Source organism: Streptomyces sp. NPDC001781 (genome assembly GCF_053596035.1).
The window spans coordinates 1-54,826 of the sequence record NZ_JBSFFI010000020.1; the positions used below are offsets into that span (position 1 = coordinate 1).

A 54,826-nucleotide genomic window follows, 5' to 3' on the forward strand; every position below is an offset into this window, starting at 1 on the left:
CGGATGCCCGTGGCGGGCATCCGCAGCCGCTCCGCCCTTTACAGGTACTGACCGGTGTTCGCCACCGTGTCGATGGACCGTCCGGTGTCCGCGCCCTGCTTTCCGGTGATGAGGGTGCGGATGTAGACGATCCGTTCGCCCTTCTTTCCGGAGATGCGGGCCCAGTCGTCGGGGTTGGTGGTGTTGGGCAGGTCCTCGTTCTCCTTGAACTCGTCCACGCATGCCTGGAGGAGGTGGGAGACGCGGAGGCCCTTCTGGCTCTTGTCGAGGAAGTCCTTGATCGCCATTTTCTTGGCGCGGCCGACGATGTTCTCGATCATGGCGCCGGAGTTGAAGTCCTTGAAGTAGAGGACTTCCTTGTCTCCGTTGGCGTAGGTGACTTCCAGGAAGCGGTTCTCCTCGGATTCGGCGTACATCTGCTCGACCGCCGTCTGGATCATGCTCTGGACGGTGATCTCCTTGTCGCCGCCGTGCTCGCCGAGGTCGTCGGGGTGCAGCGGGAGGCGCTCGGTGAGGTACTTGCCGAAGATGTCCTTGGCGGCTTCGGCGTCCGGGCGCTCGATCTTGATCTTCACGTCGAGCCGGCCGGGCCGGAGGATGGCGGGGTCGATCATGTCCTCGCGGTTGGAGGCGCCGATGACGACCACGTTCTGGAGGCCCTCGACACCGTCGATCTCCGCGAGGAGCTGGGGGACGATGGTGTTCTCGACGTCGGAGCTGACGCCGGAGCCACGGGTACGGAAGAGGGATTCCATCTCGTCGAAGAAGACGATGACGGGGGTGCCCTCGCTGGCCTTCTCCCGGGCACGCTGGAAGACGAGGCGGATCTGCCGCTCGGTCTCGCCGACGTACTTGTTGAGCAGCTCGGGGCCCTTGATGTTGAGGAAGAAGCTCTTGCCCGCGGCCTGTCCGGTCACTTCCGCGACCTTCTTGGCGAGCGAGTTGGCGACGGCCTTGGCGATCAGGGTCTTACCGCATCCGGGGGGGCCGTAGAGCAGGACGCCCTTGGGCGGGCGCAGCTCGTGCTCCTTGAAGAGGTCGGGGTAGAGGTAGGGGAGTTCGACGGCGTCGCGGATGGCCTCGATCTGGCCGCCGAGTCCGCCGATCTGTTCGTAGCCGATGTCGGGGACTTCTTCGAGGACAAGTTCCTCGACCTCGCTCTTGGGCACGACCTCGTAGACGTAGCCGGAGCGGGGTTCGAGGAGGAGTGCGTCGCCGGGGCGGATGGTGATGCCCCGGAGCGGTTCGGCGAGCCGGACCACGCGTTCCTCGTCGGTGTGTCCCAGTACCAGGGCTCGTTCGCCGTCCTCGAGGATCTCCTTGAGGGTGACGATGTCGCCGACGCTCTCGTACTCCATGGCCTCGACCACGTTGAGAGCTTCGTTGAGCATGACTTCCTGGCCGCGCCTGAGGTCGTCGAGTTCGACGCTCGGGCTGACGTTGACCCGGAGTTTGCGGCCGCCGGTGAAGATGTCGGCGGTGCCGTCCTCGTTGGCCTGGAGGAACGCTCCGAAGCCGGCCGGCGGCTGGGCGAGCCGGTCGACTTCCTCCTTGAGGGCCACGATCTGGTCGCGGGCCTCGCGGAGTGTGCCGGCCAGGCGCTCGTTCTGTGCGGAGACGCCGGCCAGATTGGTCTGAAGCTCGACGATCCGCTCCTCGAGAATCCTCGTGTGCCGCGGAGAGTCGGCGAGCTTGCGGCGCAGGACGGCGATCTCCTGCTCAAGATAGGCGATCTGTCCGGCGGGGTCGTCGGACCCTCGTCCCGAGCGGATGCCGCGGTTGATGTCGTCGTCGTGGGCTGCCACGGTCCTCACCTCCTCCAAGGGGAGCTGGACGCTTCCAGACCCTACCTGGGTGGGTGTCGATTGAAACCCCTAGATCACAAAGACTGTCAAGGTGTGTCGTCGGTCACCCGGTGCGCTCCCTCTCGCACGGAGGGGATACCCACTGAACGTGACGCGGAAGCCGCTTGTTCCGGGTGATCCGTCGGCCGGGCAGGTGCGGACGGTGGGAAATCGGGAGGCGGGGGTAGGGTCGGGGTGTTCGACAGCCGCCGGCGGACGGGTCCGGCGATTTGAGGTCAGGAGAGTTGAGCGTGCAGCAGGAGGCCCCGGACGGCGAGGCGCTGGAGGTCTGGATCGACCAGGACCTGTGTACCGGTGACGGGATCTGCGCCCAGTACGCGCCGGAGGTGTTCGAGCTGGACATCGACGGGCTGGCCTATGTGAAGGACGACGACGACGAGTTGCTCCAGGCCGTGGGGGCGGCGGTGCCGGTGCCGCTGCCGCTGCTCACGGACGTGGTGGATTCGGCGAAGGAGTGTCCGGGGGCGTGCATCCATGTGCGCCGGGTTTCGGACAAGGTCGAGGTGTACGGGCCCGAGGCGGACTGAGTCCCGGCAGGCCCGGCGGATCCCGGTCGAGGACGCGCGCGTGCGGGGGCATGCGCGCGTCTCGTGCGTTCGGGGTCAGACGCCGCGGGTGTCGGCCGGGGTGGAGCGCAGGAAGGCGCGGCCGTCCCAGCGCCAGGCGGCGGCTTTCTTCACGTCGGGGCAGCAGCTCGGTACGTCGTCGGTGGAGTAGCCGAGGAGGGTGGCCGTCACGGTGCGGTCGCGGATGGCGAGATCGGTGGCGGTGAGGCGGTCGGCGGCCTGGACGAGGGTGGCGACGACGCGGGGCCGGCCGTCGGTGGCGTCGCGGGTGAGGACGTAGACGGCGTCAGGTGGGGTGCCCATGGCGGCGTCGCAGTGGACGACGGCGACGGTCTCGGGTTTGCCGTCGCCGTCGAGGTCGCCGCTGGTCCTGCGGGCGACGACGGCTTCGACGGGGCCGCAGTCGAGCGGGAAGGCGACGCCGGTGGTGCCGGGCGGGGTGGTGGCGGTGGGTGCGGGGGCGGGCCTGGCCTCGGTGGCGGTGGTCGGCTGGGCCGCGGTGGCCGGGCCGGGCTGGACGAGGGAGGACAGTGCGATCACGCCGGCGACCGCTGTGGCCGTGGCGGCCCAGTGGATGGGCCGGGTGTCCGTGCGGGCGAGCTCCGGGACGGCGGATTGCTGCACTAGGAGGGTCTCCTGTGGGGCTGTGCCGGTGAAGGGGTGGCCAGCATGGTGTCACACGTCACGGTGGGTGGGAACGGCGGGGGCGGGTGCGGTTCCGGCGGGGTGCGGGGTGGCTGCCGCGAGGGGGAACGCGAGGACGCCGTGCCCTTGGTTCCCGTGGTGGCGGGAGGTCGGGGCACGGCGCCCTGGGTGGATGCGGGGTGGGTGCGGGTCAGCGGCCCGCGCCGCCGTCGGCGTTGGGGCCGGCGTAGTCCTCGCCGTAGGCGCCCTTGGCGGGGCGGCGGCGGCGCATGGGCGGCTCGACGCCGTCGGCGAGGCGGCGGGCGGTGAGCAGGAAGCCGGTGTGGCCGATCATGCGGTGGTCCGGACGGACGGCCAGGCCCTCGATGTGCCAGTTGCGGATCATCGTCTCCCAGGCGGTCGGCTCGTTGAAGCAGCCGATCTCGCGGATGGACTCGACGGTCCGGGCGAGCTGGGTGGTGGTGGCGACGTAGGCGCAGAGGATGCCGCCGGGGACGAGTGCCTTGGAGACGGCCTCCAGGCATTCCCAGGGGGCGAGCATGTCGAGGATGACGCGGTCGACGTCGGTGTCGGACAGGTTGTCCTGGAGGTCGCCGACGGTGAGCTGCCAGGCGGGGTGTTCGCCGCCGAAGTAGCGCTCGACGTTCTGCTTGGCGATCTCGGCGAAGTCCTCGCGGCGCTCGTAGGAGTGCAGCATGCCCTGGTCGCCGATGGCGCGCAGCAGGAAGCTGCTCAGCGAGCCGGAGCCCACGCCCGCCTCGACGACGCGGGCGCCGGGGAAGATGTCGGCGAAGGCCAGGATCTGCCCCGCGTCCTTGGGGTAGACCACGGCGGCGCCGCGGGGCATGGACAGGACGTAGTCGGGGAGCAGGGGGCGCAGCGCGAGGTAGGCGACGTTGCCGGTGGTGCGGACAACGCTGCCCTCGGGAGCGCCGATCAGTTCGTCGTGCGGGAAGGAGCCCTTGTGGGTGTGGAAGTTCTTCCCGGCTTCGAGCGTGAACGTGTAGTGGCGGCCCTTGGGGTCGGTCAGCTGAACCTGGTCCCCGACCTTGAAGGGCCCGCGCCTGCGGGCGGCACCGGTCGGTTCGGACATGTGACCAGCTTACCGGCAGCCGCAGGGGGCGAAGACCATGATCCCCGGTGGGTTCAGGAGGGGCGCGCCATGGCCTTGACGAAGGCGCGCTCGACGTCCGCCGCGGAGAGGACTCCGTAGATCTCGCCGGTGTTCTCGACCACCAGGTACTCCGTCGCGGGGGTGGCGCGGAGGGTGTCGAGCAGTTCCTCGCCGGAGAGTTCGGCGGAGACGCGCATGCCGTCGGTGAGGTCCTGGGCGAGTTCGCCGACGGGGACCCAGGGGCGGCGGTGTTCGGGGACGCCGACGATGGCGGCCTCACGGACGAGGGAGAGGGGGGTGCCGTCGGCGTCGACGACGACGAGGGCGCGGGCGCCGGCGGCGTTGGCGCGGCGCAGGCCCTCGGAGAGGGGGGTGTCGCTCCGGACGGGGACGGCGCGGCGGGTGAGGGTGCGGGCGCGGAGGTCGGGGAGGTGTTCGCGCAGCCGGGCCATGCGGAGGCTGTTGCCGGCGCCGGTCCAGATGATGGCGGCGAGGATCGCGGCGAGCAGGGCGTCGGTGACGGTGTCCATGCCGCTGACGTCCCGGTCGCCGCCGAGGGCGCCGGACTGGTTGAGCAGGGGCAGTCCGACGAGGACGGAGACGGCGAGGGCGCGGCCGACCCAGGCGGCGGCGACGGTTCCCGCCATGGGGCGGCCGGTGATCTTCCAGACGACGGCGCGGAGCATGCGGCCGCCGTCGAGGGGGAGGCCGGGCAGGAGGTTGAAGATCGCGACGATCAGGTTGGAGATCATCAGCCCGGCGAGGAGGACGCCGGGGACGGTGCCGGGCTCGACGGGTTTGAGGGCGAGGTAGAAGAGTCCGGCGAGGACGAGGGAGAGCAGGGGGCCGACGAAGGCGAGGACGAACTCGCGGCCGGGTGTCTCGGCTTCCTTCTCGATCTCGGAGACGCCGCCGAAGAACTGGAGCTGGATGCGGCGGACGGGGAGTTCGAAGCGGAGGGCGGCGAGGGTGTGCGCGAGTTCGTGGACGAGGACGGAGGCGTAGAAGGCGACCGCGAAGAAAAGGGAGACCAGGTAGCGCAGGGCGCCGAGTTCGGGCAGGACGCGGTCGAGCTGGCCGCCGAAGACCCAGGTGATGAGGGCGGCGACGAGGAACCAGCTCGGGGCGACGTAGACGGGTACGCCGAAGGGGCGGCCCATGAGGATGCCGCCGCCCGGTTCCCTGGGGCGCTTCGGGGGCGGGTCGGTGCGGGCGATGCCGGCGTGGGCGAGGGAGCGGTCGTGCTCGGTGCGGTCGGTGTCGTCGGGTCCGGGCCGATCGGGATGGTCCTGATCGTGCGCGGACTCGTGTTCGGGGTCGTGTTCGGGGTTCGGGGTCGGAGGCGCTGGGGGGTGCTCGGCCGGGTGGTTCTCGTCCGGCTGCGGCTGCCCGTTCCCGCCGGTCACGTCCACGGTGTCCCCTCGTTCGGTGCGTCTTCCGCGCGTGGCCGGGCGGAAGGGTCTCGGGTCGATGGTATGCGGCCCGGGTGGCGCGGTCCGCTCCGGCACCCTGCTGTTCTGGGGGTGTGGGGTGAGCGGCTGGGTCGCTGTCGGTGCCGGGCCGTATGGTCTTGGGTCATGGAGAGCAGCGGTGTGGGCAGTGCCCCCGAGGGTGTTCCGGGTGGCGGGGGCGGCGCGGAGGGTGTCGCGCGGGTCGTCGTGGCGCCGTCGTCACTGTCTCCGTCGCGGGCGAGCGATTTCATGCGGTGTCCGCTGCTGTACCGCTTCCGGGTGATCGACCGGCTGCCGGAGAAGCCGAGCGAGGCGGCGACGCGGGGCACGCTGGTGCACGCGGTGCTGGAGCGGCTGTTCGACGTGCCGGCGGCGGAGCGTACGGCGCCGGCGGCGAAGTCGTTGATCCCGGCGCAGTGGGACCGGTTGCGGGAGAGCCGGCCGGAGCTCTCGGAGCTGTTCGAGGGTGATCTGGGCGGTGAGCGGCTGGCGCGCTGGCTGGATGAGGCGGAGCGGCTGGTGGAGCGCTGGTTCTCGCTGGAGGACCCGACGCGGCTGGAGCCGGCCGAGCGCGAGATGTTCGTGGAGACGGAGCTGGATTCGGGGCTGCGGCTGCGCGGGATCATCGACCGGGTGGACGTGGCGCCGACGGGTGAGGTGCGCATCGTCGACTACAAGACGGGGAAGGCGCCGCGCCCGGAGTACGCGGAGGACGCGCTGTTCCAGATGAAGTTCTACGCGCTGGTGGTGTGGCGGCTGAAGCGGGTGGTGCCGCGCCGGCTGCAGCTCGTGTATCTCGGCAGTGGTGACGTGCTGACGTACGACCCGGTGCCGGCCGATCTGGAGCGGGTGGAGCGGAAGCTGATGGCGTTGTGGGCGGCGATCCGGGAGGCGACGGAGTCGGGGGTGTGGCGGCCTCGGCCGACGAAGCTGTGCGGCTGGTGCGATCACCAGGCGGTGTGCCCGGAGTTCGGGGGCACTCCCCCGCCGTATCCGCTCGCGGTGAGGGCGGCGGAGCCGGGCGCGGAGGACGCGGGCAGAATGGGGCCGGTCTAGCGAAGGAGTTCTCAGGTGGCCATCCGCGTCCTTCTGGTCGATGACCAGCCGCTGTTGCGTACCGGGTTCCGGATGATTCTGGAGGCGGAGCCGGATCTGGCGGTCGTCGGTGAGGCCGGTGACGGTCTGCAGGCGCTCGATCAGGTGCGTGCGCTGCAGCCGGATGTCGTGCTGATGGATATCCGGATGCCCCGGATGGACGGGGTGGAGGCGACCCGGCAGATCACGGGTCCGGAGCGGGACGGTCCGGCGAAGGTGCTGGTGCTGACGACGTTCGATCTGGACGAGTACGTGGTGGAGGCGCTCAGGGCGGGGGCGAGCGGGTTCCTGCTGAAGGACGCTCCGGCGGACGAGCTGGTGCAGGCGATCCGGGTGGTGGCGGCGGGCGAGGCGATGCTGGCGCCGAGCATCACGCGGCGGCTGCTGGACAAGTACGCGACGCATCTGCCCTCGGGTGAGGAGCCGGCGCCGAGCACGCTCAGCACGCTGACGGACCGTGAGGTGGAGGTGCTGAAGCTGGTGGCGCGGGGGCTGTCGAACGCGGAGATCGCGGCGGATCTGTTCGTGAGCGAGACGACGGTGAAGACCCATGTGGGGCATGTGCTGACGAAGCTGGGTCTGAGGGACCGGGTACAGGCGGCGGTGTACGCCTACGAGAGCGGTCTGGTGCGGCCGGGGGCGCAGTAGTGCACGCGCCGAGGGCGCCCCTCCTGGTGGAGGGGCGCCCTCGGCGCGTGCGGGCGCGTTTCGTCAGCTCTCGCCGGGTTCCCGGGCTTCACCGTGCCGGTGCTGCCGTCGGGGCGCGGGGGGAGGGCGGGGTCAGCCGCTCACGCCACGGCCGAGCTCCCACAGCTGAAGCGTCGACGAGGAGTTCAGGGCGTACGAGGAACCCGTGATGTCGTCCCGTGCGGCGACGTACTGCTTGCCCTGCCACAGCGGCAGTACGGGCACGTCCTCGGCGACGATGTCCTGGATCTCGGTGAGGCTCTTGCCCGCGTCGAGGCGGTCGGCCTCGCGGCGCGACTCGGGGATCAGCGTCCGCTGGATCGTGCTGTTGGCGTACGGCGAGCCGAGGAAGTTGTCCTTGTCGAGGAACGGTGCCACGAAGTTGTCGGCGTCCGGGAAGTCGGGGAACCAGCCCATGCCGTAGACGTCGTACCGGCCCTTCTGCTCCGCGGGGCGGAAGGTGGCCCAGGGGTGGCCCTGGATGCTGACGTCGAACAGGCCGCTGTCGTTGAGCTGCTTCTGCAGGACCTCGAACTCCTGCTTGGTGGCGGAGCCGTAGTGGTCGGTGGTGTAGTGCAGCGTCAGCTTGAGCGGGGCGGTGACGCCGGCCTTGGCGAGCAGCAGCTTGGCCTTGGCGGGGTTCGGGTCGCCGTACTTGTTGAAGAACGAGTTGGAGTGGCCGGTCAGGGTGGCGGGCACCAGGGAGTACAGCGGCTCGGCCTGGGTGCCGTAGACCTTGGAGACCAGTTCGCCGCGGTTGATGACCTGGGCGATGGCCTGGCGGACGGCCTTGTCCTTGACCGTCTGCGCGTTGGTGTTGAAGGCGAGGTAGCGGATCTCGAGACCCGGCATGTCGACGAGGTCGGCGTGCTCGTCGGAGCCTCCGTCGAGCTTCTGGATCTGGCTCGGCGACATGGTGCGGGTCATCACGTCGATGTCGCCGCGGTCGAGGGCGGCGCCCATCGCGTCGGCGTCGTCGAAGGAGCGGATCTCCACCTTGTCGTTGTTCAGCTCGGAACTGCCCTTGTACGAGGGGTTCTTGGTGAACGTCACGCTGACCATGGCGTCGCCCTTGACCTGGGCCTTGAAGGTGTACGGGCCGGAGCCGTCGACCTCGAAGCCGTCGCGGAGCTTGCCCTGGGCGTAGATCTTGGGGTTCACGATGCCCGCGACGGGGGTGGACAGCTTGAAGGGGAACGTGGCGTCGGCCGTCTTCAGGTGGAAGATGACCTCGCGGTCGCCCTGCGTCTCGACGGTGTCGACGGTGTTCAGCAGGGCGGCGACACCGCTGTCGGCCTGGAGCTTGATGGCGCGGTCGATGGAGAACTTCACATCGGCGGCGGTGACCGGGTCGCCGGAGGCGAACTTGAGGCCGCTGCGCAGCTTGCAGGCGTAGCGCTCGTTGCCGGTGTCGGTGAAGCCGCAGCTCTCGGCGGCCTCCGGGACGGGGCTGCCCTCGCCCTTGGGCTGGGTCATCAGCGTCTGCACGGTCTGGCGCAGGAGGTTCCAGGTGCCGACGTCGTAGGCGTAGGCGGGGTCGAGGGGCGCGGGGGCGTCGCTCGTGGCCGTGAACCGGTCCGTGGTGCCGACGACGATGGGGTCGCCGTTCTTGGCCCCGCTGTCGGTTCCGCCGCACGCGGCGAGAACCGGCGTGAGCAGGCCGGCCACTGCCGGCAGCACCAGAGTCTTGCGGTTCATGCGGGACGTTCTCCAGAGCTGTTTGATTCCGTGGACCCGGCGGGCTTCAGGTGGGCTCGATGGATCACGGGGGTTGCTGCGATGTTGTCGCGACGACATTAGTCCGCGCCCGCGAGGCGCTTCGCGGTCCCTTGAGTTGAGGGCTCATCACGCAGTGAAACCGGGTGTGGACGCACCGAAAAACCGACAGAGGCAGGATTCGCACAACGACCCATCAATCGGGACACATGGGCCTGCGAACGGGGCGTTCGGCGCCGATTTCTGCACACGCGGGCGGCGTTGTCGAGGCCGCTCCGGGTGACGAACGTCACAGTGTCAACTGAAGCCCGGCGTACCGGAATTCAGCCGGTCCGGCGAGCGGGGAATTACCGTCGGGGCGCGACTCCGCGGAATTGCGCCCCTGGTCAGCATTGTTTTCGCACGCTGGGTGAACGCCTAGTGCGTGAGCGTCATCAGGCCGCGCAGAAAAGACAGGTCGACCTGTTCCAGTGAGGGCACGACGGTGCGCCGTTCGGCCGGGACGATGGGGGCGATGGAGGGCACGGCGACCACATGGCAGCCGGCGGCCTCGGCCGAGGCGACGCCGGTGGCGGTGTCCTCGATGACGGCGCACCGGGCCGGGTCGGCGCCGAGTCCGGCGGCGGCCAGCAGGTAGGGGTCGGGGTGGGGCTTGGTGCGGGAGACCTCGTCACCGCCGATGGAGAGGCTGAAGTGGTGCGGGCCGAGCGCCGTCAGCACGCGGTCGATGATGCGCCGGTGGGAGGCGGAGACCAGGGCGGTCGGGATGGCGTGCTCGTGGAGTTCGGCGAGCAGCCGGGCGGCGCCGGGCATCAGCGGGAGGTGGCTGCCGATGCGGGCCTCGAAGCCGTCGTTGAGGAGGACGGAGAGTTCGGCGAGGGTGATGGCGGCGCCGGTGGCCTCGATGAGGAAGCCCGCGCTGCGGGTCATGGGACCGCCGACGACGACGTGCCGCCAGGAGTCGTCGAGGGCGTGGCCGAGGGCGGCGAAGACCTCGACCTCGACGTCCCACCAGAAGCCCTCGGTGTCCACCAGGGTGCCGTCCATGTCGAGGAGGACCGCTTGAAGGGCGGAGCCTTCGGCCGTGCGTTCTCCGAGCGCGGGGACCGTGCTGGTCATCCGGGCGCACCTCCTTGAGGGACGATCAGGCCGGTTCCCGGAGAGGGAACCGGCCTGCGGTGGACCGACCAGCATACGTCGTCCGGTCCCGGAACGCCTGTTGCGTGCGCGTGTCCGCCCGGCCGGCGCGGTCAGCGGGCGTTGAAGTACTTCGCCTCGGGGTGGTGGATGACGATGGCGTCGGTGGACTGCTCGGGGTGGAGCTGGAACTCCTCGGAGAGCTGGACGCCGATCCGCTCCGGCTGGAGCAGGTCGGCGATCTTGGCGCGGTCCTCCAGATCGGGGCAGGCGCCGTAGCCGAGGGAGAAGCGGGCGCCCCGGTACTTCAGGGCGAACATGTCCTCGATGCCGGCGGGGTCCTCGCCGGCGAAGCCGAGTTCGGCACGGACGCGGGCGTGCCAGTACTCGGCCAGCGCTTCGGCCAGCTGGACGGAGAGGCCGTGCAGTTCGAGGTAGTCGCGGTAGGCGTCGGCCTCGAAGAGCTTGGCGGTCTCCTCGCCGATGCGGGAGCCGACGGTGACGACCTGGAGGCCGACCACGTCCCGCTCGCCGGACTCCTCCGGGCGGAAGTAGTCCGCGAGGCAGAGCCGGCGGCCCCGGCTCTGGCGGGGGAAGGTGAAGCGGGTGCGCTCGTTGCCGTCCTCGTCCAGGATGATCAGGTCGTCGTCCTTGGAGACGCAGGGGAAGTAGCCGTGGACGACGGCGGCCTCCAGCAGGTTCTCCGTCTGGAGCCGGTCGAGCAGGCCGCGCAGCCGGGGGCGGCCCTCGGTCTCTGCCAGTTCCTCGTAGGTGGGGCCGTCGCCGGTGCGGGCCTGCTTGAGACCCCACTGGCCCTTGAAGAGGGCGCCCTCGTCCAGCCAGGACGCGTACTCCTTGAGCTGGATGCCCTTGACGACGCGGGTGCCCCAGAACGGCGGGGTGGGCACCGGGTTGTCGGTGCGCACGTCGGAGCGGACGTGGCCCTCCTGCGCGGGCGCGTCGGGGAGGTCGGCGGCGGGGGTGGCGCGGACCCGGCGCTGCTTGAGCTCGGGGAGCCGGGCGCCGGGCAGGCCGCGCTTGACGCCGATGAGGGCGTCCATCAGGCGCAGGCCCTCGAAGGCGTCGCGGGCGTAGCGGACCTCGCCCTCGTAGATCTCGTGGAGGTCCTGCTCGACGTAGGCGCGGGTGAGGGCGGCGCCGCCCAGGATCACCGGGTAGTCGGCGGCCAGGCCGCGCTGGTTCAGCTCCTCCAGGTTCTCCTTCATGATCACCGTGGACTTGACCAGCAGGCCGGACATGCCGATGACGTCGGCGCGGTGTTCCTCGGCGGCGTCCAGGATCGCGGAGACGGGCTGCTTGATGCCGAGGTTGACGACGCTGTAGCCGTTGTTGGACAGGATGATGTCCACGAGGTTCTTGCCGATGTCGTGGACGTCGCCGCGCACGGTGGCCAGCACGATGGTGCCCTTGCCCGCCCCGTTCTCGCCGTCGGGGGTTTTCTCCATGTGCGGTTCCAGGTACGCGACGGCCGTCTTCATGACCTCCGCGGACTGGAGCACGAAGGGGAGCTGCATCTGGCCGGAGCCGAAGAGTTCACCGACGGTCTTCATGCCGTCGAGCAGGGTGTCGTTGACGATGTCGAGGGCGGGGCGGTCCGTCAGGGCCTCGTCCAGGTCGGCCTCCAGGCCGTTGCGCTCGCCGTCGACGATGCGCCGCTTGAGGCGCTCGTCCAGGGGCAGCGCGGCCAGTTCCTCGGCCTTGCCGGCGCGCAGGGACTTGGCGGTGGCGCCCTCGAAGAGCGCCATCAGCTTCTGCAGCGGGTCGTAGCCCTCGGCGCGGCGGTCGTGGATGAGGTCCAGGGCGGTCTGCACCTCCTCCTCGCTGAAGCGGGCGATGGGCAGGATCTTGGACGCGTGCACGATGGCCGAGTCCAGGCCGGCCTTGACGCATTCGTCGAGGAAGACGGAGTTCAGCAGGATGCGGGCGGCCGGGTTGAGGCCGAAGGAGATGTTGGACAGGCCGAGCGTGGTCTGGACGTCCGGGTGGCGCCGCTTGAGTTCGCGGATGGCCTCGATGGTGGCGATGCCGTCCTTGCGGGACTCCTCCTGACCGGTGCAGATGGTGAAGGTCAGGGTGTCGATGAGGATGTCCTCCTCGTGGATGCCCCAGTTCCCGGTGAGGTCGTCGATGAGCCGTTCGGCGATCTCGACCTTCTTCTCCGGGGTGCGGGCCTGGCCCTCCTCGTCGATGGTGAGCGCGATCAGGGCGGCGCCGTGCTCGCGGGCGAGCCGGGTGACCTTGGCGAAGCGGGAGTCGGGACCGTCGCCGTCCTCGTAGTTCACCGAGTTGATCACCGCGCGGCCGCCGAGCTTCTCCAGACCGGCCTGGATGACGTCGACCTCGGTGGAGTCGAGGACGATCGGCAGCGTGGAGGCGGTGGCGAGGCGTCCGGCGAGTTCGGCCATGTCGGTGACGCCGTCGCGGCCGACGTAGTCCACACAGAGGTCGAGCATGTGCGCGCCCTCGCGGATCTGCTCGCGGGCCAGTTCCACGCAGTCGTCCCAGCGGGCCTGAAGCATGGCCTCCCGGAACTTCTTGGAGCCGTTGGCGTTGGTGCGCTCGCCGATGGCGAGGTAGGAGGTGTCCTGGCGGAACGGCACGGACTGGTAGAGCGAGGCGGCGCCCGCCTCGGGGCGCGGCTGCCGTTCGGCCGGGGCGAGGCCGCGGACGCGCTCGACGACCTGGCGCAGGTGCTCGGGGGTGGTGCCGCAGCAGCCGCCGACCAGGGAGAGGCCGTACTCGTGGACGAAGGTCTCCTGGGCGTCGGCGAGCTCGGGGGCGGTGAGCGGGTAGTGCGCGCCGTCCTTGCCGAGGACGGGCAGGCCGGCGTTGGGCATGCAGGCCAGCGGGATGCGGGCGTGGCGGGCGAGGTGGCGCAGGTGCTCGCTCATCTCGGCGGGCCCGGTGGCGCAGTTCAGGCCGATCATGTCGATGCCCAGGGGTTCCAGCGCGGTGAGCGCGGCGCCGATCTCCGAGCCGAGCAGCATGGTGCCGGTGGTCTCGACGGTGACGGAGACGATGACGGGCAGGTCGATGCCGAGGGCGTCCAGGCCGCGCCGGGCGCCGAGGACGGCGGCCTTGGTCTGGAGGAGGTCCTGGGTGGTCTCGATCAGCAGGGCGTCGGCGCCGCCGGTGACGAGTCCTTCGGCGTTGCGCTGATAGGCGTCGCGCAGGGTGGTGTACGGGGCGTGGCCGAGGGTGGGGAGCTTGGTGCCGGGGCCCATGGAGCCCAGCACCCAGCGGGGGCGGCCGTCGCGCGCGGTGAACTCGTCGGCGACCTCGCGGGCGACGCGGGCGCCGGACTCGGAGAGTTCGTGGACGCGCTCGGGGATGTCGTACTCGCCGAGGGCGGAGTGGTTGGCGCCGAAGGTGTTGGTCTCGACGCAGTCGACGCCGGCCGCGAAGTACTCCTCGTGCACGGAGCGCACGATGTCGGGCCGGGTGAGGTTGAGGATCTCGTTGCAGCCCTCGAGCTGCTGGAAGTCGTCCAGCGTGGGTTCCTGGGCCTGGAGCATGGTGCCCATGGCTCCGTCGGCGACCACCACGCGGGTGGCCAGTGCCTGACGGAGCGCGGACGCACGGGTCCGGCTGTCGGCGGAAGGGGACGGCGGCGACGAGGCCATGAAGGGGCTCCCTTGAGTGCGACGGCTGTCGGCTATGCGCCCGCTCCGGCCGGGGCCGGGCGTGGGGCACGGCGTCAGAGTAACCGCCGGTGGGCTTGGATGGGCACAGGCGTCCACGACACGGACGCGGATGGCGGAGTCCGGCCGGTGGGGTGCGGTGGCCGGAACCCGGCGGGTGGCCGGACCTGGCCCTGCTCATTGGCGGGAGATCGGCATGGACCGGTAGTGTTCGGCATTGCCGAACGCGTATGGGATGGCTCGGCGGTGGCCGATGCGGACGGAGGCAGGACGTCGATGGCACGGAACATCCAGTCGCTCGAACGGGCGGCCGCGATGCTGCGCCTGCTCGCGGGCGGCGAGCGGCGGCTCGGCCTCTCCGACATCGCCTCGTCGCTGGACCTGGCCAAGGGCACGGCGCACGGCATCCTGCGCACCCTCCAGCACGAGGGCTTCGTGGAGCAGGACGAGGCGTCGGGCCGCTACCAGCTGGGCGCGGAGCTGCTGCGGCTGGGCACCACCTACCTGGACGTGCACGAGCTGCGGGCGCGGGCCCTGGTGTGGACCGACGACCTGGCCCGCTCCAGCGGGGAGAGCGTGTACCTGGGCGTGCTGCACCAGCAGGGCGTGCTGATCGTGCACCACGTCTTCCGCCCGGACGACAGCCGTCAGGTGCTGGAGATCGGGGCGATGCAGCCCCTGCACTCCACGGCGCTCGGCAAGGTGCTCTCCGCCTACGACCCGGTGGCCCACAGCGAGGCGCTGGACTCCCCCCGCAAGGCGTTCACCGACCGTACGGTGTGCGCGCCCGCGGAGTTCGAGCACGTCCTGGACCTCACCCGGGCGCGCGGCTACGCGGCCGACCTGGAGGAGACCTGGGAGGGCGTGGCGTCGATCGCCGCGCCGGTCCACGACCGGCGCCGGATGCCGGTGGGCGCGGTGGGGATCGCCGGCGCCGTGGAGCGGCTGTGCCGGGACGGCGAGCCGCGTCCGGAGCTGGTCGCGGCGGTGCGGGACTGCGCCCGCGCCGTCTCCCGCGACCTGGGTGCCGCCCGCTTCTGAGCACCGCCTTCGCGTGGGGGCCGGTCTGCTGTGCCCCCGTCCGTAACGATCCGGCGTTCTGTGCTTTTTTCCGCCCCCGGAACTCTTGACGCGTGCGTGCGCCGAAAGCGAGACTCCCGTCCAACGGTCGGCATTGTCGAACACCTATCGGTAATACGCGTTAGGCTGGGACAGCGCCAAGGGCCGAGTTCCCCTGGACCAATGACAAAGGAGTCGCGGGTGTCCAGCTCCGACATCTTCATCGGCGAGACCATAGGTACCGCCGTGCTCATCCTGCTCGGCGGTGGCGTCTGTGCCGCCGTGACGCTGAAGGCCTCCAAGGCGCGCGGCGCCGGATGGCTGGCCATCGCCTTCGGGTGGGGCTTCGCCGTCCTGACGGCCGTCTACACCTCGGCGCCGCTCTCCGGCGCGCATCTCAATCCGGCCGTCTCCCTGGCGCTGGCGATCAAGGACCACGACTACGGCACGCTGCCCGTCTACTGGGGCGGCCAGTTGCTGGGCGCGATGATCGGCGCGACGCTGGTCTGGGTGGCCTACATGGGCCAGTTCCGCGTCCACCTGACCGACCAGGAGATCGTCGGCGGGCCGGGCACGCGGGACACGGTCAAGGCGGTCGAGGCAGAGGAGGCGGCCGCGGGCCCGGTACTGGGCATCTTCTCCACCGGTCCGGAGATCCGGAACGCGGTGCAGAACCTTCTGACGGAGATCATCGGCACGGTCGTGCTGGTGCTGGCGGTCCTCACGCAGGGCCTGAACAACGAGGGCAACGGTCTGGGCCCGGTGGGCGCGCTGATCACGGCCCTGGTGGTCGTCTCGATCGGTCTGTCGCTCGGCGGTCCGACGGGGTATGCGATCAACCCGGCCCGTGACCTGGGACCGCGCATCGTGCACGCGCTGCTGCCGCTGCCCAACAAGGGCGGTTCGGACTGGAGCTACGCATGGGTGCCGGTCGTCGGTCCACTGGTCGGCGGCGCGATCGCTGCGGGCATCTACAACGTCGCTTTTGCTTGACGAGTAACGATTTGCGCGAAAAGCACCGATCATTCGAGTAAGCGCCGTACACACCGCCACCCTCACCTCGGATCTCCCAGGAGCACAAAGTGACCGACGCCCACACCGCAGGCCCCTTCATCGCGGCGATCGACCAGGGCACGACCTCCTCGCGCTGCATCGTCTTCGACAAGGACGGCCGCATCGTCTCCGTCGATCAGAAGGAGCACGAGCAGATCTTCCCCAAGCCCGGCTGGGTCGAACACGACGCGAACGAGATCTGGACGAACGTCCAGGAGGTCGTCGCCTCCGCGATCGCCAAGGCGGGCATCACGCGGGACGACATCAAGGCCATCGGCATCACCAACCAGCGCGAGACGACCGTGCTGTGGGACAAGAACACCGGTGAGCCGGTCCACAACGCCATCGTGTGGCAGGACACCCGCACCGACGCGCTCTGCCGGGAGCTGGGCCGCAACGTCGGCCAGGACCGCTTCCGCCGCGAGACCGGTCTGCCGCTGGCGTCCTACTTCGCCGGGCCCAAGGCCCGCTGGCTGCTGGACAACGTGGAGGGCCTGCGTGAGCGCGCCGAGGCCGGGGACATCCTCTTCGGCACCATGGACAGCTGGGTCATCTGGAACCTGACCGGCGGTGTCGACGGCGGCAGGCACGTCACCGACGTCACCAACGCCTCGCGCACCATGCTGATGAACCTGCACACCATGGAGTGGGACAAGAAGATCTGCGAGTCCATCGGGGTGCCGGAGCAGATGCTCCCCGAGATCCGCTCCTCCGCCGAGGTCTACGGCGAGATCACCGGGGGCAGCCTCGGCGACCTGCTCGGCGGCACCCCCGTCGCCTCCGCGCTGGGCGACCAGCAGGCGGCCCTGTTCGGCCAGACCTGCTTCTCCGAGGGCGAGACCAAGTCGACCTACGGCACCGGCACCTTCATGGTGATGAACACCGGCGAGAAGATCATCAACTCCTACGCCGGTCTGCTCACCACCGTCGGCTACAAGATCGGCGACAAGCCGACGGTGTACGCCCTGGAGGGCTCCATCGCCGTCACCGGCTCGCTGGTGCAGTGGATGCGCGACCAGATGGGCCTGATCTCCACCGCCGCCGAGATCGAGACCCTCGCGCTCTCGGTCGAGGACAACGGCGGCGCCTACTTCGTGCCGGCCTTCTCCGGCCTGTTCGCCCCGCACTGGCGCTCCGACGCCCGCGGTGTGATCGCCGGCCTGACCCGGTACGTGACCAAGGCGCACCTCGCGCGCGCCGTCCTGGAGGCCACCGCCTGGCAGACGCGGGAGATCGCGGACGCCATGACCAAGGACTCCGGGGTCGAGCTGACCACGCTCAAGGTGGACGGCGGCATGACCGCGAACAACCTGCTGATGCAGCAGCTCGCGGACGTGCTCGACGCCCCCGTGGTGCGCCCGATGGTCGCCGAGACCACCTGTCTCGGTGCCGCCTACGCCGCCGGTCTCGCCGTCGGCTTCTGGTCCGGAACGGACGAGCTGCGCGCCAACTGGCGCCGGGCCGCCGAGTGGACCCCCCGCATGGACGCGGAGACCCGCGACCGTGAGTACAAGAACTGGCTCAAGGCCGTCGAACGGTCCATGGGCTGGCTCGAGGACGAGAGCTGACCCGCCAGGTCCGGCTCCGACGAGGAGTGAAGTACCCGACATGACCAGTCACCCCACCCTGCAGTCCGTACCTGCCCTGGGCACGCACCCGGCCTCCGGCTCCAACCCGAGCCGCGCCGAGACCCGGGAGCAGCTCGCGCTGGCGTCGTACGACCTCCTTGTGATCGGCGGCGGCATCCTGGGCATCTCCACCGCCTGGCACGCCGCGCAGTCCGGACTCAGGGTGGCGCTGGTCGACGCCGGCGACTTCGCCGGAGCGACCTCCTCCGCCTCCTCCAAGCTGCTCCACGGCGGGCTCCGCTACCTCCAGACCGGCGCGGTGAAGCTGGTCGCGGAGAACCACTTCGAACGGCGCGCGGTCTCCCGCCAGGTGGCCCCCCACCTGGCGAACCCGCTCACCTTCTACCTCCCGGTCTACAAGGGCGGCCCGCACGGCGCGGCCAAGCTCGGCGCGGGCGTGTTCGCCTACTCCGCGCTCTCCGCGTTCGGCGACGGCGTGGGGCACCTGCTCACCCCGACCAAGGCCGCGCAGGACGTGCCCGAGCTGCGCACCGACAACCTGAAGGCCGTGGCCGTGTACGGCGACGACCAGATGAACGACGCCCGCATGGCGCTGATGACGGTGCGCGCGGCCGTCGACGCGGGCGCGGTCGTGCTGAACCACGCCGAGGTCACCGGGCTGCGCACCACGCGCGGCCGGGTCACCGGTGCCGAGCTGAAGGACCGGCTCACCGGCGAGGAGTTCGGCGTCAACGCCCGCCTGGTGCTGAACGCGACCGGTCCCTGGGTCGACCACCTGCGCCGGATGGAGGACCCGAACGCGGCCCCCTCCATCCGCCTGTCCAAGGGCGCGCACCTGGTCCTGAAGCGCACCGCCCCCTGGAAGGCGGCGCTGGCCACCCCGATCGACAAGTACCGCATCACGTTCGCCCTTCCCTGGGAGGACATGCTGCTGCTGGGCACCACCGACGAGGTGTACGAGGGCGACCCGGCGGACGTGTCCGTCACCGAGTCGGACATATCCCAGATCCTGGACGAGGCCGCGTTCTCCGTCCGGGACCAGCAGCTCCAGCGGGACCTGATCACCTACTCCTTCGCCGGGCTGCGGGTGCTGCCGGGCGGTCCCGGTGACACCGCCAAGGCGAAGCGGGAGACCGTGGTCACCGAGGGGCCCGGCGGGATGCTCTCGGTGGCGGGCGGCAAGTGGACCACGTTCCGGCACATCGGCCGGACCGTACTGAAGAAGCTGGAGGGGCTGCCGGGGCGCCCGCTCGGCGACGACTTCGAGCCGGTGTCGGAGCTGCCCAAGCGGCTGCCGCTGCCCGGTGTGGCCAACCCGCGCGCGGTCGAGCACCGGCTGCTGGTGGACCACCCCGCGCCCGGTCCGCGCATGGGCGCCGACACCGCCCGCCACCTGGCCACCCACTACGGTTCGCTGGCGTTCGACATCGCCCGCCTGGCCAACGAGCACCCGGAGCTGGCCGAGCGGGTCCACCCGGACGCGCCGGAGATCTGGGCGCAGGTCGTCTGGGCCCGCGACCACGAGTGGGCCGAGACGCCGGACGACGTGCTGCGCCGCCGTACCACGCTCACCATCCGCGGCCTGGCCACGGACGACGTGCGCGCGCGGGTGCGCGAGGTGCTCGACAAGAAGCAGTAGCCGAAGGCGGTGACGGGGCGCCGGGACAGGCGCGCCAAGGGGCGGTTCCGTGCCGGCGGAACCGCCCTTCGCCTGTTTCCGCGCTTCCGCCCGTCCCCGGACACGCCCGCGGGAGCGGGCCCGGCCGCGGGGTGTTCAGGGCCGGGGTTCGGGGCAGTGATCCGTTCAGTCCCTTGCGAGGGGGCTGCGGAGGCTCCCGCAGGACGCCGTAAGGTTGGGTGGTCAGGCGAGAGCATGTCGGAAGGAGGCACTGGGTGATCGAGCTGGAGGGTGTTCCCGAGCTGATCGACCCAGTCATGGTGGCCGCGTTCGAGGGCTGGAACGATGCCGGTGACGCCGCCTCCACGGCGGTCGCGCATCTGGAACGCGAGTGGAAGGGCGAGGTGTTCGCGGCGCTGGACGCCGAGGACTACTACGACTTCCAGGTGAACCGCCCCACGGTCTTCATGGAAGACGGCGTACGGAAGATCACCTGGCCGACGACCCGGCTGTCGGTGGTCCGCGTCGGCGGGGACAAGCCCCGTGACCTGGTGCTGGTGCGCGGCATCGAACCGTCGATGCGCTGGCGCTCGTTCTGCAACGAACTGCTGGGCTTCGCCCACGAACTGGGCGTGGAGCTCGTGGTGATCCTGGGCGCGCTGCTCGGCGACACCCCGCACACCCGCCCGGTCCCGGTCAGCGGGGTCACCTCGGACGGTGACCTGGCGCGCCGGATGAACCTGGAGGAGACCAAGTACGAGGGCCCGACGGGCATCGTCGGGGTGCTCCAGGAGGCGTGCACGCATGCCGGGGTGCCCGCGGTGTCGCTGTGGGCGGCGGTGCCGCACTACGTCTCCCAGCCGCCCAACCCCAAGGCCACGCTGGCGCTGCTGAACCGGCTGGAGGACCTGCTGGACCTGCGCGTTCCGCAGGGCGAGCTGCCCGAGGACGCGCGTGCCTGGCAGACGGGCGTGGACCAGCTGGCGGCCGAGGACAGCGAGGTGGCGGAGTACGTGCAGACGCTGGAGGAGGCCCGCGACACCGCCGAGCTGCCCGAGGCGTCCGGCGAGGCCATCGCGCGCGAGTTCGAACGGTATCTGCGGCGCCGGGACGTCGGCGGGCCCGGCGGGCACGCCACGGCGGACGGTTCGGAGAGCGGGCCGTACCGTCGGGACACGCCGAGCGGTCGCACCCGCCCGCCCAGGCCCCCGAAGCCGGAGGCGCCGGGCGCGCCCGAGGGCGGCGACGATCCGGACGGCTCGGAGGACTGAAACGAGGGGGGGCGGTACCCGGCAGGTACCGCCCCCCTTTCCGTGCGCCGGATCGCTCAGAGAGCCACGCCGAGCAGCGCGTCCACCGTACGGCTGACCAGGCCGGGGGCGCCGGTGTCGGTACCGCCCTCCGCCTCCTGGCGGGCGGCCCAGCGGTCCACGGCCGCGAGCGCGGCGGGCGCGTCCAGGTCGTTCGCCAGGGCCTCGCGGACCTCGTCCACCAGCGCGTCGGCGGACGGGCCGTCCGGGCGGGAGACGGCGGCGCGCCAGCGGCCGAGGCGGTCCACGGCCTCCTGGAGCACCTGGTCCGTCCACTCCCAGTCGGAGCGGTAGTGGTGGGAGTGCAGGGCGAGCCGGATGGCGGCCGGATCGACGCCGTCGCGGCGCAGCGCGGAGACGAAGACGAGGTTGCCCTTCGACTTGGACATCTTCTCGCCGTCCAGGCCGACCATGCCGGCGTGCACGTACGCCTTGGCCATGGGGAACTCGCCGGTGAGCACCTGGGCGTGGGAGGCGCCCATCTCGTGGTGCGGGAAGGCGAGGTCGGAGCCGCCGCCCTGGACGTCGAAGGTCATGCCCAGGTGGTCCAGGGCGATCGCGACGCACTCGATGTGCCAGCCGGGACGGCCCCGGCCGAGCGTCCCGCCGTCCCAGCTCGGCTCGCCCTCGCGGGCCGCGAGCCACAGCATCGGGTCGAGCGGGTTCTTCTTGCCGGGCCGGTCCGGGTCGCCGCCGCGCTCGGCGGACAGCGCGCGCATGGCGGCCGCGTCCAGGCGGGAGACCTGGCCGAAGTGCGGGTCGGCGTCGACGGAGAAGTAGATGTCGCCGTCGAGGTCGTAGGCCGCGCCGAGTTCCCGCAGGCGCTCCACGAGCGGGACGATGCCGGGTATGGCCTCGACGGCGCCTATGTAGTGCTGGGGCGGGAGCATCCTGAGGGCGGTCATGTCCTCGCGGAACAGGGCGGTCTCCTGCACGGCGAGGTCGGCCCAGTCGACGCCGTCACGGGTCGCGCGTTCCAGCAGCGGGTCGTCGACGTCGGTGACGTTCTGGACGTAGTGGACCTGCCGCTTGGTGTCCAGCCATACGCGCTGGACGAGGTCGAACGCGTTGTAGGTCGCCGCGTGACCCATGTGGGTCGCGTCGTACGGCGTGATGCCGCAGACGTAGATCCGGGCGACGGGACCGGGATCGAGGGTGACCGGACCGTCGGTCGCGGTGTCGTGAATCCTCAGGTCGCGGCCCTGACCAGGCAGGGCGGGGACCTCGGAAGCGGGCCAGGCATGCATGTACATGAGCGTAACCGGCCATGAGCTGGGGTTACGAACCGGATCACGCCCAAGGCGGCCGGATGGCCGGATGGGCACTCTTGCGCGGGCCGTCCGGCTGTGCCGCCGCGGTCAGACCGGGGGCCAGGGGATGGCGGGCCAGTCACCGGTGGGTTCGGGGTGGCGGCCGGTGGCGAGCAGGCCGTCGACCCGGGCGCGGGTGGCGTCGATCTCGGCCGGGGTGAGCAGCGGGGCGAGCCTCGCGGCCAGGGCGCCGCCCGCGGCGAGGGTGTCGCGCAGGGAGGCGAGGACCGTGCGGGCGTCGTCGGTGAGGGATTCACCGGCCCAGCCCCACAGCAGGGTGCGCAGCTTGTTCTCGGCGTTGAAGGAGACGCCGTGGTCGATGCCGTAGAGGTGGCCCGCGACGGTGGGCAGGAGGTGACCGCCCTTGCGGTCGGCGTTGTTGATCACGGCGTCCAGCACGGCGAGGCGGCGCAGCCGGTCGTCGTCGGCGTGCACCAGCAGCGCGGTCCGGCCCTCGCCGACCTCGGCGAGGCCGATGGCCTTCCAGCCGGGTCCCGCCTCCTCGCCCTCGGCGAGCGCGAGGAGTTCGGCGTCGGTGCTCACCTCGATCCAGAGCTGGCACATGCCCTCGCCGTAGGGCCCGTCGCGCAGCACGGTCGGCGGGATGAGGTCCCAGCCGGTGGCCTTGGACACCTCGTAGGCGGCGACCTCGCGGCCGGCCAGGGTGCCGTCGGGGAAGTCCCACAGCGGGCGTTCCCCGGCGACCGGCTTGTAGACGCAGGCGGCCTCGCGCCCGTCGAGGGCGACGGTGCAGAACAGGGCGGCGTTGGAGGCGTCCGTGATGCGGCCGCGCACGGTCAGCTCGCCGTGGGCGAGCAGTTCGGCGGCGTCCGCGCCGGTTCCCGTGTCCGCGGGGTTCACGCTCCCCGGCGGTATCCGTTCTGGCGCGGACATACGTGTCCTTCCGGGTCGAGCGGGAGGCTGCACAGCGGGCACGGCGGCCGCCCGGCGTTGACGACGTCCAGGGCGCGCTTGGCGAAGGCCCTGGCCTGCGCGCCGGTGAGCCGGACCCGCAGCATCGGGGGCCCGTTCTCCTCGTCCTGGAGGAGGCGTTCCTCGGCCTCGGCGAGGTCCTCGGCGGTCTCGGCGTCCAGTTCCACCAGGGCCTGGGCCTCGACGACCATGCGCTGTTCCTCGCCGTCCCAGGCCAGGGCCATGGTGCCGACGCGGAACTCCTCCTCGACGGGGCTGTCCAGCGGGCCGGTGTCGGCGATCTCGGCGGGGGCGACGGCGGGCACCGCCGCGTTGCCGCCGCTGCGCCGCACGACCTCGTCGAGAAGTTCGTCCATGCGTTCGGCGAGCGCGGCGACCTGGGCCTTCTCCAGGGCCACGCTGGTCACCCGCGGGCCCGCGGTGGCCTGGAGGAAGAACGTACGGCGTCCGGGCAGCCCGACCGTGCCGGCCACGAAGCGGTCCGGCGGGTCGTAGAGGAACACCTGACGGGACACGTCCTGTCTCCATTGGGTTCGGGATCGTTCGAGCGGTTCAAGCGGTCGGTACGGGTGTGCGGGCACACCGTGCGGCCGACCGCCTCACCCTACTGCGGGCGGCGATCACGGTGCGCCCGCACCGCCCCCGACCGGTGCGTCGTCGTCCGGGGGCGTCTCGCGGGGCGCCAGCGAGGCGAGGTCGCCGGTCTCGCCGAGCCGGACGAGGTAGGGCCGCAGCCGGGTGTAGCGGATCGCGGTGACCGAGCAGGGCTCCACCGAGACGCGCTGGAAGAGGTCGAGGTGGAGGCCGAGGGCGTCGGCGACGATCGACTTGATGATGTCGCCGTGGGAGCACATCAGGTACACGGCCTCGGGGCCGTGCTCGCTCTCCACGCGCGCGTTCCACTCGCGTACGGCGGCGACCGCGCGGGCCTGCATCTCCCGCATGGACTCGCCGCCGGGGAAGGCGGCGGAGGAGGGGTGCGCCTGGACGACCTCCATGAGGGGTTCGTCCTTCAGTTCGGCCAGTTTGCGGCCCGACCAGTCGCCGTAGTGGCACTCCCCGATCCGTTCGTCGGTGCGGGGGGTCAGGCCGGGGCGCGCGTCCAGCAGGGGCCGCACGGTCTCCTGGCAGCGCTGGAGGGGGCTGACGACGATCTCGGCCAGCGGCAGGCCGTCGAGGCGGCCCGGCAGGGCGGCGGCCTGCTCGGTGCCGCGTTCGTCGAGGGCGACGCCGGGGGTCCAGCCGGCGAGGAGTCCCGCGGTGTTGGCGGTGGAACGGCCGTGCCTAACGAGGATCAGGGTGGGCATGCGGCCCAGCGTAGACCGGCGCCGCCGGGTGGTGATCCGGGGCGCTCCATCTGGGACCCGCCGTGCGTGCGGGGCAGCAGGGCGGGAGAATGCACTTCGTGATCTTCGACTGTGCCATCCACCGCGACGGGCACCGGACCCGTGCGGCCGGCGATCCGGCGAAAGCCCTGCGGGAGGCACGTGCGGCCGACGGTGCCTTCGTGTGGATCACGCTGCACGATCCGACGGCGGACGAGTTCGAAGAGGTGCGCAAGGTCTTCGGGCTGCATCCGCTGGCGGTCGAGGACGCCCTGAAGGCCCACCAGCGCCCGAAGCTGGAGACGTACGACGACTCGCTCTTCGTGGTGCTGAAGCCGGTGTTCTACGAGTCGGCGCGCGACACGGTGACCACGGGCGAGGTGATGCTCTTCCTCGGCGACTCCTTCGTGGTGACGGTGCGGCACGGCGAGTCCTCGCCCCTTCCGGAGGTGCGGCGGCGGCTGGAGGAGGACCCGGACAAGCTGCGGCACGGGCCGACCTCGGTGCTGTACGCCCTCGCGGACGCCACGGTGGACCAGTACCTGGAGGTCGCGACCGAGCTGGGGACGGACCTGGACGAGCTGGAGGCGGAGGTGTTCTCCCCCTCCGACGCCGGGTCGCGGGACACCGCCTCGAGGATCTACCTGTTCAAGCGGCAGGTGCTGGAGTTCCGCCGGGCGACGGTGCCGCTGGCGGTGCCGATGGACCGGCTCGCGGGGATGGGCCGGTCCACGGCCCCGGTGCCGTTCGTGGAGGCCTCGGCGCGGCCGTTCTTCCGGGACGTCAACGACCACCTGACCCGCGTCAACGAGTCGGTGGAGGGCCTGGACCGGCTGGTGTCCGACATCCTCTCGGCGCATCTGGCGCAGATGGGGGTGCGGCAGAACGACGACATGCGCAAGATCTCGTCCTGGGCGGCGATGGCCGCGATCCCGACGCTGATAGCGGGCGTCTACGGCATGAACTTCGAGCACATGCCGGAGCTGCACTGGCTGTGGGGCTACCCCACCGTGGTCGCCGTGATGGTGGCATTGGAACTGCTGCTGTACCGGAACTTCAAGCGACGCGGCTGGCTGTAGGGGTCAGGCGAACTCGGTGGCCCTCGGGGCGGGTCCGCCGAGGGCGTCGCGCCGCTCGGGCATCTCCAGGGTGACCATGCGGCGCCAGCCGAAGGCCCGCTCCCAGGCGTACTGGGCGTGGATGCCGGCCGCCAGGAGCGCGTTCCGTGCGGCGGACCAGTGCAGGATGCGGCCCATGCGGGCCATGACGGCGAGGCTGACGTCCCGGTGGACCCGGATCTCCGCGAGCGCGCTCTCCCGCAGGACGCGCTGGATGGTCCGGCCGTGGCCCCGGTACGCCAGGCGCAGGAGCTCCTCGTGGCAGTAGGCCAGGTGGTTGTCCTCGTCGTGGGAGATCATGCGCACCGCGCGGCCGAGGTCGGGGTGGTCGCCGAAGTGCCCGAGCAGCATCCGCATCTGCTCGGAGGCACGCTGCTCGGTGACCCGGCTGTGCGCGAGGTAGGTGACGACGTCCTGCTCGGTCAGCGGCCGGTCGGCCTTGAGCCTGTCGTGGGCGAGGCCGATGCCGCCTCGTTCGAGGAGCATCGTGTAGTCGGTGTCCGGAGGTACCTCCACCGGCTCCAGGCCGCGTTTGCGCAGCAGGGCCTCGAAGATGCGGCCGTGCTTGTCCTCGTCGGCGCCGTGCCGGGCGATCCGGGGAGCGAGCCCGCGCGCGCTCTCGGGGACCAGGGCGGCGATCCTGCCGTTCTCCCAGCCGCCCTGGGACTCGCCGCCGGCTGCGATGGAGCAGAAGAGCCGGAAGGACGCGTCGTCGTCGAGGATCTCCTGGAACAGGCTCTTGGCCGAAAGCATCGCGGGCCCCTCTCTGCACGATTCCGCAGAGAAGCAGTCAAATGCGGGCCGAGGGGGCGCGCAACAGGAGGCCGTCCGCGCTGCGCCGAAGGAGGGACGGGCGGGGGCGTAACCCTGTCCGGCCCGGCGCGTTGTTCCTCGTGACGGCCGTGGCGGGGATGACCCCCGAGCCCCCACCACGGCCGCGAACCTCTCTCCCGGCCGCCGTCAGGCGAGGCCGGCGCGCTCCAGGGCCTCGGCACCGCCACGCAGGGCCGCGAGCCGCTCGTCCAGGGTGAAACCGGCCGGGGCGAGCGTGAGGGTGGTGACGCCGGCCGCCGCGTAGGCGGCCATCCGGTCGGCGATGCGGTCCACCGAGCCGAGCAGCGTGGTCTTGTCGATGAGGTCGTGCGGGACGGCGGCCGCGGCGCCCTCCTTGTCACCGGCCAGGTACTTGTCCTGGATCTCGGCGGCCTCCTTCTCGTACCCCATGCGCTGTGCGAGCCGGTTGTAGAAGTTCTGCTTGCGGCTGCCCATGCCGCCCACGTAGAGCGCGGTGTAGGGGCGGAAGGTGTCCGCGAGCCGGGCCACGTCGGCGTCCTCGCCGAGCGCGAGCGGCACGGTGGGGCAGATGTCGAAGCCGTCGAGGGTCCGTCCGGCCTTCTCGCGGCCCGCGCGCAGATGGGAGACGGCGGTGTCCTCCAGGTGTTCGGCGGAGGGGAAGATCAGCAGGGCGCCGTCGGCGATCTCGCCGGTCTGCTCCAGGTTCTTCGGGCCGATGGCGGCGACGTAGAGCGGGATGTGCTCGCGCTGCGGGTGCACGGTCAGCTTGAGCGGCTTGCCGGGGCCGCCGGGCAGCGGCAGCGTCCAGTGCTCGCCCTCGTACGACAGGCGGTCGCGGGTCATCGCCTTGCGGACGATGTCCACGTACTCGCGGGTGCGGGCGAGCGGCTTGTCGAACTTGACGCCGTACCAGCCCTCCGAGACCTGGGGGCCGGAGACGCCGAGGCCGAGGCGGAAGCGGCCGCCGGACAGGGAGTCCAGGGTCGCCGCGGTCATCGCCGTCATGGCGGGCTGGCGGGCCGGGATCTGGAAGATCGCCGAGCCCACGTCGATCCGCTCCGTCTGCGCGGCGACCCAGGCGAGCACCGTGGCGGCATCCGAGCCGTACGCCTCGGCGGCCCAGCAGACGCTGTAGCCGAGCCGGTCGGCCTCCTGCGCCACGGCGAGGTTGTCCCCGTCCATCCCGGCGCCCCAGTAGCCGAGGTTGATCCCGAGCTGCATGCCGATCCCCTTACTCGCAAGTAACGTATCCGCGGCCGACCTTAGCGAGCCTTTCCCGCGCGGCCCACCCCCTGGCTGCGGTGTTCCGGGGTTTCACGGGCCCGGTCCCGTTGTCCACAGGCAACCCGCGGCAGCAGCTCTGGCCAGTAATCTCGCGCACATGGAGCAGAGGCATCTCGGCCGTACCGGCCTGCGCGTGTCCCGGATCGGACTCGGCACCCTCACCTGGGGCCGGGACACCGAGGAGCATGACGCCGCGGACATGCTGAAGGCGTTCTGGGAGGCGGGCGGCACCCTCGTCGACACCGCCGACGTCTACGGCGACGGGGCTGCCGAGTACCTGCTCGGGCGGCTGACGGACTCCCTGGTGCCCCGCGAGGACCTGGTGATCTCCACCAAGGCGGGCAGTGTGCCCGACCCGGACCGCCCGGCCGACGGCTCCCGGGGGCACCTCCTCGCCTCCCTCGACGCCTCGCTGGAGCGGCTGGGCACCGATCACGTCGACCTGTGGCACATCCACTGCCACGACCCCGCCACACCGCTGGAGGAGACGCTCCAGGCACTCGACCTCGCGGTCAGCAGCGGGCGCGCGCGGTACGCGGGGGTGTCCAACTTCTGCGGCTGGCAGCTGGCCAAGGCCGCCACCTGGCAGCTCGCCGCGCCGGGCGTCCGCACCCGGCTGGCCGGGACCCAGCTCGAGTACTCCCTCCTCCAGCGGGGCGCCGAGCGCGAGGTGCTCCCCGCCGCGCTGGACCTCGGTGTCGGCCTGCTGCCCTCCTCCCCGCTGGGCCGCGGGGTCCTGACGGGCAAGTACCGGGGCGGAGTGCCGTCCGACTCGCGCGGGGCCTTCGAACACATGGCGCCCTTCGTCGAGCCGTATCTCGACGACACCGCGAGCCGGATCGTGGACGCGGTCACGACGGCCGCCGACGGACTCGCCGTCACCCCGCTCCAGGTCGCCCTCGCCTGGGTCCGGGACAGGCCCGGCGTCGCCGCCCCGATCGTCGGCGCGCGCAACGCACGGCAGCTCGCGGCGGCGTTGTCGGTGGAGGCGCTTAGTCTTCCTGACGAGATCTGCCGGGCGCTGGACGACGTGTCGGCCCCGGTGCACCGCTATCCCGATCACGACTGGAGCACCCTGTGACCACGGAGCAGACGCCCGCCGGCGACCCGGAAGGGCCCCCCACACCGGCCGAGGGCACCTCCGGCGGAGCGACGGAAACCGGGACGGGGGTTGCCGAGGCCGCGGGGGCCGAGGGCGGGGACGACGGTGCCGTGGCGGCCGGAGGCGGTGAGGAACCGGGTGACCGGGCGGCCGGCGCGTCGCCCGCCGAGGGCGCGGCCGCGCCCTCGGAGGCCGAGGCCGAGTTGGCCGCTCAGCGGGTCGAGCGGGAGCGCATCGCCCGGCGGAGGGCGGAGCGGCAGGGGCCCGTGGACAGCGGGGGGAAGCTGAGCGGGAAGGCGGCCGATCTGCTGGCCGCCGTGCGGGCGGTGGAGAGCGGGGAGAAGGCGGCTTCGCCGGGTCTCGCAAAGGCCCCGCCCGCTCCTCGGCGTCCCGCGCCGGAGCCGGTGCGGCGGCCCGAGCCCGCCCCGGCGGCGGCCGCGCCGGATGCGCGGGCCGTCGGAGCCGTGCGGGCGGTGCTCGGCGAGGGCGGGGCGCCGGAGGCGCTGGCTGCGCCGGTGGCGACCGTGCTGGGGGACGGTGCCGAGGACGCGCTCCGTGCCGATCCGTGGCAGTTGCTGCGGGTCGCGGGGGTGCGGCCGGAGCAGGCGGACGGGTTCGCGCGGGCCCTGCTGGGCGCCGAGTGCGGTCCGGACGACGAGCGGCGCGGACGGGCGCTGACGGTGTGGCTGCTGGAGCAGGCCGCCGTCGCCGGGCACACCGCCCTCGACCTCCCGGCGCTCACCGAGGCTCTCGGCAGGCGGGGAGTGCCGGACCCGGACGAGGCCGTGCAGAGCGCGCTCGCGGAGGGCGACGCCCTGGTCTTCCAGGACGCCCTGGAGGAGCCCGGAGCGCGGCCGGCGGACGGGGAGGACGGGGAAGATGTCCCGGTCCGCGTCCTGGCCGGCCTGGAGCGGCACGCCCTCGCCGAGGAGAGCCTCGCGGACGCGCTGGCCCGGCTGGTCAACTCGGTGCCCGAGGAGACCGAGGAGCCCTGGGAGGCGGCCGTGGCGGCGCTGTCCAGGGGCGCGGCGGACCTCGCCCGCCAGGTCGCCGTACACGGCCTGGTGCTGCACACCGGTGGGGAGGCGGCCCGCGCCGAACCCGCCGAGCTGCTCGGCGCCGCCCGCGCGGCGGGCCTGCGCGCGTTCGCTGTCTGCCACACGCCCGACGGCGCCCGGCGCTTCGCCGCGCACCTGGGCGGGGAACCCGGTGACGCCGTGGGTACGGTCGCGGGCCTTCTGTCCGGCGCGTCGGGTCCCGGACGGGACGCCGAGGGCGCGCTGGACCTGGACCTGCTGGTCGTGCTGGACGCACCCCAGCTGGACGTGGAGGCCGCCGCGATGCTGGCCGAGTCGCTGCCCGACGGCGCGCGTCTCGTGCTCAGCGGCGACCCGGCGGTGCTGTGGTCGGCGGGTCCGGGCCGGGTCTTCGCGGACCTGCTGGCCGTCCCCGCCTGCCCGCAGGTCGCCTCCCGCGTCCCCGACCCGGGTCCGCTCGGCGAGCTCGTGTCGGGCGTCGGCGTGGGCGAACTGGTCCAGGTCGAGGCGCCCGGCAAGGAGATCGTGATCGTCCCGGTCCGGGACGCGGGCGAGGCGGTGCACCGCACGGTGCAGCTGGTCGCGGACTCGGTGCCCCGCGCCTTCGGGGTCCCGCCCGAGGAAACGGTGGTGATCACGCCGGGCCACGGCGGAGCCGCCGGCACGCGCGCCCTCAACACGGTCCTGAAGGAGCGGCTGAACCCCGGCCCCGGCCGCTTCGGCGGCTTCGACCCCGGCGACCGCGTCGTGCACTCCCCCGCGCCGGGCCGTACGGTGCCGGGTCGCGTGATCCGCGCGGACGCGGAGGGGCTGCACCTGGAGTGCGCGGGCGCCTCCGTCGTCGTCCCCCGGGAGCTGGTGGAGAGCCGGGTCAGGCACGGCTGGGCACTGACCGCGCACCAGGCCGTCGGCGGCCGCTGGCCCGCCGCCGTGGTGGTGCTGCCGGGCGACGCGGCGGACGTGCTGACCAGGCCGTGGGTGTACACCGCGTTCGGCCGGGCGGAACGGCATCTTTCCGTGGTGCATGGCGTGGAGCAGGCACTGCCGAGGGCGGTCGCGGAGGGCGTGGCCAAGCCGCGTACGACCCGGCTGCGGACGCTGCTGCGCGTGCAGCTACCCCCGGCGGGCTGAGCGAGGGGAACACGGCGGGGCCCGTACCGGAGTGCTCCGGTACGGGCCCCGCCGTGCTTTCACCGGTCGCGGTCGAGCGGCTCCAGCTCGTCGTCGGAGAGCGCGTCCAGGGCCGTGCCCGGCTCGTCGGCGTCGTCGCCGTCGTCCTCGCGGTCGAAGACCGCGCTGACGTCGAACCGGCAGATCACCTGCTGCGGGTCGGCGTCGTCGAACGGGGCCTCCAGCCATTCGCCGGGCTCGGCCGCCTCCTCCGCCGCGGTCACCCAGAGCGTGGAGTCGCCCTCCGCCAGGCCGAACTCCCGGTGCCGGGACGCGATCTCGTCCGGCTCGAACTCGCCGAACAGGATGCCCAGGGCGCCGGGGACCGTGTTCGCGGTGTCGTCCTCGGTGAGGGCGTCCTCGAACTCGGCCGCCTCCACCCGCTGGGCCTGGGCCAGCAGCCGCTGCGGCTCGGCGACGGTGTAGTCGCGCCGGATCAGGACGCTGACGGCGTGGGGCTCGTCGGGGCCCGTGTACGGCGGCAGCGAGTCGTCGGCTCCGGGGATCTCGAAGGGGGTGACCTCGTCGTAGCGGTCGTAGAGCAGCTCGTCGTACACCTCACCGGCCGCCGCAAGCTGATTGAACGCCTCGTGGACGGCCGGGTCGTCGTCACCTGTCCTGCGTTCGACGGCCGCCAGGTGGCGGTCGAGAGCGGTCTTGACCGCCTCGGCGGCGGCGCGTACCTCGGCAGCGGTGGGCTGCGCAGCATCAGACATAGTGCAGACGCTATCCGTACCGGGCACCAGCCCGCACAATAGATGCGATGGCGGAATACGAATTCATCGACGTGTACGTCCCCCGCGGGGTGTCCCGCAAGGAGGCGACGCGTCTACTCACGGACCATGCCGAGTACGGACACTGGGAGTTGGACCGGCTGAGCCTCATGCGCGACGGCAGCCGCAGGGTGCGGCTGCGCCGGCGGATCATCCGCCAGGTGCGGGCCACGTGGTGAGGGTCAGGACCTGATCGGAGCGGGCCCCGCCGTCCTGCGGCAGGGGCCCGCTCCGTCGTGGGGGTGCCCGTCGGATCAACCCGCGCTGCGCGCCTTGCGGTAGAGGACCGCGCCCGCGAGGATCGCGCCCGCGCCGGCCGGCAGGGCCAGGCCGAGGGGCAGGTCGCCGCCGGTGTGCGCGAGCCGGCCGCCCGCGGCGTGGCTCGCTCCCCCGTGGTGGCCGGCCTGGGATGCCCCCTGCGGGGTGTGGCCTCCGCCGGTGGACGGGGTGGTCGGCGTCGCGGGGGTGGCGGGCGTGCCGGGGGCACCGGGGTTGCCCGGCTGACCGGGAGTGCCCGGAGTACCGGGGTTTCCGGGAGTACCCGGGGTACCGGGATTACCGGGCTGGCCGGGGTGGTGTCCCTGGTGTCCGGGCGGGCAGTCCCCGTGGTGACCCGGGTGACCCGGCGTCCCCGGATTGCCGGGCCGGCCCGGCGGCGTACCGTCCCCCGGCCCGTGTCCGTCGTTCCCGCACCGATCGCCTCCGGCGGGATTCGCCAGGCCGATCACATCGACGCTGTTCCCGCACAGGTCGACCGGCACGTCCACCGGCACCCGCACGGTGTTCCCGGAGCCGACCCCGGGTGAGTCGCTGGTGTGGGCGCCCGCGTGCGCGCCCCCCGACGCACCGCGCGCCCCGTTGCCGCAGGCGTCGCCGACGGCCGGATCGAGCAGTCCCACCACGTCGACGGTGCTGCCGCAGGCGTTCACCGGTACGTGGACCGGGACCTGCACGGTGTTGCCGGACAGCACGCCGGGCGAGCGGGCGGCGGAGCCGGCCGCGCCCGCGTCGGCGTGCGCGTATCCACTGGCGGCGGCGATCACTCCGGTCGCGGCCGCCATCGTCATCAGGCCCTTACGGGTGCCCTGTCGCATGTTCTGAATCCCCCCTGGGATGTCCTGCTTCGACTGGGTGCGGAACCGGTCGGCCCCGGAGCGCGGGAATCACGCTTCCGGGGCCGACGGTTCGCTGAAGACGCCTTGTGAGACGGCTGACGTCAGTCGTTGACGCAGGTGTTGCCGAAGGCGGGGTTCAGGAGCCCGATCACGTTGACCGTGTTGCCGCAGACGTTCACCGGAACGTGGACCGGCACCTGGACGACGTTGCCGGACAGGACGCCCGGCGAACCCACGGCGGCACCGCTGGCACCGGCGTCGGCGGCGGCAATGCCCGCGCCCGCGAGAACCAGTCCACCGGTGGCGACCGCGGCAGCGACGACCTTCTTGATCATTATTCCTCCTAGTTGGAAACGCGGCCCCAAGGTGCGGGGCCACATCACGAGTAACGAGGAGTGAGTAATCGGGCTACGAGCTTATCGTCGCATTCACTCTTCTCAGTCGATCTGGTACGCCTGCCCGATTACCCGTGGCGGAGCCCGTCAGGAGGCGTCGATGAACCGGTCGAGCACCCGCACGCCGAACTGGAGCCCGTCCACCGGCACCCGCTCGTCCACGCCGTGGAACATCCCGGCGAAGTCCAGCTCGGGCGGCAGCTTGAGCGGCGCGAAGCCGAAGCCGCGGATGCCCAGGTCGTCGAACGACTTGGCGTCCGTGCCGCCGGAGAGCATGTAAGGCACCGCACGCGCGATCGGGTCCTCGGCCAGCAGTGCGGACTGCATGGCCTCCACGAGGGCACCGTCGAAGCTGGTTTCGACGGCCTTGTCCGCATGGACGTCCGAGCGGCGCACGTTCGGGCCCAGCAGCCGGTCGAGGTCGCTGAGGAACTCCTCCTCGTGGCCCGGCAGGAAGCGGCCGTCGATGTGCGCGGTGGCCTCGCCCGGGATGACGTTGACCTTGTAACCGGCATTCAGCTGGGTCGGGTTGGCGGTGTTGCCGAGGGTGGCGCCGATCAGCTTGGCGATGCCGCCCAGCTTGGCGAGGGTCGGCTCCATGTCCTCGGGGTCGAGTTCGGTGCCGAGCGCGTCGCCGAGTTCGTCCAGGAAGGCGCGGGTGGTCTTGGTCACCCGTACCGGGAACTTGTGGCGGCCGACGCGGGCGACCGCCTCGGACAGCTCGGTGATGGCGTTGTCGCGGTGGATCATGGAACCGTGTCCGGCGGTGCCGGCCACGGTCAGCTTCATCCAGTGCATGCCCTTCTCGGCAGTCTGGATCAGATAGAGCCGCCGCTTCTCGTTCACCGTGAAGGAGAACCCGCCGACCTCGCTGATCGCCTCGGTGACGCCCTCGAACAGCTCGGGGTGGTTGTCGACCAGATGGCGGGCGCCGTAGGTGCCGCCGGCCTCCTCGTCGGCGAGGAAGGCGACGACGATGTCGCGCGGGGGCTTGCGCCCGCTGCGCAGCCGGTCGCGGACGACCGCGAGGGTCATCGCGTCCATGTCCTTCATGTCGACGGCCCCGCGCCCCCACACGCATCCGTCGGCGACCTCGCCCGAGAAGGGGTCGTGGGTCCAGTCGTCCGCATTGGCCGGTACGACGTCCAGGTGGCCGTGGATCAGCAGGGCCGGCCGGGACGGGTCCTCGCCCTCGATGCGGGCGACCGTGGACGCGCGTCCGGGATGCGACTCGAAGATCTTCGGCTCCAGGCCGACCTCGGCGAGCTTCCCGGCGACGTACTCGGCGGCGGCCCGCTCACCGGGGCCGGAGTGGTCGCCGTAGTTGCTGGTGTCGAACCGGATCAGCTCGCGGCAGAGGTCCACTACCTCGTCCTCACCGGTGACGCCCTTGGCCGTGTCCGTCTCGCTCACGCTGCTTCCTCCCGCTGTCACTGCTGGTGGGTCACCCCCATCCTCCCCCCGCCCGGCCCGTTCGCGTCCACCCCGCCACACGGCGTTCGCACGGCGGGGGCCGGGGCCGGGGGGTGATCGGACACCCCCGAAAGCCTGGTAATGTTTCCTTCGTCGCCGCGGGGAACACCTCGCACGACAGACACCTTGTCCGGGTGGCGGAATGGCAGACGCGCTAGCTTGAGGTGCTAGTGCCCTTTATCGGGCGTGGGGGTTCAAGTCCCCCCTCGGACACAACCGGAGGACCCCTGTGGATCAGGGGTCCTTCTGCTTTTCCGGGGTCCGGGCGCGTTCGGGCACAATGGCGCGCATGGCCCGTCGCACCCCTCGTACGCCTTCCCCCGCCGCCGCTTCCGCCGCCTGCCCCTGCGGGCTTCCGGGGAACTACGCCGACTGCTGCGGGCGGTTCCACGCGGGGGGCGCCGCCGCCCCAAGTGCGGAGGCGCTGATGCGGTCGCGCTACAGCGCGTTCGTGGTGGGGGACGTGGAGTACCTGGTGCGGACCTGGCACCCGCGCACGCGGCCCGAGCGGCTCGATCTCGACCCCGGAACGCGGTGGACGGGGCTGGAGATCCTGGAGACCGGGGGCGGGTCAGCCTTCCACTCCGCCGGGACCGTGACGTTCCGGGCCTCCTACCGGGGCGGTTCGCTGCACGAGCGGAGCCGGTTCGAGCGGGTGGACGGGGCGTGGGTGTACGTCGACGGGGAGTTCCTCGGCTGAGACCGGCCGTCACGGCACCAGGATGTCGAGTTCCTGAAGCGCACCCACGGTGATCTCCCTGGTCAGCTCCTCGGCGCGGGCACTGTCGCCGGCGTGGACGGCCTCGGCGACGCGGACGTGCAGGGTGACGGCCGGCGGGTCGGGGTCGGCGAACATCACGTCGTGATGGGTGCGGCCCGCGAGGACCTCGGCGACGACGTCCCCGAGGCGGGCGAACATCTCGTTGCCGGACGCCGTGAGGATGATCCGGTGGAAGGCGATGTCGTGGATCAGGTACTGGTCCAGCTTGTGGCCGCGTGAGTTGGCGACCATCCCGAGGGCGCACTCGGTGAGTTCCGCGCACTGTTCGGCGGTGGCGTTGCGGGCGGTGAGGCCGGCCGCGACGGGCTCGATCGCGGAGCGCAGCACGGTCAGCGAGCGCAGTTGGTGCGGGCGGTCCGCGCCCGCGAGGCGCCAGCGGATGACCTGCGGATCGTAGACGTTCCACTCGTGCTTGGGGCGGACCGTGACGCCGACGCGGCGGCGGGAGGCGACCAGGTGCATGGACTCCAGCACACGCACCGCCTCGCGCATGACGGACCGGGAGACGTCGAAACGCTGAGCGAGTTCGTCGGTGCGCAGCACGCTGCCCGGCGGATACTCGCCCGCCGTGATCGCGGGGCCGAGGGTGTCCAGTACGCGGCCGTGCAGCCCCCGGCCCGGTGTGCTCATGAACTCAGCGTACGGCCTGGATCACCGTCACAAAAAGTCAGACTTATATGTCACAGCCACTTGAATTTGTCGTACCTAATGGGTTTCAGTACATCGACGCCGGAGTACGGCGTCGATGTCGAAGAAGACAGCGAGGCAGTCATGCGCACCCCCCAGGTCGTCGTCGTGATGGGCGTCGCCGGGACGGGCAAGACCACGATCGGTCCTTTGCTCGCCGCCCGGCTGGGCGTCCCGTACGCCGAGGGCGACGACTTCCACCCGCAGGCCAACATCGACAAGATGACGGCGGGCACCCCCCTGGAGGACGCCGACCGGTGGCCGTGGCTCGATGCCATCGGGCGCTGGGCGCACGGCCGGGCGGGTCTCGGCGGAGTGGTGAGCAGCTCGGCGCTGAAGCGGTCGTACCGCGACCGGCTGCGGGCCGAGGCCCCCGGTGTGGTGTTCGTGCACCTGACCGGCAGCCGTGAGCTGATCGAAAGCCGGATGTCCCGGCGCCAGGGTCACTTCATGCCGACCGCGCTGCTGGACTCGCAGTTCGCCACGCTCCAGCCGCTCCAGGCGGACGAGGCGGGTGTCGCCGTCGACGTCAGCGGGTCCCCCGAGGAGATCACCGAGCGGGCGGCCGAGGCTCTGGCCGCGTACTCCGCCGCGTAGTCCCCCTCCGCGCGACCGCACCAACCGCAGTACCTCTTGTCCCCACCCCCCTCATGTCCCCCGAATCCCCGTAACCGCAAGGGAATCCCGTGACCAGACTCAGCGTCGAGATGCTGGCAGCGGACACCGTCCAGCCGATCACCTCGGCAGGCCACGCCCAGCTGGGCATAGCCGTCCTGGCGGGCATCGCCGTCATTGTTTTTCTCATCACCAAGTTCAAGCTCCACGCCTTCCTGGCCCTGACCATCGGTTCGCTGGTGCTCGGAGCGGTGGCCGGCGCCCCGCTCGACAAGGCGATCGTGAGCTTCACGACCGGCCTGGGCAGCACGGTCGCCGGTGTCGGTGTGCTGATCGCGCTGGGCGCGATCCTCGGCAAGCTGCTCGCCGACTCCGGCGGCGCCGACCAGATCGTCGACACGATCCTCGCCAAGGCGGGGGGCCGTGCGATGCCGTGGGCCATGGTGCTCATCGCGTCCGTGATCGGTCTGCCGCTGTTCTTCGAGGTCGGCATCGTGCTGCTGATCCCGGTCGTGCTGATGGTCGCCCGGCGCGGCAACTACTCCCTGATGCGCATCGGCATTCCGGCGCTGGCCGGTCTGTCCGTGATGCACGGCCTGATCCCGCCGCACCCCGGCCCGCTGGTCGCCATCGACGCGGTCAAGGCCAACCTGGGTGTCACGCTGGCCCTCGGCATCGTGGTCGCCGTCCCGACCGTGATCATCGCCGGTCCGCTGTTCTCCAAGGTCGCCGCCCGCTGGGTGGACGTCCAGGCGCCGGACCGGATGATCCCGGAGCGCGCCTCGAAGAACCTGGAGCGCCGCCCCGGCTTCGGCGCCACGCTGGCCACCGTGCTGCTGCCGGTCGTGCTGATGCTGGCCAAGGCCCTGGTGGACATCGTCATCGACGACCCGGCCGACATGACCCAGCGGGTCTTCGACGTGGTCGGCTCCCCGCTGATCGCGCTGCTCGCCGCGGTGCTCGTCGGCTTCGTCACGCTGGGCCGCCCCGCGGGCTTCACCAAGGGCCGGCTGCAGCAGACCGTCGAGAAGGGCCTGATGCCGATCGCGGGCATCCTGCTGATCGTCGGCGCGGGCGGTGGCTTCAAGCAGACGCTGATCGACTGCGGTGTGGGCCAGATGATCCTGGAGATCTCCAAGGACTGGTCTATCCCGGCACTGCTGCTGGCCTGGCTGATCGCCGTGGCGATCCGGCTCGCGACCGGCTCCGCCACGGTGGCGACGGTCTCGGCGGCCGGTCTGGTCGCGCCGCTCGCGGCCGACATGTCGACCACGCACACGGCCCTGCTGGTGCTGGCCATCGGTGCCGGTTCGCTCTTCTTCAGCCATGTCAACGACGCCGGCTTCTGGCTGGTGAAGGAGTACTTCGGCCTGAGCGTCGGCCAGACGGTGAAGACGTGGTCGGTGATGGAGACCATCATCTCGGTGGTCGCGGGCGGCCTGGTCCTGCTGCTGTCACTGGTCGTCTAGGGTCTTCCGTTCGGATCAGGCCGGGTCAGTGAGCGGGGTCCGGTGCTGTGCCTCGAGGCGGAGGAGGGCGTCATGGCGGAGCCGTGGCAACCTCCAACGCGGCGAGGGGCGGCACCGGACCCCGCGACGGCATGATCCGAACGAGAGACCCCAGGAGCGGTACGGCGATGACCGCGCGCCCCGTCTGGCGCGCACGGCGATGGCCGCCGGGAGCGCCGGGGCCGAGGAGCAGGTGGGCCGGCCGGACGTCCTGGTCGACAACGGGGCGGTGCGACCGCGGGCGTCTCTGCCGGAGTTCACCGGCTCCGGCCGGCACCGCTTCCTCGGCACGGATCTCACCGGCGCGTCCTCACCGGCCGCGAGACCGGCCGGCGGATGACCGAGCGCGGGGGCGGCACGATCGTGAACGTGTGCTCGCCGCAGAGCGAGGTGGTCCGCCCCGGGGGCTGCCGTTCCCGGTCTCCCCCGCCGGCTTCGTCACCGGCCGGGTGCTCCACGTCGACGACGGCAGGACGAGCGTGCGCCGAGCCCGCGGGCTCAGGGGCGCCACAGCGGGTGTTCCCGCTTGGCCCACTCCCGGCTCACGGTGCCGGTGCGCAGTCCCCGCCGCGCCTCGGGGTCGCCGAGGGCCTTGCCGATGTGTCCCACGAGGACCACGCCCACGGTGAGGGCCAGCCAGTCGTGGACGAAGGTGGCCGAGGTGCGCCACAGCAGCGGGGTGAGGTGGGTGAACCACATCATCAGGCCGGTGCCGAGCATCACCAGGACGGCCCCGGCGATCCAGGCCGTGTAGATCTTCTGCCCCGCGTTGAACTTGCCAGCGGGGCGCTCCGAGTACCGCCGGTCCCGGCGCAGTGCGGCGCGCAGCCAGCGCCGGTCGTGCGGGCCGAAGCGGTTGAGCGCGCCCAGGTCGGCGCGGAACGCCCGGGAGACCAGGCCCAGCAGCACCGGCACCGGCAGTGCGAGCCCGGCCCACTCGTGGACGCGTACGACGAGTTCACGGCGGCCGACCAGGACGGCGAGCTGGGGCACGTAGAGGCAGGCGGCGGTGGCCACGCAGACGGCCATGAGGGCGGCGGCCGTGCGGTGGACCCAGCGTTCGGCGGGGGTGAAGCGGTGCACGCGGGCACTCGGCGGGGCCGGGGTGTCAGCTCGTAGGGTCATCCGTCCGTCCGTTCGAGCGGCCGACCCAGGCGTCGACGTCGTAGCCGAGTCTCTCCCAGTAACCGGGCTGGACATGGTCGCCGACGGTGATGCCGGAGAGCCATTTGGCGGACTTGTAGAAGTACATCGGAGCGACGTAGAGGCGGACGGGGCCGCCGTGGTCGTGGCCGATGTCCTTGCCCTGCATGCGCAGCGCCACCAGGACGTCGGGACGGCGGGCCTGGTCGAGGGTGAGGCTCTCGGTGTAGGTGCCGTCGAAGCAGGTGAAGCGGACGGCCCTGGCGGTGGGGCGGACGCCGGCCGCGTCCAGCAGGGCGCTCAGGCGGACGCCCTCGAAGGGGGTGGCGGGCACACGCCAGCCGGTGACGCACTGGACGTCCCTGGTCAGCCGGGTGCGGGGCAGGTCGCGCAGGTCGGCCAGGGTGTAGGCACGTGGGTGGTCCACCAGGCCGTCGACGGTGAGCCGGTAGTCGGCGGGGCCCTTGCGCGGGACGGAGGCGGCGACGGAGTAGTAGCGGAAACCGCCCCCGTTGGGCAGCAGACCGCTCAGGCCGGTGGGGTCCTGGCCGGAGAGGGCGCCGAGCGCGCTCTCGGCGCCGCGTTGCAGCCAGGGCGCGGTGGCGACACCGAGCGCGCCCAGGCCGAGGGTCCCGAGGAACAGGCGGCGGCCGATGGGCTTGCCGTGCGCGTCGGGGTCCTCGGCGGGATCGGGGGTGTGCCGGTCCGGTTCGGGGGTCACGTCGTCATTCGAGCACGGGTGGGGGCGTCGGGGCCAGTGCCGGCGGGGGATCGACCGCGGCGGTCAGCCGGTGGCCAGGGCGTGGGCGCGGGCCTGGTGGAAGGCGGCCGAGGGGTCCTGGCCGGTGTAGGACCAGGGGGCGCGGGTGGCGTGCGGGCCGATGCGGTGGAAGAGGACGGCGGCCTCTGCGGGGCGCCCGGCGGCGGACATGGCGAAGGCCAGGTGGTTGAGGTCGAGGTGGCGTCGGGGGTGCTCGTCGTGCTCCCACTCCAGCCACCAGTCGAAGGCGGCCCGCAGCACCCGCCGGGCGCGGGGGCCGGACCAGTGGGCGCAGGGGGCCGGGCCGGGGACGGCGGGGGCGAGACCGGCGGCGGCGAGGACGCGGTGGCGCTCGGCGTACGCGACGACCGGGAGGACGGCGAGCGGGGAGTCGGCGGGGGCCTCGGCGGCGGCGCGCTCGGCCGTGTCGTACGCCTCGTGGGACTCGGGGCCGCCGGGCGGGCGTTCGGCGAGGCCGGCGACGAGCAGGTGGTGGCCGTGGTGGTGCTCGGGGTGGCGGGCGCGCAGTTCCTTGAAGGCGGCGGTGAGTTCCGCCTCGGGGCCGGTGCCGCGGGCCAGCAGGAGCAGCCCGAGCCAGGGCGTGGGGTCGGCGGGCGCCAGGCCGGCGGCGGTGCGGCAGGCGTCGCGGGCGTGCTCGGGGTCCGCCTCGCCGCGCAGCGCACGGTGGACCAGGGCCAGGGCGAGCAAGGTGGCCGCGTCGGCGGAGTCGGGTTCGGTGAGCAGCCACTGCCCGGCCCGGCCGTGGGCGCCGGGCTCGGCGGCGAGCACGGTGACGCGGTGGCCCCGGCGGTCCCATTCGTCACCGGTGTGCAGCAGCAGGGAGCGGGCGGACTGCCAGCGGCCCTCGGCCAGGGCGGCGCGCGCGGCGAGGAGTTCGGCGTCGCCGAGAGCGGCGTCGAAGGTGCCGGAGTGCTCCGGGGCGGTGCCGCCGGGCGGGTCCGAGGGGGCCCGGTCTGTGACGGGCGGGGGCGGGGTCAGGGGCACCGCGGGACTTCCTGTTTTTCGGGCTGCCATCGGCCGATCACTCACAGCAAACTCCCCGCCTAGGTTTGCGTCAAGCGGAATCGAAGTGTTGCTCCGTCCAACCACCGCGGCAGCAGAGGGACTTGGGTCACGTGTGCCCTGGTCGGCGCCGGTCAGTCCGGGTCGGGGGCGCCGGGTGTGGCGTACGCCATGGCGCCCGTGGGCGGCGGGACGGAACATGACCGGGCGGTTCCGCCGAAACATGTCCGGTTCCGGGCACTCTCCGCAGTCCCGTCCTTGTGGGGCGCTACAGTCGGCCCCTACGCAATCGTGGCCCGGCCGATGATCGAGGTACGCAGCGTGTCCGTTCTGGTTCTCCTCCTCGCCGTGGGTGCGGCGGCGTGCCTGGGGTTCGGGTTCGTGCTTCAGCAGAACGTCGCGCGCGGGGCGCCCCCGAGCGACTTCCTGTCCTTCAGGCTGCTGCTGGACCTGATGCGGGTACCGCGCTGGCTGGGCGGTACCGCGCTGATGGTGGCCGGCATGGCGCTGGGCGCGGTGGCGCTCGCAGGCGGCGAGATCTCGCTGGTGGAGCCGCTGCTCGCCACCAACCTGCTGTTCGCGCTCGCCCTGTCCCGCCGGCAGACCGGCCAGCCGCTGGGCCGGCAGGGCTGGGCGGGGCTGGTGCTGCTGGCGGGCGGGGTGAGCACGTTCATCCTGGCGGGCCGGCCGCGCGGCGGCACCGCCGTCACCGATCCGGTGCGGCACTGGCTGATCCTCGGCGTGATGGTGGCGGTGGCGCTGGTGCTGGCCGGCTGGGCGAAACGCCGGCGGACCACCTGGAGCCCGGTGCTGCTGGCGACGGCCGCCGGGCTCCTCTACGGCGTGCAGGACGCGCTGACCCGGGTGAGCGGCATCCGCTTCCGCGAGGGCGGCTTCACGGAACTGATCACAGGCGGGCATCCGTACGCGGTGCTGGCGCTGGGGGTGACCGGGCTGCTGCTGGTGCAGAGCGCGTTCGAGACGGCTCCCCTGCGCATGTCGCTGCCCGCGCTGACCGCCGCCCAGCCGCTCGCGGGCATCCTGTGCGGGGTCGGCTTCCTGGGCGACCGGCTGCACACCGACACCGGGGCGCTGGCCTGGGAGGCGGCCGGGCTCGCGGCGGTCGTCGGGGGCATCGTGCTGCTGGGGATGCATCCGGCGATGCCGTGCGGCACGGCCGAGGAACGGCCGGTACGGGATCTCCAGCGGAACTGAGCTGCTTGGATGGCGGGATGAACCCCGCCGACGAGATCCTCGACATCGTGGACGAGCACGACCGTGTCGTCACCCAGGCCCCGCGCGGCGAGGCGTACGCCGCGGGGCTGCGCCACCGCTGCGCCTTCATCCAGGTCCGCGACGCCGAGGGCCGCCTCTTCGTGCACCGGCGCACCGCCACCAAGCTGGTCTTCCCCGCGCTGTACGACCTGTTCGTGGGCGGGGTGGTCGGCGCCGGCGAGTCCTACGACGAGGCGGCACTGCGTGAGGCGGAGGAGGAGCTGGGGGTGAGCGGGCTGCCCCAGCCGACGTACCTCTTCAAGTTCCTCTACGAGGACGGGGCCGGGCACGGGTGGTGGTCGGCGGTGTACGAGGTGCGCTGCGACCTGCCGGTCCGGCCGCAGGTGGAGGAGGTGCAGTGGCACGCCTTCCTCACCGACGAGGAGGTCGCCGAGCGGCTCGGCGAGTGGGAGTGGGTGCCGGACGGGCTGGCCGCGTACGAACGGCTGAAGGCGTTCCGGGCGGCGGGATGACACGCCGGTAGGGTCCGGCCTGTGAGCGAATTCGTACGCAACGTCCGGCTCTGGCTCGAACCCGAGCGGGTGCGGGACCAGGGCACCACCCCGGACTACCGGTTCTCGCTGGCCAACGAGCGGACCTTCCTGGCCTGGCTGCGGACCGCGCTGGCGCTGATCGGCGGCGGTTTCGCGGTGGACCAGTTCCTGCCGCATCTGCGCTGGGCGTGGCGGGTGGGGCTGGCCCTGGCGCTGCTGGTCGCGGGGGTGCTGTGCGCGTTGCGGGCGGTGCACCACTGGGTGCGCTGCGAGCAGGCGATGCGGCGGGGCGAGGACCTGCCGGTGTCCCGGTTCCCCGCGGTGCTGAGCCTGCTGGTGGCGGTGGTGGCCGTGGCGATGGTCGTGGTGGTGCTGGCCGGACGGGCGGGATGACCGCTCCGGCCCGTGACGCGGGCCTCCAGCCGCAGCGCACCCGGCTGGCGTGGCGGCGTACGACCCTGTCGGGCACGGTGACCGCCGTACTTGCCGTACGGGCGTCGGTGCGGACGGCGGGTCCGCTGACCGGGGCGGTGCTGGTCCTGCTCTGCTGTGTGTGCTGGCTGGCCCTCCTGGCCCTGGCCCATCTGCGCATCGGCACCCTGGCGGCGAGCCCGGTACCCCCCGCGCTCACCCGGCGCCTGGCATGGGCGGCGACGGGGTGTGCGCTGGCGCTGGCGGTGTGCGCGGCGGTGCTGGTGAGCTGAGGGCTGTCTGCACGACGGCCACCGGCACGCCGGGCACGAGGGCGACCGGGACGACCACTGGGCCCGTGACCGCGCCGGGCACCACCCGCCGCCCGGCGTGTGCCCGGTCACGTCGGCGCACGCTTTGCGGCGCACACACTGGACGGCATACCGACCGGTCGGCATCATGTGACGCGTTCCTGTTCACCCGTTCGTAGGAGTGATGTATGAGCGCCGACCACCCGCCCGGACTCGATCTCGACCGGCTGCGCGCACTGCTCGACCGTGAGCGGCCCGGCCTGACGGCCGGTCCGCTCACCGGCAGGCTGATCGAGGGCGGACGGTCGAACCTCACCTACGCCGTCACCGACGGCACCTCCCGCTGGGTCGTGCGGCGTCCCCCGCTGGGCCACGTCCTGGCCACCGCGCACGACATGCGCCGCGAGCACCGGGTGATCAGCGCCCTGCACCCCACCCGGGTGCCGGTCCCCCGCCCGGTGCTGCTGTGCGAGGACGACGAGGTGCTGGGCGCCCCGTTCTACGTGATGGAGTTCGTCCAGGGCACCCCGTACCGCACGGCGGACCAGCTCGCCCAGCTCGGCGCCGAGCGCACCCGGAGCGCGGTGCTGTCCCTGGTGGACACCCTCGTCGAGCTGCACGCGGTCGACCCCGCCGAGGTGGGCCTCGCGGACTTCGGCCGGCCCGAGGGCTTCCTGGACCGTCAGCTCCGCCGCTGGGGCAAGCAGCTCGACGCGTCCCGCAACCGTGAACTGGCGGGTGTGGACGAGCTGCACGCGGCGCTCGGGCGCTCGCTGCCCGCCTCCCCGGCGCCGGCCGTGGTGCACGGCGACTACCGCCTGGACAACGTGCTGATCGGTGAGGGCGACCGGATCGAGGCCGTCCTCGACTGGGAGATGTCGACCCTGGGTGACCCGCTCACCGACCTCGGCCTGCTGGTGATGTACAGCCGGCCGCTCGGGATGGCCCACTCCCCCGTCTCCACCACCGCCGAGGCCCCCGGCCACCCGACGCCCGCCGAGCTGGTCGAGCGGTACGCCGAGCGCTCCGGGCGGGACGTCTCGGACATCGACTGGTACACCGCGTTCGCCTGGTTCAAGCTCGCCGTGATCCTGGAGGGCATTCACTACCGCTACACCCTCGGCCAGACGGTGGGCGGCGGCTTCGACCGCATCGGGGACCTGGTGCCCGTCTTCATCGACCACGGACTGACCACCCTTCAGGAAGGCTGAGCAGATGGACTTCGCGTTCGACGCGCGCACCGAGGAACTCCGGACCCGTCTGCTCGCCTTCATGGACGAGCACGTGTACCCGGCCGAGAGGATCGCCGAGGAGCAGCGGGCGCTGCTGGACTCGCCCTGGGACACCCCGGCGGTGGTGGACGAGCTGAAGGCCGAGGCCCGCCGGCAGGGCCTGTGGAACCTCTTCCTGCCCGACGCCGGGTACGGCGCCGGGCTGACCAACCTCCAGTACGCGCCGCTGGCCGAGATCACCGGCCGCTCCCCGCAGCTGGCGCCGACCGCGCTGAACTGCGGGGCGCCTGACACCGGGAACATGGAGGTGCTGGCGCAGTTCGGCACCGACGAGCAGCGCAAGCGGTGGCTGGAGCCGCTACTGGCCGGGGAGATCCGGTCGGCGTTCGCCATGACCGAGCCGGAGGTGGCCTCCTCGGACGCCACCAACATCACCACGCACATCGAGCGGGAGGGTGACGAATACGTCATCACGGGCCGCAAGTGGTACATCTCCGGGGCGATGAACCCCGACTGCAAGATCTTCATCGTGATGGGCAAGACCGACCCGGACGGCGAGGACCTCCGCCGCCAGCAGTCGATGGTGCTGGTCCCCCGTGACACGCCCGGTGTGACCGTGAAGCGGGCCATGCGGGTCTTCGGGTACGAGGACCACTCGCACGGCGGGCACGCGGAGGTGGTCTTCGACCACGCGCGCGTGCCGGTGGCCAACCTGGTGGGCGAGGAGGGCGGCGGCTTCGCCATCGCGCAGGCCCGGCTCGGTCCGGGGCGCATCCACCACTGCATGCGGCTGATCGGTATGGCCGAGCGTGCCATCGAGCTGATGTGCCGGCGGGCGGTGTCCCGTACCGCGTTCGGCAAGCCGCTGGCGCAGCAGGGGGTGGTGCAGAACTGGATCGCGGACGCGCGGGTTACGGTGGAGCAGCTCCGGCTGCTGGTGCTGAAGACGGCCTGGCTGATGGACACGGTCGGCAACCGGGGCGCGCACACCGAGATCCAGGCCATCAAGATCGCCACGCCGCGCGCGGTGGTGGAGATCCTGGACCGCGCGATCCAGTTGCACGGCGCGGGCGGGGTGAGCCAGGACTTCCCGCTGGCCGACCTGTACGCGGGTGCCCGCACGCTGATGCTGGCGGACGGCCCGGACGAGGTGCACCAGCGCTCGCTGGCCCGGCGTGAGCTGAAGAAGTACCTGTAGCGACGCGCCCGTACGTGAGGGGCGCCCGCCGCTACGGGCGCCCCTCACGCGCGGGCTCAGGGGCGCAGGGCGCGCAGGAGGAGGTCGGCCAGGTGGTCGGCGACCTGCCGCGGGGTGAGCGGGCCCTTGGGGCGGTACCAGGTGGAGAGGTGGTGGACGGAGCCGAAGTGGTAGTCCACGACGAGGTCGGCCGGGGTGGCGGTGGAGAACACGCCCTCGCGCTGGCCCTCCTCGATGAGCGCGCGGAACCGTTCGTGGTAGCGGCGGCGTTCGGCGCGGACCTGCTTGTTCTTCTCCGGGCTCAGGTGGTGCATCGAGCGGAAGAAGATCATCGCGTCGTCGAGGTTGTCGATGGTGGTGACGACGACGTCGGCGGCGGCGTCCCGTACCCGCTTCTCCACCGGCTCGTCGGCGTCCGCGAAGGCGTCCAGGCGCTCCTGCTGGAGGCGGAGCACGCGCGCGTAGACCTCGTGCAGCAGGTCGTCCTTGGAGCCGAAGTAGTGGTAGAGCGCGCCCTTGGTGACTCCGGCGGCCTCGACGATCTCCTGCACCGAGGTGCGGTCGTAGCCCTGGTCGGCGAAGAGGCGGGTCGCGGCGTCCAGCAGCCGCCGCGGGACGGGCGCGGCATCTCCGTCCGTGGTTCTGGGCACTGCCGCCACCTGCCTTTCCGTCGGGTCCGCCGACTGTCGTCACTGGCGCGGGAACGGTCTCCCGCCGGAGGATCTTCCCATCCCGCGGCGGGGCCGGGTCAGCGGGAGTCCTCCCAGGCGCGCTGGAGCCGGTTCATGCCGCCCAGCCACTTGTCCGGGAAGGCGGCGCGGGCCTGGTAGTACTCGGCCACCTCGGGGTGGGGCAGGATCAGGAAACGGTCCTCGGCCATGCCCGCGAAGAGGGCGTCGGCCACCTCGTCCGGTTCGATGGCCGTGGGCTGGAGCACCAGGTCGCCGGCGCTGCCGGTGGCGGCCAGCATGTCGGTGCGCACGCCCTGCGGGCAGATGGCGTGCACCTTGACGCCCCGGTGGCGGTGGGTGAGGGACAGCCACTCGGCGAAGGCCAGCGCCCCGTGCTTGGTGACGCTGTACGAGGGGGCGCCGATCATGGTGAGCAGCCCGGCGGCGGAGACGGTGGAGACGAACCGCCCGCCGCCCCGTTCCAGCCACTCGGGCAGCAGCTCGTGGGCGGCGCGGACGTGGGCCATCACGTTGACGTCCCAGGACACCGCCCACGAGCGCTCGTCCAGCGGGCCGCCCGGGGCGCCGTCCTCGAAGGCGACGCCCGCGTTGGCGCAGTAGACATCGATGGCGCCGCCGAGTGCCGCACGGGCCTCGGCCACGATGCCGGAGGCGTCGCCGGGCACGGCGACCGCGCCGATCTCCTCGGCCACCGCCTTGGCCTTGTCGGCGTCGAGGTCGTTGACGACGACCCGGGCGCCCTCGGCGGCGAACCGGCGGGCGAGCGCGGCCCCGATCCCCCCGCCCGCCCCGGTGACGACGACTCCGGCGTCCTGCACGGCTTCCACCAGCGGCCTCCTTCGAGCTGTGGCTGTGTGCGGCGATCCGGCCACCGCGGCGCCAGACTAACCAGTCGGTATGCCGGAGGGAAGGGGAATCCCCCGACGGTCCCCGGTCCGGCGCGTTCCCTGCCGGGCCGCCAGGCACTAGCGTCCCCGTGGTCATGGCACCCGCCGCGCTCACGGAGGTCCCCGTATGACGCTGTCCAGACGGAGCATGCTCGCCACCACCGCCACGGCCGCCGTCGGGGCCGGGGTCCCGGCCCCCGCCTCGGACGCCGGCGCGGGGCACCGGGTGCGCACCGGGTTCGAGCGGCTGGCCGCCGACGGCTACGCGACGCTCGCGGGCCGGAAGGTCGGGATCGTCACCAACCCGACGGGCGTCACCCGCGACGTCCGGCACATCGTGGACGTCATGCACGCGGACGACCGGGTGCGGCTGACCGCCGTCTTCGGCCCCGAGCACGGCTTCCGGGGCACCGCCCAGGCGGGCGGCTCGGAGGGGCGGTACGAGGACCCGGCGACCGGACTGCCGGTGTACGACACGTATCTGAAGAGCGGTCAGGCGCTCGCCGACGTCTTCACCGCCTCCGGTGTGGACACGGTCGTCTTCGACATCCAGGACGCGGGCGCCCGCTTCTACACGTACATCTGGACGCTGTACGACTGCATGGAGGCGGCGGCGCTCGCGGGCAGGCGGTTCGTGGTGCTGGACCGGCCGAACCCGGTGACCGGACGGGCGGCCCTGGGGCCGGTGCTGCACGAGGAGTTCGCCACGTTCGTCGGCCGGCGGCCGGTCGCCCAGGCGCACGGGATGACGGTGGCGGAGCTGGCCCGGCTGTTCAACGGGGAGTTCCTGGACAGGCCGGTGCCGCTGGAGACGGTGACGATGACCGGCTGGCGGCGCGGGATGTTCTTCGGCGACTGCGGGCTGCCCTGGGTGCCGCCGAGCCCGAACATGCCGACCCCGGACACCGCCCTGGTGTACTCCGGGACCTGCCTGTTCGAGGGCACCAACCTCTCCGAGGGCCGGGGCACCACCCGCCCCTTCGAACTGCTCGGCGCCGAGGGCATCGACGGCCGCTGGGCCGAGGAGGCGAACAGGGCGGGGTTGCCGGGGGTGCGGTTCAGGGAGGCGTACTTCGCGCCGACGTTCTCCAAGTTCCAGGGGAGGACGGTCGGCGGGGTGCAGCTCCATGTGCACGATCCGGCGGCCTTCGACCCGGTGCTCACCGGGGTGACGCTGCTGGTGACGGCACGGCGGGTGTGGGACGGCTTCGCGTGGCGGCCGGACGACTGGATCGACAAGCTGACCGGTTCGGAGCGGGTGCGCACGATGATCGACGCCGGGGCGGGGGCGGACGAGGTGGCGGCGGCCTGGCACGGGGAGCTGGCGGCCTTCCGCCGGGTGCGGGCGAAGTACCTCATGTACCGCTGAGCACGGCGGCCCCCCGCGGGGGGGGGCCGCCGCTTCCGGGGCCGTCAGCGGTGTGAGGTGTACTCCACGACCTGCTGGTAGGTCGGCCGGTTCTGCCAGCTGATGTTGCCGTGCTTGATGCCGCCCAGGGTGCGGTGCTGGATCGAGTCGGCGCACCACTGGTCCCCGGCCGAGCACAGGTCGTCACCCGGATAGACCTGGGCGGCGGTGAGCTGGGCGGCCTGCTTCAGCGTTCCGAGCAGGGCGTCCCGGCAGGCGGAGAGGCTGCCGTCGCCGCAGTACTTCCGGGAGAGACCGCCCTGCACCGGTTCACCGAGCACCGCCCGTATGTCCTTGTCGACATAGCTCCACCAGCCGTACTGGAAGGAGCTGCCGGCGTGCGAGCCGGTCGGGCCGTGTCCGGCGGAGGGCGCCTCGTCCACGGGGAGGTTGGCGGTGAAGGCGCCGTACAGGTCGCTGCCCAGGCCGGGTTCGAACTCGGCCTTCACCAGCAGCGGCCACCAGGCGTCCAGGACGCGGACCGCGTCGGCGTCGGCGTACTTCCTCGACCCCGCCGACGTCTCGGTCCGCCTGGCCCCCGCGTCCAGCCACGTCTGGAGCCTGGTCGCGGCGGCCGCTGCCGTCGGGTCGCTCACCGGCGCGGAGTTGACGACCTTCAGCAGCTCGGGCAGCACGTCCTCGGCGCGCAGGTCGGCCAGGGCCGCGTCCGCCATGGCCTGCACCAGTTCGGTCCGGGTGACCCCGCCCTGCGCGGCCAGCCTGCTCACCCGGTCGTCGAGGAGATCGCCCCGGTGCACCGAACCCTCGCCCCAGGGCGCGGCCGTGTACTCCTCGGCCTGCTTGTTGTTCCAGGAGATGTAGTAGTCCTGGTCGACGGAGTTCGGGTGCGCGCTCGGCGGGGTGTAGTCGGCGGTGTTGGCGGCCGGGTCCCAGTTCCGCCACTCGTAGGCCGGCCGGGCCCACACCGGGAACTCGGCGTCGACACCGGCGGCGCGGACCGGGTTGTCGCCGCTGTTGTAGTACGCGGTGTGCGCGGAGTCGGCGTAGAACCAGTTGAAGGTGAAGTTGATGTGCTGGGCGGCCTTCTGGAAGTCCTCGGGGCCCTTCACGTAACCGGGGTCGTTGAGCATCTGGAAGCCGATGATGGAGTCGGCCTCGTGCAGGTAGGAGGAGCGCAGCGTGGTGTAGGCGACCTTCTTCCCGCCTACGGTCGCCCGGTACTGCACCGGCCCGTACCTGGTCCGCCACACGCGCATGGCGTAGGAACCGGCGGCGGTGCCGTCGGCCACGGTGGGCTTCCAGGCGTTCTTCCGCTCGACCTGCTCCATCGCGGTGCAGGTGCCCCGGTAGAGGTAGTGGTGGTCGTCCTGGCACAGCTCGACGGCGTAGGTGTCGATGATGTCCTGGCCGGAAGTGGTGGCGCTCCAGGAGTAGTCCTGGCCGCGGCCCAGTTCGACGTACATGCTCAGGCCGGCGAAGGACGCGCCGCGGGCGCTGATGCCGGGGCCCTGGATCTCCTGGAGCATCAGGAGCTGCGGGGCGAAGTAGCCGGTCTGCGGGCCGAAGACGGCGACCGGGTGACCGCTCGCGGTGTGCTTGCCGCTGACCACGAGGGCGTTGGACATGCCGCGCCGGGCCGAGCTGAGCGTGTCCCTGGCGGCGGCGGTGGAGGACCGCCTGGCGGTCGCGGTGCCCGCGCTGCCGGTGCGGTCGTGGACCAGCGGCTCCTGGGTGACCGAACCGGCGTCGGGCAGGGCCCGGCCCTGGGGGCTGTCGGGGCGCGTGGCGTACGGGAAGCGCTGTCCGTCGTGGAGGGTGAGGACGGCCTCGGGGTCGTCGCGCTCCCGGAAGGACTCCCAGACGCGGGTGCCCTCCTCGACGCCGTACCTGGACTGGGCGGCGATCAGGGAGAGGGCGTTGTTCACCTCGCCGCCCCCACCGGAGCCGAACAGGGTGCCGACGACCGAGGCGAGCGCGACCAGGTCGGTGACCTTGAAGTGGTCGATGGTGCCGGCGTTGGTGATGGCGTCCTTGTGGCCGGTGAGGACGTACTCGCCGGGGAAGTAACGGCCGTGGTCGGAGGCGTCGATGTAGGCGTTGATGCCGTCCAGGTAGGCGGTGACGTCGGCGAGGGCCTGCTGTCCGCGCTCGCCGTTCCTGGCCACGGCGCCGTCGATCTGGGCCTGGAGGTCGGCCTCGGTGTAGGGCGCCTGGCGGTAGAACTCCTGCTCCAGGCCCTGGTTGGCGGGGGCACCGCCGGCGAAGCCGGTCAACTGGCCCCGGCCGACGTGCCGGAACACGTCCATCAGCCAGAGCCGGTCCTGTCCGGCCGCGTAACCGGCGCCGAACTCGGTGCCGTAGCGGGTGGTGCCGGTGATGTGGGGCACCCCGGTCCTCTTGTCCCGGACGATCGTGACGTCGGTGCGCCCGGCGGGCTTCTCGGCGGAGGCGACCTGGGCGGCGGGGACGCCGAAGGAGGCGTCGTTGAAAAAGTTGTTGATTTTCGCGTCGGTCAGGCCGGGGTGGCCGGTGGCGAGATTCGCGTAGGGGCCGAGCTGGTCCTCGGCGTGCGCCGGCTGGGTGCCGAAAGCCTGGTTGAGCAGGATCTGCGCCAGGGTGGCATTGCCGTTCTCACCCGGCGGAAGGATGTCCGAACACTGGCCGGAACAGTAGTCGTTCGCTGCGGTGGGAGCGCTGGTGGCGGCCGCCGCCTGACCGAGCGGTGAAAGACAACCGGCGATCAGGACGCATATCGAGGCCGTCTTCAGGAACCCGGAGAGTGTGCGAGGAGTTCTGAGTCTGTCGGACAACGCGTTACGTGGGGTGCGCCGTGGCATGGCAGCTCCTCCGGACGGGGATGGGCCGGACGTTACCGCCGGTATCCCCGCGAACGAAGATGAACATGCGTCAAGTTTGACGGCGACTCAGGGCCGATGCCCGGCGGTCGTCCCGGAACGCGTCACGGGAGGGCGTCGGAGATCGGATGGAGCCGGATCGGCCCGCGACACGTCTATCCGGCGACGTCGCGCGACAGCCGTACGGCGACGCCGAGGTGAGCGAAGAGCGGACACAGGTGTGACGGAGGTGCAGGGCGATGGCCGGATTCCGAAGTCTGGCGAGACAGGTGCGCGATCCGCGATGTGATCTGGCGCTGCGGCGTTACTCACTGCGCAAGTGCCTGGAGCGGTTCGCTCCTTACGGGCACCGGGCGACCTGGGACCATCTGTGCGGGCGGGCCGGTTTCGGTCCGGAGGACCGCTCCCCCGACCCGGCGCGGCTCGTGGCCGCACTGGTGGAGCTGGAGCAGGCCCGCGCGGTGTGGCTGACCTACGAGGCCGATTTCGCGGAACGCCGGAAGAAGGAGAAGCACGACGGCCTGCGCAGGCCGGGCAGTGTCGACGACTGGCACCGCATGACCTGGGGCGGCTTCGGTGTCGCCTGGTGCGAGGACCCGGGGCTGCACCCCCGTGAGCCGCTGGCCGACGTGCTGCACCGGCTCATCAGCGCCCTGGAGCGCCGGCCGGATTCGGTCTGCCCGGTGTGCGACGGCGAGCGGCTGGTGTGGCGGTACGGCCTGGATCACGAGCCGTCGGCCGGGCCGGTGTGCGCCGACTGCGGCATCCTGGTGCCGCGCCCGGTGCTCACCGACGACGCCCTGGCCTCGGCGCGGCGGGAGCGGCTGCTGATGTCGGCCTGAGCGGGTACGGCACCATGGTCCGGTGCAGGTCTGCCTGAACGGGAGCAGAGCGGCGGTGGACGGGGCGCACGTCCCGCTGATGCCCGGGGAGTTGGCCCGGTCGGCCGCGGAGGCGGTCGCCGCCGGGGCCACGGAGGTGCATGCGCATCCCCGGACGCCGTGCGGGCGGGAGTCCCTGTCCGCACGCGTCGTGGGGCCCGTGGTGGAGGCGCTGCGCGGGCGGGCCGGGGTGCCGGTCGGGGTGACCACCGGCGCCTGGGCCGAACCCGATCCGGCCGAGCGGCTGGCGCGGGTGCGCTCCTGGTCGGTGCTGCCCGACTTCGCCTCGGTCAACTGGCACGAGCCGGGCGCCGAGGAGCTGGCCGGGCTGCTGCTGGCGCGGGGCGTCGGGGTCGAGGCGGGCATCTGGTCCGGCACCGACGGCGCGGCGCGCTTCGCTGCCTCGCCGCTGGGGCCGCGCGTGCTGCGGGTGCTGGCGGAGGTGACGGACACCGGCCCGGCGACCGCCGAGGCGACCGCGCACGCCCTGCTGGCCGAGCTCGGCCCGGCCCACGGCCGTCCCGTCCTGCTGCACGGCGAGGACGGGGGCGCGTGGCCGGTGCTGCGGCTCGCGGGACGACTGGGCCTGGCGACCCGTGTCGGGCTGGAGGACACGCTGTTCCTGCCGGACGGTGGACGCGCCTCGTCCAACGCCCGCTTGGTGGCGGCGGGGCTGGCGGAGCACGGTGCTCAGCGGGACCAGTAGAGGTCGCTCCAGCGCGTGTCGTACGGCAGCGCGAGGAGGGCGGTGCGGTCGGCGAGGCCGGTCAGGCCCAGGGCGCGGAGGCGGGCCGGGGCGTGCTCGCCGAGCCAGCTCCGGAGTTCGGTGAGCGTGGTGGTGGAGGGCTCCCACAGGAAGCCCGGACGGCGGTCCAGCATCAGGTCGTCCAGCCATTGCCGCAGGCAGGTGGCGAGGTGGGCGTCCGCCTCGGGGCCGGGTGACCAGTCGGCCAGCGGGCCGGTGACCTCGCCGAGGATCGCGCAGGCGGTCTCGAACATGTCCGGGGCCGGGTAGGGCGGCTCGGGGGTGCGGAGTGCCGCTCGCCACCAGGCGCGTACGAAGGTCTCGACCGCCCGTGCCTGCGGGCCGGGCCACGACCGCCAGTCCCCCTGGCTGAGGCCGTGCGGGGCGTAGCCGTCGCTCTCCAGGGTCCCGTCGGCCATGGCGTGCGCGCACTGGGGCAGCAGGCGGCGCATCGCGGCCTCGTGGTCGGTGAAATGGTGCGCGCCCTTGTACATGAAGCGGTTCAGCAGCCCGGCCGGCACGCGGGAGTCGGGGGTGCGCAGATACGCCGCGTCCTCGGCGGTGCAGCAGTAGCGGGCGCAGCCGAACTCGGCGCGGCTCGCCTTACCGTTGAACACCACGCCGATCTCCTCAAGCGCGGCGACAAGTTCAGGAGTGTGCACGCCGCCCCCGTTCCTCCCGCATCAGGCGGGATCCGGCCCCGCGCTCGCCGAAGACGTCGTCCGGGTTGGACAGGACGCAGGTGGCCAGGGAGAGGCAGCCGCAGCCGATGCAGTCGGTGAGGTGGTCGCGCAGCCGGTTGAGCTGGTCGATCCGGTCGTCCAGTTCCGAGCGCCACGCCTCGGAGAGCCGGGCCCAGTCCGCGCGGGTCGGGGTGCGTTCCTCGGGCAGCTCGGCGAGCGCCTCGCGGATCGTGGCGAGCGGGATGCCGACCCGCTGGGCGGCGCGCACGAAGGCGACCCGGCGCAGGGTGTCGCGGGTGTAGCGGCGCTGGTTGCCCGAGGTGCGGCGGCTGCTGATCAGGCCCTTGGACTCGTAGAAGTGCAGGGCGGAGACGGCGGCGCCGCTACGCGCGGACAACTGGCCTACGGTCAGCTCGTGGATCTTTTCGGGAAGCTGGGGCACCGTCCCGAGCCTACCGACCCGCCGGGCCGGACGAGCCGTTGACAGGCGTCGCCCACCCCACCATGCTAAGCAGTTGCTTAGACTGACGACGCGAGAGGCCGGGATCATGGCAGAACCGAGGACCTTCCACTCCCCCGACGAGCTGAAGGCGGCCGTGGGCGAGCAGCTCGGCCACACCGACTGGCTGGAGGTCGACCAGAAGCGGATCGACCTGTTCGCGGAGGCCACCGGCGACCACCAGTGGATCCACGTGGACCCGGAGAGGGCGGCCCAGGGCCCCTTCGGCACCACCATCGCGCACGGCTACCTCACCCTCTCCCTGCTCCCCCTGTTCGGGCCGCAGCTCATCGCGGTCGAGGGCGTGAAGATGGGCGTCAACTACGGCACCAACAAGGTCCGTTTCCCCGCCCCCGTGCCGGTCGGCTCCCGGCTGCGCT

Annotated in this window: 52 protein-coding genes and 1 tRNA gene (1 of these 53 cut by a window edge); 27 read left to right on the top strand and 26 right to left on the bottom strand. The window is 72.1% G+C overall.

From position 1 onward, the window contains the following. Nucleotides 1-38: 38 nt before the first annotated feature. The gene (gene arc / locus ACWCV3_RS19245; RefSeq protein ID WP_451225235.1) at nucleotides 39-1,805 is read right to left on the bottom strand and encodes a proteasome ATPase; all 1,767 of its coding nucleotides are present in this window, start codon (nucleotides 1,803-1,805) and stop codon (nucleotides 39-41) included. A 284-nt stretch (nucleotides 1,806-2,089) separates the two neighbouring features. Between arc and ACWCV3_RS19250 the strand changes: the two genes are divergently transcribed. Further along, on the top strand, nucleotides 2,090-2,392 hold the full coding sequence (locus ACWCV3_RS19250) for a ferredoxin (protein ID WP_451225238.1): 303 nt from the start codon (nucleotides 2,090-2,092) through the stop codon (nucleotides 2,390-2,392). A gap of 75 nt (nucleotides 2,393-2,467) precedes the next feature. Here ACWCV3_RS19250 and ACWCV3_RS19255 read toward each other — a convergent pair whose 3' ends face one another. The 3 genes from ACWCV3_RS19255 to ACWCV3_RS19265 all read right to left on the bottom strand — a co-directional run bounded on the left by ACWCV3_RS19255 (nucleotide 2,468) and on the right by ACWCV3_RS19265 (nucleotide 5,698). After that, entirely contained in the window at nucleotides 2,468-3,055 is a 588-nt protein-coding gene (locus ACWCV3_RS19255; protein WP_451225241.1) for a hypothetical protein, read from the bottom strand. 211 nt (nucleotides 3,056-3,266) lie between these two features. After that, nucleotides 3,267-4,169: a tRNA (adenine-N1)-methyltransferase gene (locus ACWCV3_RS19260; RefSeq protein ID WP_030812697.1), complete on the bottom strand. Its 903-nt coding sequence runs from the start codon at nucleotides 4,167-4,169 to the stop codon at nucleotides 3,267-3,269. 53 nt (nucleotides 4,170-4,222) lie between these two features. Beyond that, nucleotides 4,223-5,698: a site-2 protease family protein gene (locus ACWCV3_RS19265; protein ID WP_451225244.1), complete on the bottom strand. Its 1,476-nt coding sequence runs from the start codon at nucleotides 5,696-5,698 to the stop codon at nucleotides 4,223-4,225. 69 nt (nucleotides 5,699-5,767) lie between these two features. Here ACWCV3_RS19265 and ACWCV3_RS19270 point away from each other — a divergent pair, with 69 nt between their 5' ends. Beyond that, entirely contained in the window at nucleotides 5,768-6,697 is a 930-nt protein-coding gene (locus tag ACWCV3_RS19270) for a RecB family exonuclease (RefSeq protein ID WP_451225247.1), read from the top strand. Nucleotides 6,698-6,712: 15 nt separating this feature from the next. Further along, complete coding sequence (locus ACWCV3_RS19275; protein WP_451225250.1) at nucleotides 6,713-7,384, top strand: response regulator; 672 nt, start codon at nucleotides 6,713-6,715, stop codon at nucleotides 7,382-7,384. Nucleotides 7,385-7,516: 132 nt separating this feature from the next. Here ACWCV3_RS19275 and ACWCV3_RS19280 read toward each other — a convergent pair whose 3' ends face one another. From ACWCV3_RS19280 to metH, 3 genes are all read right to left on the bottom strand, one after another. Continuing rightward, entirely contained in the window at nucleotides 7,517-9,121 is a 1,605-nt protein-coding gene (locus ACWCV3_RS19280; RefSeq protein WP_451225253.1) for an ABC transporter substrate-binding protein, read from the bottom strand. A gap of 435 nt (nucleotides 9,122-9,556) precedes the next feature. After that, nucleotides 9,557-10,258 carry an HAD family hydrolase gene (locus ACWCV3_RS19285; RefSeq protein ID WP_451225256.1) on the bottom strand — a complete coding sequence of 234 codons (702 nt, stop codon included), beginning with the start codon at nucleotides 10,256-10,258 and terminating at the stop codon, nucleotides 9,557-9,559. A 131-nt stretch (nucleotides 10,259-10,389) separates the two neighbouring features. Further along, a complete protein-coding gene (gene metH, locus ACWCV3_RS19290; protein ID WP_451225259.1) occupies nucleotides 10,390-13,920 on the bottom strand; it encodes a methionine synthase in 3,531 nt (1,176 codons plus the stop codon). Between the two features lie 294 nt (nucleotides 13,921-14,214). Between metH and ACWCV3_RS19295 the strand changes: the two genes are divergently transcribed. The 5 genes from ACWCV3_RS19295 to ACWCV3_RS19315 all read left to right on the top strand — a co-directional run bounded on the left by ACWCV3_RS19295 (nucleotide 14,215) and on the right by ACWCV3_RS19315 (nucleotide 20,528). After that, nucleotides 14,215-14,979 (top strand): IclR family transcriptional regulator, encoded by a 765-nt coding sequence (locus ACWCV3_RS19295; protein WP_451225262.1) that lies wholly within the window; start codon nucleotides 14,215-14,217, stop codon nucleotides 14,977-14,979. Nucleotides 14,980-15,198: 219 nt separating this feature from the next. Beyond that, the gene (locus ACWCV3_RS19300; protein WP_451225265.1) at nucleotides 15,199-15,990 is read left to right on the top strand and encodes an MIP/aquaporin family protein; all 792 of its coding nucleotides are present in this window, start codon (nucleotides 15,199-15,201) and stop codon (nucleotides 15,988-15,990) included. 89 nt (nucleotides 15,991-16,079) lie between these two features. Continuing rightward, nucleotides 16,080-17,618, top strand: coding sequence for a glycerol kinase GlpK (glpK, locus tag ACWCV3_RS19305; protein WP_451225268.1), 1,539 nt, complete (start codon nucleotides 16,080-16,082; stop codon nucleotides 17,616-17,618). Between the two features lie 40 nt (nucleotides 17,619-17,658). Continuing rightward, nucleotides 17,659-19,278 (top strand): FAD-dependent oxidoreductase, encoded by a 1,620-nt coding sequence (locus ACWCV3_RS19310; RefSeq protein ID WP_451225271.1) that lies wholly within the window; start codon nucleotides 17,659-17,661, stop codon nucleotides 19,276-19,278. Nucleotides 19,279-19,532: 254 nt separating this feature from the next. Further along, nucleotides 19,533-20,528, top strand: a complete 996-nt coding sequence (locus tag ACWCV3_RS19315; RefSeq protein ID WP_451225274.1) for a PAC2 family protein — start codon at nucleotides 19,533-19,535, stop codon at nucleotides 20,526-20,528. Between the two features lie 56 nt (nucleotides 20,529-20,584). On the opposite strand, the gene mshC is transcribed toward ACWCV3_RS19315, so the two are convergent. The 4 genes from mshC to ACWCV3_RS19335 form a co-directional block, all read right to left on the bottom strand. Next, nucleotides 20,585-21,814 carry a cysteine--1-D-myo-inosityl 2-amino-2-deoxy-alpha-D-glucopyranoside ligase gene (gene mshC, locus ACWCV3_RS19320; protein WP_451225277.1) on the bottom strand — a complete coding sequence of 410 codons (1,230 nt, stop codon included), beginning with the start codon at nucleotides 21,812-21,814 and terminating at the stop codon, nucleotides 20,585-20,587. 111 nt (nucleotides 21,815-21,925) lie between these two features. Beyond that, nucleotides 21,926-22,771 carry an SCO1664 family protein gene (locus ACWCV3_RS19325; protein ID WP_451225280.1) on the bottom strand — a complete coding sequence of 282 codons (846 nt, stop codon included), beginning with the start codon at nucleotides 22,769-22,771 and terminating at the stop codon, nucleotides 21,926-21,928. Then, nucleotides 22,735-23,325, bottom strand: coding sequence for a DUF3090 domain-containing protein (locus tag ACWCV3_RS19330; protein ID WP_135792623.1), 591 nt, complete (start codon nucleotides 23,323-23,325; stop codon nucleotides 22,735-22,737). The genes ACWCV3_RS19325 and ACWCV3_RS19330 overlap by 37 nt, the downstream gene beginning before the upstream one ends. A gap of 105 nt (nucleotides 23,326-23,430) precedes the next feature. Further along, nucleotides 23,431-24,117, bottom strand: a complete 687-nt coding sequence (locus ACWCV3_RS19335; RefSeq protein WP_451225283.1) for a histidine phosphatase family protein — start codon at nucleotides 24,115-24,117, stop codon at nucleotides 23,431-23,433. 98 nt (nucleotides 24,118-24,215) lie between these two features. Between ACWCV3_RS19335 and corA the strand changes: the two genes are divergently transcribed. Further along, complete coding sequence (corA, locus tag ACWCV3_RS19340; RefSeq protein WP_451225286.1) at nucleotides 24,216-25,214, top strand: magnesium/cobalt transporter CorA; 999 nt, start codon at nucleotides 24,216-24,218, stop codon at nucleotides 25,212-25,214. A 3-nt stretch (nucleotides 25,215-25,217) separates the two neighbouring features. On the opposite strand, the gene ACWCV3_RS19345 is transcribed toward corA, so the two are convergent. Then, entirely contained in the window at nucleotides 25,218-26,006 is a 789-nt protein-coding gene (locus ACWCV3_RS19345) for a ferritin-like domain-containing protein (protein ID WP_451225289.1), read from the bottom strand. A gap of 207 nt (nucleotides 26,007-26,213) precedes the next feature. Continuing rightward, nucleotides 26,214-27,269: an LLM class F420-dependent oxidoreductase gene (locus ACWCV3_RS19350; RefSeq protein ID WP_451225291.1), complete on the bottom strand. Its 1,056-nt coding sequence runs from the start codon at nucleotides 27,267-27,269 to the stop codon at nucleotides 26,214-26,216. A 160-nt stretch (nucleotides 27,270-27,429) separates the two neighbouring features. Here ACWCV3_RS19350 and ACWCV3_RS19355 point away from each other — a divergent pair, with 160 nt between their 5' ends. After that, nucleotides 27,430-28,413 (top strand): aldo/keto reductase, encoded by a 984-nt coding sequence (locus ACWCV3_RS19355; RefSeq protein WP_451225294.1) that lies wholly within the window; start codon nucleotides 27,430-27,432, stop codon nucleotides 28,411-28,413. Further along, nucleotides 28,410-30,602 (top strand): helix-hairpin-helix domain-containing protein, encoded by a 2,193-nt coding sequence (locus ACWCV3_RS19360; RefSeq protein ID WP_451225297.1) that lies wholly within the window; start codon nucleotides 28,410-28,412, stop codon nucleotides 30,600-30,602. Before ACWCV3_RS19355 ends, ACWCV3_RS19360 begins: the two co-directional genes overlap by 4 nt. 59 nt (nucleotides 30,603-30,661) lie before the next feature. Here ACWCV3_RS19360 and ACWCV3_RS19365 read toward each other — a convergent pair whose 3' ends face one another. Beyond that, nucleotides 30,662-31,357 (bottom strand): hypothetical protein, encoded by a 696-nt coding sequence (locus ACWCV3_RS19365; protein WP_451225300.1) that lies wholly within the window; start codon nucleotides 31,355-31,357, stop codon nucleotides 30,662-30,664. Nucleotides 31,358-31,404: 47 nt separating this feature from the next. Here ACWCV3_RS19365 and ACWCV3_RS19370 point away from each other — a divergent pair, with 47 nt between their 5' ends. Next, nucleotides 31,405-31,593 (top strand): DUF5703 family protein, encoded by a 189-nt coding sequence (locus tag ACWCV3_RS19370; protein WP_451225303.1) that lies wholly within the window; start codon nucleotides 31,405-31,407, stop codon nucleotides 31,591-31,593. Nucleotides 31,594-31,668: 75 nt separating this feature from the next. On the opposite strand, the gene ACWCV3_RS19375 is transcribed toward ACWCV3_RS19370, so the two are convergent. The 3 genes from ACWCV3_RS19375 to ACWCV3_RS19385 all read right to left on the bottom strand — a co-directional run bounded on the left by ACWCV3_RS19375 (nucleotide 31,669) and on the right by ACWCV3_RS19385 (nucleotide 34,337). After that, entirely contained in the window at nucleotides 31,669-32,508 is an 840-nt protein-coding gene (locus ACWCV3_RS19375) for a chaplin (protein WP_451225306.1), read from the bottom strand. Nucleotides 32,509-32,630: 122 nt separating this feature from the next. After that, nucleotides 32,631-32,864 carry a chaplin ChpH gene (gene chpH / locus ACWCV3_RS19380; protein WP_350903157.1) on the bottom strand — a complete coding sequence of 78 codons (234 nt, stop codon included), beginning with the start codon at nucleotides 32,862-32,864 and terminating at the stop codon, nucleotides 32,631-32,633. A gap of 147 nt (nucleotides 32,865-33,011) precedes the next feature. Continuing rightward, nucleotides 33,012-34,337 carry a M20/M25/M40 family metallo-hydrolase gene (locus ACWCV3_RS19385; protein ID WP_451225309.1) on the bottom strand — a complete coding sequence of 442 codons (1,326 nt, stop codon included), beginning with the start codon at nucleotides 34,335-34,337 and terminating at the stop codon, nucleotides 33,012-33,014. A gap of 188 nt (nucleotides 34,338-34,525) precedes the next feature. On the opposite strand from ACWCV3_RS19385, the gene ACWCV3_RS19390 reads away from it, so the two are divergent. Together ACWCV3_RS19390 and ACWCV3_RS19395 are read left to right on the top strand one after the other, a co-directional pair. Further along, nucleotides 34,526-34,610 (top strand) — tRNA-Leu (locus ACWCV3_RS19390). A 76-nt stretch (nucleotides 34,611-34,686) separates the two neighbouring features. Then, entirely contained in the window at nucleotides 34,687-35,097 is a 411-nt protein-coding gene (locus ACWCV3_RS19395; protein WP_451225312.1) for a YchJ family protein, read from the top strand. A 9-nt stretch (nucleotides 35,098-35,106) separates the two neighbouring features. On the opposite strand, the gene ACWCV3_RS19400 is transcribed toward ACWCV3_RS19395, so the two are convergent. After that, complete coding sequence (locus ACWCV3_RS19400) at nucleotides 35,107-35,808, bottom strand: FadR/GntR family transcriptional regulator (RefSeq protein WP_451225314.1); 702 nt, start codon at nucleotides 35,806-35,808, stop codon at nucleotides 35,107-35,109. 141 nt (nucleotides 35,809-35,949) lie between these two features. On the opposite strand from ACWCV3_RS19400, the gene ACWCV3_RS19405 reads away from it, so the two are divergent. The 3 genes from ACWCV3_RS19405 (at nucleotide 35,950) to ACWCV3_RS19415 (ending at nucleotide 38,328) form a co-directional block, all read left to right on the top strand. Next, nucleotides 35,950-36,462 (top strand): gluconokinase, encoded by a 513-nt coding sequence (locus ACWCV3_RS19405; RefSeq protein ID WP_451225317.1) that lies wholly within the window; start codon nucleotides 35,950-35,952, stop codon nucleotides 36,460-36,462. A gap of 89 nt (nucleotides 36,463-36,551) precedes the next feature. Beyond that, complete coding sequence (locus ACWCV3_RS19410) at nucleotides 36,552-37,949, top strand: GntP family permease (RefSeq protein WP_451225320.1); 1,398 nt, start codon at nucleotides 36,552-36,554, stop codon at nucleotides 37,947-37,949. 199 nt (nucleotides 37,950-38,148) lie between these two features. Then, nucleotides 38,149-38,328 carry a hypothetical protein gene (locus ACWCV3_RS19415; protein ID WP_451225322.1) on the top strand — a complete coding sequence of 60 codons (180 nt, stop codon included), beginning with the start codon at nucleotides 38,149-38,151 and terminating at the stop codon, nucleotides 38,326-38,328. Nucleotides 38,329-38,486: 158 nt separating this feature from the next. On the opposite strand, the gene ACWCV3_RS19420 is transcribed toward ACWCV3_RS19415, so the two are convergent. The 3 genes from ACWCV3_RS19420 to ACWCV3_RS19430 form a co-directional block, all read right to left on the bottom strand. Next, nucleotides 38,487-39,113, bottom strand: a complete 627-nt coding sequence (locus ACWCV3_RS19420) for a cytochrome b/b6 domain-containing protein (RefSeq protein WP_451225325.1) — start codon at nucleotides 39,111-39,113, stop codon at nucleotides 38,487-38,489. After that, complete coding sequence (locus tag ACWCV3_RS19425) at nucleotides 39,097-39,852, bottom strand: molybdopterin-dependent oxidoreductase (protein WP_451225328.1); 756 nt, start codon at nucleotides 39,850-39,852, stop codon at nucleotides 39,097-39,099. Before ACWCV3_RS19425 ends, ACWCV3_RS19420 begins: the two co-directional genes overlap by 17 nt. Nucleotides 39,853-39,915: 63 nt before the next feature. After that, the gene (locus ACWCV3_RS19430; protein WP_451225500.1) at nucleotides 39,916-40,890 is read right to left on the bottom strand and encodes a hypothetical protein; all 975 of its coding nucleotides are present in this window, start codon (nucleotides 40,888-40,890) and stop codon (nucleotides 39,916-39,918) included. Nucleotides 40,891-41,217: 327 nt separating this feature from the next. Here ACWCV3_RS19430 and ACWCV3_RS19435 point away from each other — a divergent pair, with 327 nt between their 5' ends. From ACWCV3_RS19435 to ACWCV3_RS19460, 6 genes are all read left to right on the top strand, one after another. Continuing rightward, the gene (locus tag ACWCV3_RS19435; protein ID WP_451225331.1) at nucleotides 41,218-42,129 is read left to right on the top strand and encodes a DMT family transporter; all 912 of its coding nucleotides are present in this window, start codon (nucleotides 41,218-41,220) and stop codon (nucleotides 42,127-42,129) included. A gap of 17 nt (nucleotides 42,130-42,146) precedes the next feature. Next, the gene (locus ACWCV3_RS19440; RefSeq protein WP_451225333.1) at nucleotides 42,147-42,662 is read left to right on the top strand and encodes an NUDIX hydrolase; all 516 of its coding nucleotides are present in this window, start codon (nucleotides 42,147-42,149) and stop codon (nucleotides 42,660-42,662) included. Nucleotides 42,663-42,683: 21 nt separating this feature from the next. Beyond that, entirely contained in the window at nucleotides 42,684-43,076 is a 393-nt protein-coding gene (locus tag ACWCV3_RS19445; RefSeq protein WP_451225336.1) for a YidH family protein, read from the top strand. Beyond that, a complete protein-coding gene (locus ACWCV3_RS19450; RefSeq protein WP_451225339.1) occupies nucleotides 43,073-43,387 on the top strand; it encodes a DUF202 domain-containing protein in 315 nt (104 codons plus the stop codon). The genes ACWCV3_RS19445 and ACWCV3_RS19450 overlap by 4 nt, the downstream gene beginning before the upstream one ends. A 206-nt stretch (nucleotides 43,388-43,593) precedes the next feature. Beyond that, complete coding sequence (locus tag ACWCV3_RS19455) at nucleotides 43,594-44,616, top strand: phosphotransferase family protein (protein WP_451225342.1); 1,023 nt, start codon at nucleotides 43,594-43,596, stop codon at nucleotides 44,614-44,616. A gap of 4 nt (nucleotides 44,617-44,620) precedes the next feature. After that, on the top strand, nucleotides 44,621-45,835 hold the full coding sequence (locus ACWCV3_RS19460) for an acyl-CoA dehydrogenase family protein (protein WP_451225345.1): 1,215 nt from the start codon (nucleotides 44,621-44,623) through the stop codon (nucleotides 45,833-45,835). 56 nt (nucleotides 45,836-45,891) lie between these two features. Here ACWCV3_RS19460 and ACWCV3_RS19465 read toward each other — a convergent pair whose 3' ends face one another. After that, the gene (locus tag ACWCV3_RS19465) at nucleotides 45,892-46,485 is read right to left on the bottom strand and encodes a TetR/AcrR family transcriptional regulator (protein WP_451225348.1); all 594 of its coding nucleotides are present in this window, start codon (nucleotides 46,483-46,485) and stop codon (nucleotides 45,892-45,894) included. Between the two features lie 98 nt (nucleotides 46,486-46,583). Beyond that, a complete protein-coding gene (locus ACWCV3_RS19470) occupies nucleotides 46,584-47,357 on the bottom strand; it encodes an SDR family oxidoreductase (protein WP_451225503.1) in 774 nt (257 codons plus the stop codon). Between the two features lie 184 nt (nucleotides 47,358-47,541). Here ACWCV3_RS19470 and ACWCV3_RS19475 point away from each other — a divergent pair, with 184 nt between their 5' ends. Then, nucleotides 47,542-48,783, top strand: coding sequence for an exo-beta-N-acetylmuramidase NamZ family protein (locus ACWCV3_RS19475; protein ID WP_451225351.1), 1,242 nt, complete (start codon nucleotides 47,542-47,544; stop codon nucleotides 48,781-48,783). A 44-nt stretch (nucleotides 48,784-48,827) separates the two neighbouring features. On the opposite strand, the gene ACWCV3_RS19480 is transcribed toward ACWCV3_RS19475, so the two are convergent. After that, on the bottom strand, nucleotides 48,828-51,620 hold the full coding sequence (locus tag ACWCV3_RS19480; protein WP_451225353.1) for a penicillin acylase family protein: 2,793 nt from the start codon (nucleotides 51,618-51,620) through the stop codon (nucleotides 48,828-48,830). A 257-nt stretch (nucleotides 51,621-51,877) separates the two neighbouring features. On the opposite strand from ACWCV3_RS19480, the gene ACWCV3_RS19485 reads away from it, so the two are divergent. Next, nucleotides 51,878-52,480 (top strand): hypothetical protein, encoded by a 603-nt coding sequence (locus ACWCV3_RS19485; RefSeq protein WP_451225356.1) that lies wholly within the window; start codon nucleotides 51,878-51,880, stop codon nucleotides 52,478-52,480. A gap of 22 nt (nucleotides 52,481-52,502) precedes the next feature. Then, nucleotides 52,503-53,225: a 3-keto-5-aminohexanoate cleavage protein gene (locus ACWCV3_RS19490; RefSeq protein WP_451225358.1), complete on the top strand. Its 723-nt coding sequence runs from the start codon at nucleotides 52,503-52,505 to the stop codon at nucleotides 53,223-53,225. On the opposite strand, the gene ACWCV3_RS19495 is transcribed toward ACWCV3_RS19490, so the two are convergent. Next, the gene (locus ACWCV3_RS19495) at nucleotides 53,210-53,926 is read right to left on the bottom strand and encodes a hypothetical protein (protein WP_451225361.1); all 717 of its coding nucleotides are present in this window, start codon (nucleotides 53,924-53,926) and stop codon (nucleotides 53,210-53,212) included. The two genes, ACWCV3_RS19490 and ACWCV3_RS19495, sit on opposite strands and share 16 nt — an antisense overlap. Next, nucleotides 53,913-54,389: a redox-sensitive transcriptional activator SoxR gene (gene soxR / locus ACWCV3_RS19500; RefSeq protein ID WP_451225364.1), complete on the bottom strand. Its 477-nt coding sequence runs from the start codon at nucleotides 54,387-54,389 to the stop codon at nucleotides 53,913-53,915. Before soxR ends, ACWCV3_RS19495 begins: the two co-directional genes overlap by 14 nt. 106 nt (nucleotides 54,390-54,495) lie before the next feature. Between soxR and ACWCV3_RS19505 the strand changes: the two genes are divergently transcribed. Next, on the top strand, nucleotides 54,496-54,826 hold the 5' portion of the coding sequence (locus tag ACWCV3_RS19505; RefSeq protein WP_451225366.1) for a MaoC family dehydratase. It continues 131 nt past the right edge of the window; 331 of the gene's 462 nt are visible here — the first part of the coding sequence; its start codon is at nucleotides 54,496-54,498; its stop codon lies beyond the right edge, outside the window.

Coding starts and splice junctions, on each gene's coding strand:
- ACWCV3_RS19420 (WP_451225325.1), bottom strand. CDS start 39,113: ATGACCCTACGAGCTGACACCCCGGCCCCGCCGAGTGCCCGCGTGCAC.
- ACWCV3_RS19270 (WP_451225247.1), top strand. CDS start 5,768: ATGGAGAGCAGCGGTGTGGGCAGTGCCCCCGAGGGTGTTCCGGGTGGC.
- ACWCV3_RS19455 (WP_451225342.1), top strand. CDS start 43,594: ATGAGCGCCGACCACCCGCCCGGACTCGATCTCGACCGGCTGCGCGCA.
- ACWCV3_RS19355 (WP_451225294.1), top strand. CDS start 27,430: ATGGAGCAGAGGCATCTCGGCCGTACCGGCCTGCGCGTGTCCCGGATC.
- metH (WP_451225259.1), bottom strand. CDS start 13,920: ATGGCCTCGTCGCCGCCGTCCCCTTCCGCCGACAGCCGGACCCGTGCG.
- ACWCV3_RS19285 (WP_451225256.1), bottom strand. CDS start 10,258: ATGACCAGCACGGTCCCCGCGCTCGGAGAACGCACGGCCGAAGGCTCC.
- ACWCV3_RS19375 (WP_451225306.1), bottom strand. CDS start 32,508: ATGCGACAGGGCACCCGTAAGGGCCTGATGACGATGGCGGCCGCGACC.
- ACWCV3_RS19475 (WP_451225351.1), top strand. CDS start 47,542: ATGACGCTGTCCAGACGGAGCATGCTCGCCACCACCGCCACGGCCGCC.
- ACWCV3_RS19400 (WP_451225314.1), bottom strand. CDS start 35,808: ATGAGCACACCGGGCCGGGGGCTGCACGGCCGCGTACTGGACACCCTC.
- ACWCV3_RS19295 (WP_451225262.1), top strand. CDS start 14,215: ATGGCACGGAACATCCAGTCGCTCGAACGGGCGGCCGCGATGCTGCGC.
- ACWCV3_RS19485 (WP_451225356.1), top strand. CDS start 51,878: ATGGCCGGATTCCGAAGTCTGGCGAGACAGGTGCGCGATCCGCGATGT.
- ACWCV3_RS19370 (WP_451225303.1), top strand. CDS start 31,405: ATGGCGGAATACGAATTCATCGACGTGTACGTCCCCCGCGGGGTGTCC.
- ACWCV3_RS19335 (WP_451225283.1), bottom strand. CDS start 24,117: ATGCCCACCCTGATCCTCGTTAGGCACGGCCGTTCCACCGCCAACACC.
- ACWCV3_RS19325 (WP_451225280.1), bottom strand. CDS start 22,771: ATGTCCGCGCCAGAACGGATACCGCCGGGGAGCGTGAACCCCGCGGAC.
- chpH (WP_350903157.1), bottom strand. CDS start 32,864: ATGATCAAGAAGGTCGTCGCTGCCGCGGTCGCCACCGGTGGACTGGTT.
- ACWCV3_RS19310 (WP_451225271.1), top strand. CDS start 17,659: ATGACCAGTCACCCCACCCTGCAGTCCGTACCTGCCCTGGGCACGCAC.
- ACWCV3_RS19280 (WP_451225253.1), bottom strand. CDS start 9,121: ATGAACCGCAAGACTCTGGTGCTGCCGGCAGTGGCCGGCCTGCTCACG.
- ACWCV3_RS19395 (WP_451225312.1), top strand. CDS start 34,687: ATGGCCCGTCGCACCCCTCGTACGCCTTCCCCCGCCGCCGCTTCCGCC.
- ACWCV3_RS19440 (WP_451225333.1), top strand. CDS start 42,147: ATGAACCCCGCCGACGAGATCCTCGACATCGTGGACGAGCACGACCGT.
- ACWCV3_RS19345 (WP_451225289.1), bottom strand. CDS start 26,006: ATGCTTTCGGCCAAGAGCCTGTTCCAGGAGATCCTCGACGACGACGCG.
- mshC (WP_451225277.1), bottom strand. CDS start 21,814: ATGCATGCCTGGCCCGCTTCCGAGGTCCCCGCCCTGCCTGGTCAGGGC.
- ACWCV3_RS19460 (WP_451225345.1), top strand. CDS start 44,621: ATGGACTTCGCGTTCGACGCGCGCACCGAGGAACTCCGGACCCGTCTG.
- ACWCV3_RS19350 (WP_451225291.1), bottom strand. CDS start 27,269: ATGCAGCTCGGGATCAACCTCGGCTACTGGGGCGCCGGGATGGACGGG.
- ACWCV3_RS19480 (WP_451225353.1), bottom strand. CDS start 51,620: ATGCCACGGCGCACCCCACGTAACGCGTTGTCCGACAGACTCAGAACT.
- ACWCV3_RS19450 (WP_451225339.1), top strand. CDS start 43,073: ATGACCGCTCCGGCCCGTGACGCGGGCCTCCAGCCGCAGCGCACCCGG.
- ACWCV3_RS19405 (WP_451225317.1), top strand. CDS start 35,950: ATGCGCACCCCCCAGGTCGTCGTCGTGATGGGCGTCGCCGGGACGGGC.
- ACWCV3_RS19260 (WP_030812697.1), bottom strand. CDS start 4,169: ATGTCCGAACCGACCGGTGCCGCCCGCAGGCGCGGGCCCTTCAAGGTC.
- ACWCV3_RS19365 (WP_451225300.1), bottom strand. CDS start 31,357: ATGTCTGATGCTGCGCAGCCCACCGCTGCCGAGGTACGCGCCGCCGCC.
- ACWCV3_RS19415 (WP_451225322.1), top strand. CDS start 38,149: ATGGCCGCCGGGAGCGCCGGGGCCGAGGAGCAGGTGGGCCGGCCGGAC.
- ACWCV3_RS19435 (WP_451225331.1), top strand. CDS start 41,218: ATGATCGAGGTACGCAGCGTGTCCGTTCTGGTTCTCCTCCTCGCCGTG.